At 57.9% G+C, this 52,379-nt stretch carries 44 protein-coding genes and 1 tRNA gene; 12 read left to right on the top strand and 33 right to left on the bottom strand.

What is annotated here, in order from left to right:
* The first annotated feature begins 474 nt into the window (after positions 1 to 474).
* Positions 475 to 1,518 (top strand): integron integrase, encoded by a 1,044-nt coding sequence (locus LC059_RS17595; RefSeq protein WP_226705180.1) that lies wholly within the window; start codon positions 475 to 477, stop codon positions 1,516 to 1,518.
* 60 nt (positions 1,519 to 1,578) lie between these two features.
* Here LC059_RS17595 and groL read toward each other — a convergent pair whose 3' ends face one another.
* The 3 genes from groL to LC059_RS17580 all read right to left on the bottom strand — a co-directional run bounded on the left by groL (position 1,579) and on the right by LC059_RS17580 (position 4,349).
* Entirely contained in the window at positions 1,579 to 3,219 is a 1,641-nt protein-coding gene (groL, locus tag LC059_RS17590; protein ID WP_226705179.1) for a chaperonin GroEL, read from the bottom strand.
* Between the two features lie 59 nt (positions 3,220 to 3,278).
* Positions 3,279 to 3,572, bottom strand: a complete 294-nt coding sequence (groES, locus tag LC059_RS17585; RefSeq protein WP_078085279.1) for a co-chaperone GroES — start codon at positions 3,570 to 3,572, stop codon at positions 3,279 to 3,281.
* Between the two features lie 240 nt (positions 3,573 to 3,812).
* Positions 3,813 to 4,349: an FxsA family protein gene (locus LC059_RS17580; protein ID WP_226705178.1), complete on the bottom strand. Its 537-nt coding sequence runs from the start codon at positions 4,347 to 4,349 to the stop codon at positions 3,813 to 3,815.
* Between the two features lie 275 nt (positions 4,350 to 4,624).
* On the opposite strand from LC059_RS17580, the gene cfa reads away from it, so the two are divergent.
* Entirely contained in the window at positions 4,625 to 5,770 is a 1,146-nt protein-coding gene (gene cfa / locus LC059_RS17575) for a cyclopropane fatty acyl phospholipid synthase (protein ID WP_226705177.1), read from the top strand.
* 106 nt (positions 5,771 to 5,876) lie between these two features.
* Here the strand turns inward: cfa and LC059_RS17570 are convergent, their stop codons facing one another.
* Both LC059_RS17570 and LC059_RS17565 read right to left on the bottom strand, forming a co-directional pair.
* Complete coding sequence (locus tag LC059_RS17570) at positions 5,877 to 6,638, bottom strand: SDR family oxidoreductase (RefSeq protein WP_226705176.1); 762 nt, start codon at positions 6,636 to 6,638, stop codon at positions 5,877 to 5,879.
* Positions 6,639 to 6,702: 64 nt separating this feature from the next.
* On the bottom strand, positions 6,703 to 7,782 hold the full coding sequence (locus LC059_RS17565) for a DUF481 domain-containing protein (RefSeq protein ID WP_226705175.1): 1,080 nt from the start codon (positions 7,780 to 7,782) through the stop codon (positions 6,703 to 6,705).
* A gap of 131 nt (positions 7,783 to 7,913) precedes the next feature.
* Between LC059_RS17565 and LC059_RS17560 the strand changes: the two genes are divergently transcribed.
* Complete coding sequence (locus LC059_RS17560) at positions 7,914 to 8,204, top strand: MGMT family protein (RefSeq protein ID WP_226705184.1); 291 nt, start codon at positions 7,914 to 7,916, stop codon at positions 8,202 to 8,204.
* A gap of 41 nt (positions 8,205 to 8,245) precedes the next feature.
* Here the strand turns inward: LC059_RS17560 and LC059_RS17555 are convergent, their stop codons facing one another.
* The 7 genes from LC059_RS17555 to LC059_RS17525 all read right to left on the bottom strand — a co-directional run bounded on the left by LC059_RS17555 (position 8,246) and on the right by LC059_RS17525 (position 18,514).
* Entirely contained in the window at positions 8,246 to 9,679 is a 1,434-nt protein-coding gene (locus LC059_RS17555; RefSeq protein ID WP_319005132.1) for an AmpG family muropeptide MFS transporter, read from the bottom strand.
* Positions 9,676 to 10,329 (bottom strand): YbhB/YbcL family Raf kinase inhibitor-like protein, encoded by a 654-nt coding sequence (locus LC059_RS17550; protein ID WP_413231574.1) that lies wholly within the window; start codon positions 10,327 to 10,329, stop codon positions 9,676 to 9,678. The genes LC059_RS17555 and LC059_RS17550 overlap by 4 nt, the downstream gene beginning before the upstream one ends.
* A 66-nt stretch (positions 10,330 to 10,395) precedes the next feature.
* On the bottom strand, positions 10,396 to 11,418 hold the full coding sequence (locus tag LC059_RS17545) for a threonine/serine dehydratase (protein WP_226705174.1): 1,023 nt from the start codon (positions 11,416 to 11,418) through the stop codon (positions 10,396 to 10,398).
* A gap of 46 nt (positions 11,419 to 11,464) precedes the next feature.
* Complete coding sequence (ampE, locus tag LC059_RS17540) at positions 11,465 to 12,385, bottom strand: regulatory signaling modulator protein AmpE (protein ID WP_226705173.1); 921 nt, start codon at positions 12,383 to 12,385, stop codon at positions 11,465 to 11,467.
* A 74-nt stretch (positions 12,386 to 12,459) separates the two neighbouring features.
* A complete protein-coding gene (gene ampD, locus LC059_RS17535; protein ID WP_226705172.1) occupies positions 12,460 to 13,035 on the bottom strand; it encodes a 1,6-anhydro-N-acetylmuramyl-L-alanine amidase AmpD in 576 nt (191 codons plus the stop codon).
* A gap of 190 nt (positions 13,036 to 13,225) precedes the next feature.
* Positions 13,226 to 15,601, bottom strand: coding sequence for a DUF1631 domain-containing protein (locus LC059_RS17530; protein ID WP_413231573.1), 2,376 nt, complete (start codon positions 15,599 to 15,601; stop codon positions 13,226 to 13,228).
* 534 nt (positions 15,602 to 16,135) lie between these two features.
* Positions 16,136 to 18,514: a DUF1631 domain-containing protein gene (locus tag LC059_RS17525; protein ID WP_226705171.1), complete on the bottom strand. Its 2,379-nt coding sequence runs from the start codon at positions 18,512 to 18,514 to the stop codon at positions 16,136 to 16,138.
* Positions 18,515 to 18,841: 327 nt separating this feature from the next.
* Here LC059_RS17525 and nadC point away from each other — a divergent pair, with 327 nt between their 5' ends.
* Positions 18,842 to 19,702 (top strand): carboxylating nicotinate-nucleotide diphosphorylase, encoded by an 861-nt coding sequence (gene nadC / locus LC059_RS17520; RefSeq protein WP_226705170.1) that lies wholly within the window; start codon positions 18,842 to 18,844, stop codon positions 19,700 to 19,702.
* Between the two features lie 36 nt (positions 19,703 to 19,738).
* On the opposite strand, the gene LC059_RS17515 is transcribed toward nadC, so the two are convergent.
* The 14 genes from LC059_RS17515 to LC059_RS17450 all read right to left on the bottom strand — a co-directional run bounded on the left by LC059_RS17515 (position 19,739) and on the right by LC059_RS17450 (position 34,770).
* Positions 19,739 to 20,776, bottom strand: coding sequence for a glycosyltransferase family 2 protein (locus LC059_RS17515; protein ID WP_226705169.1), 1,038 nt, complete (start codon positions 20,774 to 20,776; stop codon positions 19,739 to 19,741).
* Positions 20,764 to 21,171 (bottom strand): GtrA family protein, encoded by a 408-nt coding sequence (locus LC059_RS17510; protein ID WP_226705168.1) that lies wholly within the window; start codon positions 21,169 to 21,171, stop codon positions 20,764 to 20,766. Before LC059_RS17510 ends, LC059_RS17515 begins: the two co-directional genes overlap by 13 nt.
* Entirely contained in the window at positions 21,158 to 22,699 is a 1,542-nt protein-coding gene (locus LC059_RS17505; protein WP_226705167.1) for a hypothetical protein, read from the bottom strand. Before LC059_RS17505 ends, LC059_RS17510 begins: the two co-directional genes overlap by 14 nt.
* A gap of 32 nt (positions 22,700 to 22,731) precedes the next feature.
* A complete protein-coding gene (locus LC059_RS17500) occupies positions 22,732 to 24,159 on the bottom strand; it encodes an isoprenylcysteine carboxylmethyltransferase family protein (protein WP_226705166.1) in 1,428 nt (475 codons plus the stop codon).
* Between the two features lie 173 nt (positions 24,160 to 24,332).
* A complete protein-coding gene (locus LC059_RS17495) occupies positions 24,333 to 25,247 on the bottom strand; it encodes a sulfite exporter TauE/SafE family protein (protein WP_226705165.1) in 915 nt (304 codons plus the stop codon).
* Positions 25,247 to 25,498, bottom strand: a complete 252-nt coding sequence (gene ccoS, locus LC059_RS17490; RefSeq protein ID WP_226705164.1) for a cbb3-type cytochrome oxidase assembly protein CcoS — start codon at positions 25,496 to 25,498, stop codon at positions 25,247 to 25,249. The genes LC059_RS17495 and ccoS overlap by 1 nt, the downstream gene beginning before the upstream one ends.
* Positions 25,499 to 25,543: 45 nt before the next feature.
* The gene (locus tag LC059_RS17485; RefSeq protein ID WP_226705163.1) at positions 25,544 to 28,063 is read right to left on the bottom strand and encodes a heavy metal translocating P-type ATPase; all 2,520 of its coding nucleotides are present in this window, start codon (positions 28,061 to 28,063) and stop codon (positions 25,544 to 25,546) included.
* Positions 28,064 to 28,067: 4 nt separating this feature from the next.
* Positions 28,068 to 28,604 (bottom strand): FixH family protein, encoded by a 537-nt coding sequence (locus LC059_RS17480; protein ID WP_226705162.1) that lies wholly within the window; start codon positions 28,602 to 28,604, stop codon positions 28,068 to 28,070.
* A gap of 15 nt (positions 28,605 to 28,619) precedes the next feature.
* Positions 28,620 to 30,035 carry a cytochrome c oxidase accessory protein CcoG gene (ccoG, locus tag LC059_RS17475; RefSeq protein ID WP_226705161.1) on the bottom strand — a complete coding sequence of 472 codons (1,416 nt, stop codon included), beginning with the start codon at positions 30,033 to 30,035 and terminating at the stop codon, positions 28,620 to 28,622.
* A 135-nt stretch (positions 30,036 to 30,170) separates the two neighbouring features.
* Positions 30,171 to 31,079 carry a cytochrome-c oxidase, cbb3-type subunit III gene (ccoP, locus tag LC059_RS17470; protein ID WP_226705160.1) on the bottom strand — a complete coding sequence of 303 codons (909 nt, stop codon included), beginning with the start codon at positions 31,077 to 31,079 and terminating at the stop codon, positions 30,171 to 30,173.
* Complete coding sequence (locus LC059_RS17465; protein ID WP_226705159.1) at positions 31,076 to 31,300, bottom strand: cbb3-type cytochrome oxidase subunit 3; 225 nt, start codon at positions 31,298 to 31,300, stop codon at positions 31,076 to 31,078. Before LC059_RS17465 ends, ccoP begins: the two co-directional genes overlap by 4 nt.
* A 14-nt stretch (positions 31,301 to 31,314) precedes the next feature.
* Complete coding sequence (gene ccoO / locus LC059_RS17460) at positions 31,315 to 31,932, bottom strand: cytochrome-c oxidase, cbb3-type subunit II (protein WP_226705158.1); 618 nt, start codon at positions 31,930 to 31,932, stop codon at positions 31,315 to 31,317.
* A 12-nt stretch (positions 31,933 to 31,944) separates the two neighbouring features.
* Positions 31,945 to 33,405 (bottom strand): cytochrome-c oxidase, cbb3-type subunit I, encoded by a 1,461-nt coding sequence (gene ccoN / locus LC059_RS17455; RefSeq protein WP_226705157.1) that lies wholly within the window; start codon positions 33,403 to 33,405, stop codon positions 31,945 to 31,947.
* Positions 33,406 to 33,549: 144 nt separating this feature from the next.
* On the bottom strand, positions 33,550 to 34,770 hold the full coding sequence (locus LC059_RS17450) for an argininosuccinate synthase (protein ID WP_226705156.1): 1,221 nt from the start codon (positions 34,768 to 34,770) through the stop codon (positions 33,550 to 33,552).
* A 352-nt stretch (positions 34,771 to 35,122) separates the two neighbouring features.
* Between LC059_RS17450 and pyrC the strand changes: the two genes are divergently transcribed.
* The 5 genes from pyrC to LC059_RS17425 all read left to right on the top strand — a co-directional run bounded on the left by pyrC (position 35,123) and on the right by LC059_RS17425 (position 40,625).
* Positions 35,123 to 36,160 carry a dihydroorotase gene (pyrC, locus tag LC059_RS17445; RefSeq protein ID WP_226705155.1) on the top strand — a complete coding sequence of 346 codons (1,038 nt, stop codon included), beginning with the start codon at positions 35,123 to 35,125 and terminating at the stop codon, positions 36,158 to 36,160.
* 61 nt (positions 36,161 to 36,221) lie between these two features.
* Positions 36,222 to 36,890: a ribonuclease T gene (rnt, locus tag LC059_RS17440; RefSeq protein ID WP_226705154.1), complete on the top strand. Its 669-nt coding sequence runs from the start codon at positions 36,222 to 36,224 to the stop codon at positions 36,888 to 36,890.
* Between the two features lie 114 nt (positions 36,891 to 37,004).
* A complete protein-coding gene (locus LC059_RS17435) occupies positions 37,005 to 37,970 on the top strand; it encodes an alpha/beta hydrolase family esterase (RefSeq protein WP_226705153.1) in 966 nt (321 codons plus the stop codon).
* A gap of 227 nt (positions 37,971 to 38,197) precedes the next feature.
* Positions 38,198 to 40,243: an alpha/beta hydrolase family esterase gene (locus LC059_RS17430; RefSeq protein WP_226705152.1), complete on the top strand. Its 2,046-nt coding sequence runs from the start codon at positions 38,198 to 38,200 to the stop codon at positions 40,241 to 40,243.
* Positions 40,244 to 40,427: 184 nt separating this feature from the next.
* Positions 40,428 to 40,625 (top strand): hypothetical protein, encoded by a 198-nt coding sequence (locus LC059_RS17425; RefSeq protein WP_226705151.1) that lies wholly within the window; start codon positions 40,428 to 40,430, stop codon positions 40,623 to 40,625.
* Positions 40,626 to 40,897: 272 nt separating this feature from the next.
* On the opposite strand, the gene secF is transcribed toward LC059_RS17425, so the two are convergent.
* The 4 genes from secF to queA all read right to left on the bottom strand — a co-directional run bounded on the left by secF (position 40,898) and on the right by queA (position 46,207).
* A complete protein-coding gene (secF, locus tag LC059_RS17420) occupies positions 40,898 to 41,899 on the bottom strand; it encodes a protein translocase subunit SecF (RefSeq protein WP_226705150.1) in 1,002 nt (333 codons plus the stop codon).
* 10 nt (positions 41,900 to 41,909) lie between these two features.
* Entirely contained in the window at positions 41,910 to 43,778 is a 1,869-nt protein-coding gene (gene secD, locus LC059_RS17415) for a protein translocase subunit SecD (protein WP_226705149.1), read from the bottom strand.
* 165 nt (positions 43,779 to 43,943) lie between these two features.
* A complete protein-coding gene (gene tgt, locus LC059_RS17410) occupies positions 43,944 to 45,077 on the bottom strand; it encodes a tRNA guanosine(34) transglycosylase Tgt (RefSeq protein WP_226705148.1) in 1,134 nt (377 codons plus the stop codon).
* Between the two features lie 62 nt (positions 45,078 to 45,139).
* Positions 45,140 to 46,207 (bottom strand): tRNA preQ1(34) S-adenosylmethionine ribosyltransferase-isomerase QueA, encoded by a 1,068-nt coding sequence (gene queA, locus LC059_RS17405; RefSeq protein ID WP_226705147.1) that lies wholly within the window; start codon positions 46,205 to 46,207, stop codon positions 45,140 to 45,142.
* Between the two features lie 142 nt (positions 46,208 to 46,349).
* Between queA and LC059_RS17400 the strand changes: the two genes are divergently transcribed.
* A tRNA-Leu gene (locus LC059_RS17400) sits at positions 46,350 to 46,436 on the top strand.
* A gap of 90 nt (positions 46,437 to 46,526) precedes the next feature.
* Positions 46,527 to 47,561 carry a WD40/YVTN/BNR-like repeat-containing protein gene (locus LC059_RS17395; protein WP_226705146.1) on the top strand — a complete coding sequence of 345 codons (1,035 nt, stop codon included), beginning with the start codon at positions 46,527 to 46,529 and terminating at the stop codon, positions 47,559 to 47,561.
* Here LC059_RS17395 and LC059_RS17390 read toward each other — a convergent pair.
* Genes LC059_RS17390 through LC059_RS17380 form a run of 3 tightly spaced genes read right to left on the bottom strand, consistent with a single transcriptional unit; the run spans position 47,549 to position 51,311 of the window.
* Positions 47,549 to 48,730 (bottom strand): C69 family dipeptidase, encoded by a 1,182-nt coding sequence (locus tag LC059_RS17390; protein ID WP_226705145.1) that lies wholly within the window; start codon positions 48,728 to 48,730, stop codon positions 47,549 to 47,551. The genes LC059_RS17395 and LC059_RS17390 overlap by 13 nt on opposite strands.
* 3 nt (positions 48,731 to 48,733) lie before the next feature.
* The gene (locus LC059_RS17385) at positions 48,734 to 50,149 is read right to left on the bottom strand and encodes a flavin monoamine oxidase family protein (RefSeq protein ID WP_226705144.1); all 1,416 of its coding nucleotides are present in this window, start codon (positions 50,147 to 50,149) and stop codon (positions 48,734 to 48,736) included.
* 55 nt (positions 50,150 to 50,204) lie between these two features.
* On the bottom strand, positions 50,205 to 51,311 hold the full coding sequence (locus tag LC059_RS17380; RefSeq protein WP_226705143.1) for a carbon-nitrogen hydrolase family protein: 1,107 nt from the start codon (positions 51,309 to 51,311) through the stop codon (positions 50,205 to 50,207).
* Between the two features lie 99 nt (positions 51,312 to 51,410).
* Here LC059_RS17380 and LC059_RS17375 point away from each other — a divergent pair, with 99 nt between their 5' ends.
* Entirely contained in the window at positions 51,411 to 52,151 is a 741-nt protein-coding gene (locus LC059_RS17375; protein ID WP_226705142.1) for a Mut7-C ubiquitin/RNAse domain-containing protein, read from the top strand.
* Positions 52,152 to 52,379: the final 228 nt, after the last annotated feature.

Genomic DNA, 52,379 nt, shown 5'->3' with positions numbered 1-52,379 from the left:
CCGACTTTTTCACCAGCACTGCGTTTTGATCTGATAGTAGCTCAGAAAGTACCTGTATTTCCTGCTTAACGCTGCCACCTGCGGATGAAGCTAAAGAGAAAAACACCAAGATACTAAAAGTTCCGAATTTCAACATGCTACTTGCTCTAGTGAGGTTAACAGTTTATTCAAAAGCCCAAGTCATATATCACACTGCCACATATCCAAGTTGGCACCTGCGTACAAATACAACCCAAAAGCTATTTAATTCAGTAGGTTATATCACAACATGCTCTGTGAGTACTGTACATATATAGAAAGCCTGTCACATATCTCTCTAAGGTGACTTGATGCGCCAGAAATTTACCCTCTAAAAATCAATAAGTTAGCGTCCTACCCCGGTCAAATTGAGTTGAAGTTATTGATCTGTGCCTTGACACTAAAGGTACCTCAAAAAATACTGTATATAAATCCAGCTACAAATGGGACATACCAATGGATGATGTGCGCCACACAATACCAGGCTCACCGGTGCGGTTTATGGACCAGCTACGACTCCACATCCGGCAGAAAGGCCTTTCCTACCGTACCGAGCAGACTTATGCCCACTGGATAAAGCGGTTTATCCATTTCCATAAACTGAAGCACCCCAAGGACATGGGAAGACCTGAAGTTCAGGCATTCTTGACTCACATTTCAGTAAATAGACGCTGCTCGGTGAATACTCAGCGGGTAGCACTCAATGCACTTGTCTATCTGTACAAGCAGTTTTTTGGAGTAGACACCGCCGATTTGGATTTCAAGACGGCTAGACAGCCTCGTCGGCTACCGGTTGTGTATAGCCGGGACGAGATTGCCAGAATTCTCGAACAGCTAGACGGGGTCTATCGGCTGCAAGTCGCGTTGATGTACGGTAGTGGTTTACGTATTGCCGAGTTACTTTCCCTCAGAGTGAAAGATATTGATTTTGACAGTAATAATATTGTCGTGCGGAGCGGGAAAGGCAATAAAGACCGCACAACCCTACTACCACAAGATCTGAAAGGAGAGCTAAAACTACAAGTAAACAAAGTGCTGAAACTTCACCAAAGAGATATTGAAGACGGTTTTGGCGAAGTCTATATGCCAGATGCTCTTGAGCGTAAGTATCCGAAGGGGGGGCGACAGCCGGCCTGGCAATACCTTTTCCCAGCTGGAGGATTTAGCAAAGATCCGAGGAGCGGCGTCGAGCGCAGGCATCATCTGCACCCATCCACACTTTCCCGGCATATTCGTGAGGCAGTAAAGTTGGCCAAGGTACTGAAGCCGGCAAAGGCGCACGCCTTCCGCCACAGCTTTGCGACGCACTTGTTAGAGGCAGGGTACGACCTCCGGACCATTCAGGAGCTGCTCGGGCACTCAGATATCAGCATCACCGAAATCTATACACACGTAGTGAACCGCGGAAATAGAGGGGTTTTCAGCCCGATGGATCGGCTCTCCCCCAGTGGATCTGGCGGTATTTCAGAGCCGGCCGCCCCCTACCATACGGTCGCTTAATTAAACATAAAAAAACCCCGCCGAAGCGGGGTTTCTTATTGGCTTGGCTGGTAGGCCGGCTTACATCATGCCGCCCATGCCACCCATTCCGCCCATGCCACCCATGTCAGGTGCAGCCGGCTTGTCTTCCGGGATGTCTGCAACCATGGCTTCGGTGGTGATCATCAGGCCAGCGATGGAGGCCGCAGCCTGCAGCGCGGAGCGGGTTACCTTGGCCGGATCCAGGATACCCATTTCCAGCATGTCGCCGTACTCGCCGGTGCCGGCGTTGTAGCCGAAGTTACCTTCGCCCTGCTTCACTTTGTCTACAACAACAGAAGCTTCGTCGCCTGCGTTGGTAACGATCTGACGCAGCGGCATTTCCATTGCACGCAGTGCAGCGGCAATACCGTGGTTCTGGTCTTCGTTGTCGCCTTGTACGGAGATAGCCTGGGTAGCACGGATCAGCGCGGTACCACCACCAGGAACAACACCCTCTTCTACCGCTGCGCGGGTTGCGTGCAGGGCGTCTTCTACGCGGGCTTTCTTCTCTTTCATTTCGACTTCGGTGGCAGCGCCAACCTTGATCACGGCAACACCGCCAGCCAGCTTGGCTACGCGCTCTTGCAGCTTCTCTTTATCGTAGTCGGAGGAAGATTCTTCGATCTGGGCGCGGATCTGCTTAACGCGCGCTTCGATGTCAGCAACGTCGCCAGCGCCGTCTACAATCACGGTGTTTTCTTTAGACAGGGTAATGCGCTTGGCGGTACCCAGGTGCTCCAGAGTGGTGGCTTCCAGCTCTAGGCCAACTTCTTCAGAAATCACGGTGCCGCCGGTCAGGATGGCAATGTCCTGCAGCATGGCTTTACGACGGTCGCCGAAGCCCGGTGCTTTAACCGCAGCAACTTTCACGATACCGCGCATGCTGTTCACTACCAGGGTCGCCAGCGCTTCGCCTTCTACGTCTTCAGCGATGATCAGCAGCGGCTTGGAAGCCTTGGCTACCTGCTCCAGCAGCGGCAGCAGATCGCGGATGTTGGAGATTTTCTTGTCAACCAGCAGGATGAACGGGCTGTCCAGCTCGGCAGTCATGTTTTCCTGGTTGGTCACGAAGTAAGGGGACAGGTAGCCGCGGTCAAACTGCATGCCTTCTACGACGTCCAGTTCGTTTTCCAGGGACTGACCTTCTTCAACGGTGATCACGCCTTCTTTGCCCACCTTGTCCATCGCTTCCGCGATGATGGTGCCGACGTTTTCGTCGCTGTTGGCAGAGATGGTGCCTACCTGGGCGATAGACTTGCTGTCGGCACAGGGAGTGGCCAGGCTGGCGATGTGGTCAACGGCTGCCGCAACAGCTTTGTCGATACCGCGCTTCAGGTCCATCGGGTTGAAGCCTGCAGCTACGGACTTGAGGCCTTCGGTTACGATGGCCTGGGCCAGTACGGTAGCGGTGGTGGTACCGTCACCGGCGGTGTCAGAAGCTTTGGAAGCAACTTCCTTCACCATCTGCGCGCCCATGTTTTCGAACTTGTCTTTCAGCTCGATTTCTTTGGCTACGGATACACCGTCTTTGGTCACGGTCGGGGCACCGAAAGCCTTGTCCAGAACCACGTTGCGGCCTTTCGGGCCCAGGGTGGTTTTTACAGCGTCAGCCAGGATGTTTACGCCGTTCAGCATTTTCTGGCGAGCGTCGTCACCAAATTTTACGTCTTTTGCTGCCATGATCTTATTTCCTCAATTCTGCTCGTTGGTTGCGTCTTGTCGGGAATCGTACTGGGGCTTCAGCCTTCCAGTACGCCGTAGATGTCGCCTTCGCTCATGATGATCAGCTCTTCGCCGTCCACCTTGAGGGTGTTGCTGTCGGCGTAACGGCCGAACACCACGGTGTCACCAACTTTTACGGACAGTGCGCGCACATCACCGTTATCCAGCAATTTGCCTTCGCCAACGGCAACCACTTCGCCCTGATTCGGCTTTTCTTTCGCTGCGCCCGGCAGCACGATGCCACCAGCAGTTTTCTCTTCTTCTTCCTTACGGCGTACTACAACGCGATCGTGTAAAGGACGAATTTTCATGGATTGGCTCTCCAATGAGTCGTTTAGGGTTGCAATTACAAGTGGCTCAGGCTCGCTTTGCGAGCCTTCTGCCAGTCCCGCCCGAATCACACCTGAGGTATGCCCGGGTCAGGAAAAACTTGGGGTGCAGCCTATCTGGGGGAGGCTCGGAGGTATTTCAACAGCGGCGGGAAAAAAAACTGAGGGAAAATTGGCGAAATTGCGCCTACAGCGCGGTTTCGGGGTCAACTTGACCAAAAATCAACCACCTCTGTTCGGATTATCGTCGCTGTCACGCTTCTGGTCTTCTCCTTGGCCTTCTCGTTGCTCCTCTCGCTCATAGTCCCCCTCAATAACGTCGTGGGACTTGTCGTGCGGTCGACTACCACCCGGCTGGTTCGCACCGGGCTGATGGTAGCCACCCCGCGTATAGGTGGAACCCCGTACGACCACAACATGACCAATTAGTCGGCCAATGATCAACTGTCGTATCCCGGGTATCAGACAGGCGAAGCCAATGGCGTCAGTAATAAATCCCGGTGTCAGCAACAGTGCGCCGCCCACGGCCAGGAAAATGCCCTCGGCCATCTCGCGCGCCGGCATTTCACCGGCCTGCATCTTCTGCTGCGCGCGCATCACCGTTGAGATCCCCTGCCGACGCAGGAGCGCCAGCCCCACCATCGCGGTCAGCAATACCAGGCCGATGGTGGGCAGTGCACCAATTTCCTGCCCGACACTGATCAGCACCCACATCTCAAGGATGGGCATAACAATGAACAGAATGAATAGTGGGCGCATCTGGGTCTCTCCGCGGTTCGCGAGCCGGCTGGATTGTCCGAACCTCAGGCAATCAGAATCTTTTCCGTTATGCTTGAGAACGTGTTGTAGAAATAAGTTGTTGAAACTCTGTTGTTGAATCTGTGTTGTTACACACCTGAAGCAGTGCGCGCCACAGGCCGGATTCAGGTTCGCAGTGTAGCCACACTCCAACATGACGCGCAAATCGCCGTCAGCTGCCCGGAGCCCACACGTGGCCCTAGCCTGGGGAGCTACAAGCATGGAAAGCAACCAACATGGAAACTAACAGTAGCGCTACGACTTCCGCCACCGTGACCAGACCAAGACATTTACTAGACGACCTGTTAGCCACCGCCGATATCCGTATCAACGGGGATCGCCCCTGGGATATGCAGGTACACCGCGAGGGCGCGCTGGATGAAATAGTCGCCAGGCATAGCCTCGGCCTTGGGGAGTCCTACATGCGTGGTGATTGGTCGGCGCAAGCACTGGACGAGTTTTTCTATCGCCTTTTGCGTGCAGACCTCCAAAGCAAGATAAAACCTTTCCGCCACCTGTGGCGCATCGCCCGCTCGCATTTGCTCAACCTGCAAAGCCGCAGCCGCGCATTTCAGGTTGGGGAGCGACACTACGATCTTGGCAACGATTTTTACCGAACAATGCTCGACAGTCGTATGACATACAGCTGTGGATATTGGCGGGACGCGGACGACCTGGAGCAGGCACAAACCGCCAAGCTGGATCTTATCTGCCGCAAGCTGGGCCTGAAGCCCGGCATGCGATTACTCGATATCGGCTGTGGTTGGGGTAGCCTGGTTAGCTATGCCGCAGAAAACTACGGTGTGGAGTGCGTCGGTGTGACGGTCTCAAGGGAGCAGCGCCGGTTCATCGAAGAGCAGTACGGGCACCTGCCGATCACCGTACACCTGCAGGACTACCGATCGCTTGATCAGCCCTTTGACCGTATCGCCAGTGTCGGTATGTTCGAGCATGTGGGCCACAAGAACCACCGCACGTTCATGGAGGTTGCGGCGCGCTGCCTGAAAAAGAACGGCCTGCTACTCCTCCACACCATCGGTAAAAACCAGCGGCGTTCCGCTACCGATGCCTGGATAGAAAAGTACATATTTCCCAACGGCGACCTGCCCTCCACCGGCCAGATCTGTGACAGCGCCGAGAATCTTTTGATTGCGGAAGACCTGCATAACTTTGGCAGTGACTACGACAAAACACTGATGGCCTGGCATCGCAATTTCGAAAGCCACTGGGATCGGTTTGCAGAAAAATTCGACCAGCAGTTTTACCGGATGTGGCGCTATTACCTGCTCTCCTGTGCAGGCGCGTTTCGCGCGCGCCATATCCAGCTGTGGCAGTGGATATTTTCCCGAAAACTGGAAGGTGGTGTGACGCGGATCGTTTAGTCCTCGGCAACCGATAGTACTCGACAACTGGTAGCACTCGACAACTGGGCGGCACAAAAAAGGCGAGCTTGAGAGCTCGCCTTTTCATTGGAGTACTGGCGGAAGCTTACATTCTCGCGCCGCCGTCCACTTCGATTACCCGGCCGGTGACATAGTCGTTGTCGATAATGAATGCCACGGTGCTGGCAATCTCGTCCGGCTCTCCAATCCGTCTCAGGGGAACCTGCTTCACCAGCCCCTCGAGAATTTCGGGGCGCATTTGCGCCACCATATCGGTGCCGATAAAGCCCGGTGCGATGGCGGCCACCCGCACCCCGTAACGCGCTAACTCGCGCGCCCAGGTGACGGTCATGGTGGCGACACCCGCTTTGGAGGCGGAGTAGTTGGTCTGCCCCATATTACCCGCGCGGGACACGCTGGAAATATTGACGATCACACCCCCCTCGCCTTTCTCCGCCATGATCCCGGCCGCTGCACGGGTGCACAGGAAGACACCTGTGAGATTGACGTCGATCACCGACTGCCACTGGGCCAGGGACATTCGCTCGGCCACCTTGCCCTCTTTAACCTTAAGCAGCATGCCATCGCGCATTATCCCGGCGTTGTTAACCAGTACATCCAGCCCGCCGAAATCCTCGACGATGCGAGCAAAGCCGCTATCAACGGCTTCCTCATTGGCGACGTCGATCACATAGCTGCGGGCTTCCGCGCCCTTCTCGCTACAGGCGGCAACACTTTCGTCGAGCCGCTCCTGATTCACATCGATCAGTGCCAGGCGCGCGCCGCGCCCGGCAAGATATTCAGCCATGTTCCGGCCCAGGCCCTGGCCAGCTCCGGTGATTGCGATAACACTGTTTGCAACCTGCATGAAAACCTCTATTTAATCTGTTTATTTCCGCGGTGGCGTATCACGCGCGAATACCAAAAAACGGTTACCAGGAATAGCCCACACCAATCGTCATTTTGGTGTCCTCTTTTTCGCTATCCAGGGACGGGGTGTTGTCGTACTGCCACGCATATTTGACATCCATCAGGATACCTTTCACCAGCGGCGTGCGCACACCGATCTCAGCGTTGCTCTGGTAGTCCTCGCTGCGGTCCAGTGACTGCAGAAACTCCTGGTTGTAATAGATCTCAGGCCCCAGGTCGAACTTGTAGCGGAAGTCCCACGCGGTACGGCCCGCCGCATAGCGCTTGCTGGGGTCTTCACTCAGGCTCGGGTCGATATAGTCTTCCTTCAGACTGCTCACACCGCCCTGGATAGAAAAGGCCGATTTGTCGGTGTCAAAAAACAGGTAACCGAGACCGAGACCCACGCTGGAACTCAGGTCCAGATTACGCGCCTCTTCGTGCAACATGGAACTGTTACCCGAGGCGAACCACTTCTCCGCGAAGATCCAGCGCAGATCGTAACTGAGCCGGTATTTTTCCAGGTCATCCACTTCGCTGCTGTTCTGATTCTGGTACTGCGTGCCAATCAGGTGATGGAAGTCGCCGTTGCGCACGTCAAAATTGGCATTGATATCCCAGTCTTCCCGCTCCCGGTTTCCGTTTTCAAATACACCGGCGGCGGCAACATTGCCGCGGAAGATGATCGGGTTGCCGACAAAATTGATATACGGCTCCGCGCGATCGATCGCCGGAAAGTCCATGACCCAACCGGAGCCTTCATCGCAGTAAAGCTCCCACTGCTGGCGACGGTGACCGGCCAGCGCGCAGGGTTCATCACGCCCGGCAATTTTCAGGTCCTTGTCGGTTTCCAGTGAGAGGATTTTTTCCTTAGCTACGGTAATATCCCCGAACGTTTCCGACTTCCACACCACATTGTCCCGATCAACCACAACCAGTTCACCGTGAATACGGTCGCCATTGGTCAGACTCAGGACACCGGCGTCAGCGACTGAGGCAGTTACCGTAAACACCAGCGCGAGAAGCCCGGCGAGAACGCGGGGTAGCGAAGGGCCATTGGGGAAGGTCTGGAAAAGAGAAGTACTGGGTACAGCAGAAAGCACGAAACAACCTTTCTATAGCTTAGGATTATTAGAAAAAATTGACTAATAAATCAGATGGTAGCACCAGCGCCGATTCACAATCGAGTCACCCGCAGGGAGAAAGCACGGGCAAGCATGATGCCACAACTCGCATCTGCCTTGCACTTTCACAGGTCCCATCAGGACGAGTCGTTACCTACGGTGGGTTAGCGGAATTGGCGGGGCTCCCAAGGGCAGCCAGACTGGTGGGGCAGACACTGCGTAAACTGCCGAAAGATACCCGCCTGCCCTGGCACCGGGTAATCAATGCCCAGGGCAGAATTTCCCTGCCGGAGCCGGCAGCACAACGTCAGATCACGCGACTGCGCGAGGAAGGCGTGACTCCGATAAACGGAAAAGTGGATCTGGGTCACTATGGCTGGCCCAAACCGGGAGAGCTGTAGAGCGGTAGTCACGGTGCCGCCGAGCCACGGGATCAGCCCGGTCAGCCGGGCGCGGTTTCTTCACCTCTGGCAGTCTCGCGGCGGTCTCGCCACCAGACATAAATCGCCAACAGGATCGCCGGTATCCCGAGAATCGCGGCATAAGTGAAAAACAAGGCGTACCCCTGTGTGTCCACCACAATCCCGGAGAAACCGCTGATAAATTTGCCAGGCAAGGTCATCAGCGAGCTGAACAGGGCGTACTGTGTAGCTGTGTACTCCTGGTTGACCAGACTCGACAGGTAAGCGATGAACACCGTATTGGAAATACCCGCGCTGACATTATCCGCGCTGATCAGGATCGCCAGCCAATTCTTGTCTGGTCCGATCTGTGCCATGTGTGCAAATAGCAGATTGGTCGCGGCAACCATCACTGCACCCAGGATCAACGGGCGCATTATGCCGTAGTGCACGACAAGTAACCCACCGAGGTAGGCCCCAAGAATTGAAAAGAAGAAACCAAAGACCTTTACGATCTGGAAAATGTCTGTTTTTGAAAAGCCCAGATCCAGATAAAACGGGTTAGCCATAACCCCCATGGCGAGGTCACTGATGCGATAAATACCGATCAGTAACAAAAGAACCAGTGCAAAGCGCCCATTGCGCTTGAAGAAATCGATGAACGGGCAGATGACCGCTTTAACAAACCACTCTTTCAGGCCACTGTGCTCACCGGAACCCCAGATTCGCTCTATCCATGCGCGCTCGAAAGGCTTCGCCATTTCAGCGGCCTTGGCATGATCCGGTTCAGCAACCATTAGCGTAGTAATAATGCCCACCCCCATCAGCACCGCCATGCTGAGGTACGAGGTCGACCAGTCGGCAATATCGGCAATGTACAATGCACCACCACCTGCTACCAGCAATGCCACCCGATAACCAAATACATAATTGGCCGCCATGGCGCCCTGAAGCTCTTCTCTGGCGGATTCAATACGAAACGCATCAACCACTACATCCTGAGACGCGGCACAAAATGCAACAGCCACTGCGATCAGTGCAACTTTCGTCAGGGCAAGCTGTGGATTGAGATTAGAGAGAATAAACAGACAAAGGGCGATCCCCAGTTGCGATAAGAGCAACCAGCTGCGGCGTTTTCCCAACATGCCGGTAAAGAAAGGGATGCGTAGATGGTCGATCACCGGTGCCCAGGCAAACTTGACGGAATAAGTAAGGCCAACCAAGCCAAAGAAACCAATTGTGGTTCGGCTCACACCATAATCTGTCAGCCACGCCGCCAATGTTGAAAACACCAGCAAAAATGGCAGTCCGGCAGAAAAGCCGAGGAAAAACATGGCCAGCACTTTGGGTTTCAGGTAAACCGTAAGCGCCTCTCCCCAGGTCATCGTTTGCTTTTGCATGGGCAGGCTTTGCTTCCTTTTATTTGCTTGCCTTGCGGCCGTAGTGTTGAGAGTCCCGGAGAATTCCGGAATCAACGACCGAATTTCACTTCCAGCTGCGCTTGCGCCAGTTTGTTGGCATTAATGTGCGATGCCACCATAGCCGCCGGCGTACTTGCATCCAGCTGTAGCTGTTCCACTTTGAGAGCGTACACCCGGAATTGGTAACGGTGATCCCCTTGCCCCTCTGGTGGACAGGCGCCACCGTATCCGGGGATGCCAAAATCCGTACGGCTTTGGGTTGCCTCGGGTATCAGGCCAGACTTGGGGTCGCCGGCACCCTCAGGTAGCGACGTCATGTCTGCGGGGATATTGAACACCACCCAGTGCCACCAGCCGGAGCCGGTGGGCGCATCCGGATCGTGCATGACCACCGCGAAGCTTCGTGTTCCTTCAGGCGCCCCCTGCCAGTGCAACTCCGGGGATAGATTGTCACCACCGCAGCCCGCGCCATGATACAGCTGCGCCTGTGGCACGCGCCCCCCATCGTTCAGGGTGTTGGACGCCAGACTGAAGGATGCCGCGCTTCCACTGGCCTCCGCTGCTGCCGGCGCCACACCCAAAAAGAGCGCTAAATAGATTGCCATAAAGAGCGCCAGCCACGGCGTTGCCAACAGTGTAGCAGGCCATTCGGTTGCACTGCCCAGCGGCCAGGCTACCCGATTGCGCGTGTTTTCCCTGTTCATGCCACCCTCAATCCGACTCTCTGCAAGCGCACAATGCGCGCTGGTTCTGGTGCTGTATCACACCCTTCACACGCCACCGCGATTCACCAGATTGGCGGCTGCCGCAATATCCATGTTGCCGCCAGTCAGCACGATCACCGCGCGCTTCTTGCGAAACCGTGCCGGGTGCTCCATCACCGCCGCCAGCCCCACCGCGGCGGACGGCTCGACAAACTGCTTGGTTCGGCGCCATAGCAACTCCAGCGCACCGGAAATACCGGACTCGGAAACTGTCACCACATCGTTGACACAACTGCGTATTACCGCAAAGTTCCGCGCGCCCAGAGTGGTCCGCAAACCATCGGCAATCGTGTCCGGCACCTGCTCGGTGACACGAGTACCAGTTCGGAATGAACGCTGGGCATCGTCGGCGCCGGCGGGTTCGGCGCCGAGCACCCTGATGTCCGGCGCCATAGCAGACGCGGCGAGCCCGACGCCGGCGAGAAGCCCACCGCCTCCCACAGGAGCAACAAGCAGGTCCGGCACAAACCCCAGTTCGCGGCACTGGGCGAGCACTTCCAGGGCTACGGTGCCCTGTCCTGCAATAATACGCGCGTCATCAAAGGGCGGTATTACGTGTGCCCCGGAGGACTGAACCAGTGCCTCCAGAGTGGATTCCCGCGCAGCCAAGGTGGGCTCACAGTAGACAATTTCTGCGCCATAGGCGGCAACCGCGGTCTTTTTGACCTGTGGTGCATTCTCCGGCATCACCACTTTGCAGCGGAGACCTTGCTGTGCCGCGGCCCAGGCGAGCGCGGCACCGTGGTTACCGGAGGAGTGCGTGGCGACAATTTCTGTGCCTGCGGGCACCTGCAATACGGCATTGGCAGCACCGCGCGCCTTGAAGGCACCAACCTTCTGCAAATGTTCACACTTGAAATAGAGTTCGGCCCCCAACAGCGCATTGAGACTCGACGAAGTCATTAGCGGGGTGCGATGGACCTGACCGGCGATGCGCTCGGCCGCGGCAAACACATCCGCAGCCTGAGGCAGGTCCAGTTTTTCCGATTCTAAAATTTCTGAGAGTGGCTCGTTGCCGGCGTCTGTCACAAAATCTCCAGGGTCTAAAGCATCAAGGCGCGTGGTGTATCTAATTTCAGCTGGCAAACAAGCCGTAGAGTGCCATCAGCGTCACCCACATCAGTAATGCCCGCGACAGCAGCGCCTGCATCCCCTCGATCTCGGCACCGCACAGTCGCTGGCCTTCGCTGACCGCGGCGCCGGCACTGCATTCACTACTATCGATCCCCCCGAGCGCGCCCTCCAGATAGTATTCCAGCACGTCTTCGGTGGCACTTTGCTTGCAAGTCAGGTGCTCGCGCCAGGCGCGGTAGCAGCCGGCGAAGTTACCGACAATTGCCAGGCTGAAACCAATAGCGCGAACCGGTAGCCACTCGATCAACCACAGCCAGCGTGCCGCCAGCGCCTGGTCACCCGGCACTGCCTCGTCACCCCGTGAAATCGATTGCTGACAGAAATGGGTGTGCGCAAGATGACTGAGCCGGTACAACATGGCCCCCGGAATGCCCAGCAGCAGGAACCAGAACAGAACCGCGAACAGACGCTCGAAAGCGCGGTAGGCGGCAGCCCTGAATACCAGCCCGTGCAGTTCCTGGGCACTGGATATTTCACGAGCGCGCTCGACGTTCTCGGGCTCCATTAACGGCTCGGCTGATTTTTTCGCGGCCTCCAGGTCTCCCTGGTACCAGGCCCGCAGATAGCCCGCCAGCGCGTCATTGAAGTTACCCCGCCCGAAGCTGTACAGGAGGACCGGAACACTGACGAGCAGCACGCCGAGCCAACCCAGTGCAGCTTCTGCGATCGCAAGCAGAATTGCGCTTCCCAGAACAGGCAGAAGAACCAACAGTCCGAAGCCGATGCCCGGCTTACCCTGAACCAGCCCCCGACTATAGACAAACGTTTTCCAGTGGCCAAACCACCCGTCCCGGTGCAGTGGGCCTCCAGAGCCCCAAATCTGAACCAGCCCCAACGCCAACAACACAATCAAAAGCGCCATAGCGCCCCCTCTAAATTCATTTTTTTGGTTTTTTTGCGATCAAACCGCTCAGTTCGGCCAAAAACGGACGACCGTCAATCTTCACCAGCATCCCGCTGTAAATGATCCAGCTTGTTATGGTACCGATCCCAATCAAACCCTGGACCCGGGTCCAGCTTTCGATCGGGTGCAATATCCGAATGCCCGGTGATGCGCGATTTATCAATCGCCGGATAGGTCTCCATGATGGCGACGGTCACTTCCGCCAACGACTGATATTGCTCCGGGGTGAAGGTATCGGTATCCAGTCCTTCAAGCTCAATCCCAATCGAGAAATCATTACAGTTTTCCCGCCCGCAAAATGTCGACTGACCCGCGTGCCAGGCGCGTTCATTCAGCGGTACATATTGGGTAACCCGGCCGGTGCGATCGATCAGAAAGTGTGCGGAGACCTGCAGGGTGGCAATTTCAGAAAAATAGGGGTGGGCGTCGATATCCAGGTGCCCGAGAAAGAATTCATCGATATAGGAGCCGCCGTACTGCCCTGGCGGCAGACTGATACAGTGAATCACCAACAGGTCCACTTCCGCGTCGTCGGGGCGACTGTTGCAATGCGGGCTCGGCACCCGGCGCACACCGGACAGCCACCCTGACTGGACCTGATATTTCACAAACGCGACTCCGCTGGAATTGAGCAGAGGGTTATTCTATGGAAGCGAAGAAGCAACTGCCAATAGCCGTGTCCGATAATGGGCATCTGGCACGTCGATAGCGCAAACTTCTATGCCGATCTTCGAGATAAAGAAAAGCCGGGATATCCCGGCTTTCCTCTCGATCCGCGAATTATAGTCTGGGGTTAGCCTAGACGCTGATCGCTATTTTACTTTCGCCGCAGTTACCAACCACATACTCCAGAGCCCGCTCGAACAGGGGGCCCTGCTCCAGCGGCATCAACTCTTCGTTGCGCAACGCATTTGCCATCTCCAGGCGGGAGTAAATCCCAACCTTGGCGCCCTGCCGGTTTACAAACATAAACTGGTCGAGGTCGCTAATGATGGCGGCAAGACGACAGCGCACCGGAAGCCGCTCCGGGTGACGCAACAGGAACCAGCTGTCTTTCAGGTGGTAGGTCTGCTGCCAGTGGTGGTCGTCCTGCGGAACTTCCTTCAGCGGCGTGACACTGCCTGCCGTCGCCTCACTCACCACCTGTTGAATTTCTTCTACTTCCGGCAGCGCCTTCTCGCCGGCAGGCATCTCGCGCACGTCATCCAAAGGCCCTTCCAAAGGACCTCCCAAAGATGCTTCCGGCTCTGCCTCAAGCACTCCGGCCTCCTCGGCAACGGGAATGGAAAGAACGTTGTCCGCTTCACGCCGCAGCTCCTGCACCAACCGCTCACGAGTTCTGCGCTCGCGCTCCGATTCAACCCGCTCGCCGAGCTTCTGGCGCTCGCGATAGAGAATTTCCAGGCCACCCAGCAGACGCTGCTGATCTCCCGCGCTCAGGGACAGCGACTGCGCGCCCTCCTGCAGGCGTTTCTTGAGGTCCGGCAGCAGGCGGCGCATTTTGACACCGCTCTCAGGCATCGGTGCCACCACGCTCCATACCAGGTCGCGTGCAGTGAGTACATGCTGACGCCACAGGCCGCTACCGGTGCCCTCCTTCAGGCAAGTGCGGAACAGGATGCTGCTCCACACCCGGGACATCCATTCGTGCACGATCTTTGGCAGCTTGCGCTCTGCGGTCAGTGCATCGAACACCGCAGCCACACGGGTTCTGGCCGCCTCCACTCTTGCCGCACCCTGTGCCTCATCGATCGTGCGACGCTCCATCACTGCCGCTCGCTTGCGCTCGCGCACGGAGAATTCCCGGAAGGACTCCAGCAGGCGGACAAACACTTCCTCGTCCTGGTCATATTCCGCCAGAACACCGTCCACTATCACACTGATTTCACGGTAAAGCGGGTCATTGAGGTAGTTTTCACCGGGCTGCCAGCCAATCGCCGCGTCGGCCATTTCATTCAACAGGCGCCGCGCCGGGTGCCCGCCCTTGCTGAAAAAGGCCTTGTCGGCAACAGCGAGCTTGAGCATTGGCAGCTGCAGGCGAATCAACTGCGCCTTGATGGGCTCCGCAAGGTTGCGGTCTTCCAGCATAAAGGAGAACAGCATATCGACCAGACGAATGACTTCGCTGTCCAGCTCATGCAGGGATGCGCTCTGGTTACTCGCCTTCAGGTGTTCCTGCAACAGCTCGGTGACATTCACAAGCTGCCCGGCCGGCGCCGACTGCACCGGTAATGACATCTGGAATTGACCGAGCTGCTGGAGCAGCGTGGGCGTAGCCATGGGGGCCGCACCGGACCCAACAGGCATCAGCCCCGGCGCATAGTTTCCATTGGAAGCCATACCGGCGCCGCCAGCACCAGTACTGAAGCCCGCGCTAGCACCGAAACCGGCGCCAGCCGGCGTCGAATACGAGCCTCCGGGCGCTCCGGACATACCGGGAGCATACGCACCGGGCATCTCACCCATCGGCGCGGCCCCATCCGGCACTTGCTGCCCCTGCTGCCCTTGCTGAATAGGAGCGGAAGGCTGGGGTGGACGACCGCCATTGCGGTTACGGTGGCGAAGCGGGTCTTCAATCGTCGGCAAAACGCCCTGCTCAATCAGCAGGGTGTTACAACTGTCGTAGAGTTCGCCCAGTCGATTTACCAGGTGCAACTCAAACTTCTTGAATACCGTCATGCGCGCGCGCAGCGCGATATCGACATCCTCGAGCACTTCGGCAAATGCCGCGCAGATAGCGGCCGGGCCAAGTGGCAGATTTTCGTCATAGACCTTGCACGGCAGGAGTGTATCCAGACGCAGCGACAACGCCGCGATGGATTCCGCGTGATCGCGTTTGACATTGGAGATCATGGTGCGGATAGCAACCTGCTGCTCCAGGTCGTCATCCTTCACCAGCGACAAACTTTTCAGGGATGCCGCACTGCCAACACCCTCTTCATCGGGATGATCGTTGCGCGGCTCCCGAAAACGCTCTTCGACGCCATCGCAAAAGCCGTCAACCAGATCGCTGAGTTCCACCCGAAGGGCACGTATAGCGTGAAACAGGCGATCCTGCTCATCTTGCTGATGCGCCTTTTCGGCCATGGTAAACAGGGAGTCGTCTACTTGGGCAAACACCTCTTCAGCCCGCGCCTGTAACCACTGAATAGTTTTTTGATTTATCAGATTCACAGTTTTGGATAGCTGCCTTGAGGCGCCAGGACTGGAGTGAGAGCGAGCATCCGCCCCACGTTTTCCCCCACCTGATGCACCGCCAGTAATAACAAATAGATCGTTTTTATTTTGTTCCATATCGTCCATGTTCACTGTTCTATGCCCTCCTGGCATCGACTCAGACAGTAATCATTAGCTTTATCTCGCCACTGCCCCTGAAAATCCACACAGGGGAACGCCAGCAGCGACTGGGAATAACCAATTTACCAACTCCAATGGCGCACAATGTACTTGCAGCAAGTCGATGACACCGGAAATCGGAACTAGTACTCAATATCAGGTATACAAATACGACACGCAAGTGCCAAATAGGGCCAATTTCCCAAAAAAAAGTTGGGACTTACTAACTAGTCAAGAAAGTCAGGATGATTACTTGATTGGGGAGGGAGCGGCAAACCAAGTTCGCCGCCAAAAGAAGGAAATGCGTGCCAATTATTGCAAGTTCATGGCAATAACCGGCATCACAGGTAAAACAACATTCTCCGGCCGATACTAGCTCATCTCACCCCGTGACTTGCGTACGGTCCCGATTACAGACTGCAGTGCGCGCTCGAACAGCATGCCGTCATCGAGCGGCATCAGATGGGCATTGCGCAGTGCGTGGGCCAGCTCCATACGGGTAAATTCTGCCACCTTGGCACCGTTGCGGTTAACAAAGATGAACTGATCAATATCCTTGATCACCGCGGCGAGACGACAGCGGAACTGCTCCTCCTCACCGCGCTTGAGTTCAAACCAACTACCCTGGGCCAGACGGAAGGTCTGCTGCCAGTGGGAATCATTCTCGGGGAGCGCTTCCGCTTCACCTGCCGCAACCTCCACCTCGGCAACCACTTGCTCCAGCTCTTCCATTTGCGGCAGTTCGACAACCGGCGCTTCGGCCGGCTGTGTATCAGCAATAGCAGGTTCCGCTTGCGCAGCGAGCGCTTCCGTCTCTTTGCTGCGCACTTCTTCCTGCACCTCGTCGCGCGCCTTGCGGCTGCGCTCTTCGATAATACGCTGCGCCAGAGCAAAACGCTCCCGGTAGACTTCTTTCAGCCCGGTAAACATACGGCGCGCTTCAAATGTATTCAGGGAAACAGCTTCGACACCGGCTTTCAGGCGTTCCTGCAGGGTCGGCAACAGGCCCAGCAACTGTTTGCGACTGTCCGGCATGGGCGCGTGTACGCTCCACACCAGGTCCCGGGCCGTACGAACGTCACGGCTCCAGTTTTCACTTTCGGTTCCCTCCTTGATACAGGTCAGGAACAACATATTGGACCAGACTTTCTCCAGCCACTCGGATACAACCGGCGGCAGATCCCGTTCCGCCATCAGCGCATCCATGACCGCTGCCACCCGGGCTCGTGCAGCCTGCGTTTTCGCCCTGCCATCGGCCTCGTCGACAATACGGCGCTCGAGCTTTTCCGCGCGCTTGCGCTCTCGCAGGATAAAGTCGCGGAAGGACTCCAGCAGCGTGGAGAAAATATTGATGTCCTGATCGAACTCCGCCAGGACCCTGGCGACCACTTCGCTAGTCTGTTTGAACAGCGGGTCTGACTCGTACTTGCCTTTGGCCTGCCAGCCGGTGGCCGCATCCGCCAGCTCATTCAGCAATTTGCGTGCGGGGTGCCCACCCTTGCTGAAGAACGACTTGTCCGCGATGGCCACTTTCAACAGCGGTAGTTGCAGCCGGCCCAGCTGGGATTTAATCGGCTCCGCCAGGTTGCGGTCTTCCAGAATAAACGAGAACAGCATCTCTACCAGCTTGATGATGTCGCTGTCCATTTTTGCCAGCGACGCTGACTGGCGTACATCGACCAGGCGCTGCTGCAACAGGTTATTCACGTTCAGCAGCTGGATCTCACCGCCTTCGTAACTCTCCGGCAAGTGGCTCTGAAGAGCCCCCAGGTGCGACAGCAGGTCCTGCGGCGCCATCGGCGCAGCACCAGCGCCAAGTGGAACCAGGCCGTGCCCACCCATCGGGGCCGAGCCACCGGACACATACCCGGTCGCAGACTCTGCGGATTGCTGACCATTCTGGCTGCCAGCGGAATTACCAGCGAGATTGCCTGTGGGGCGCGGAGCTGAGCGCTGCTGACGGGCGGCGCGGCGCTGCTGCTTGAGAGATGGCAACACGCCATGCTCAACAAACAGATCGTTGCACTGCTCGTACACTTTGCCCAGATTCACCATGATTAGCTGCTCAAACTTCTTAAGCAGGGTCAGGCGCGCGCGAATATGCAGGTCCAGGGAGCGGCAGGCCTCGACGAAGGCATCGCAGACGGCGTCGGGGCCAATTGGATTATTCTTGTCGTAGATTTTTACGGAAAGGAGTGTGTTCAGGCGCAGGGAGATTTCTGTCAGCGGCTCGGCAAAATCCCGCTTGGCAGTGGCCACCATGCTATCCACAGCCACCAGCTGCTCCAGGTCATCGTTGTGTACCAGGGACAGGTTGTCGGCGGCGTAAAGGTCTTCCTGCTCACTTGCAGAGGACTCGCGCACCAGAAATGCATTCCCCAGATTCGCCGAAAAGCGCTCGACGACGTTGCGCCGCTCGACGCGCAGCAAGCGCAGCGCTTGAAACAGGCCGTCTTGCTCGTCCTGGCCGTGGGCTTTTTCCGCCATGGCAAACAGTGAGTCATCGACTTTGGCAAAGACAAGCTTGGCCTGCTCGGAAAGCAGGGTCTGAGCCTTGTCCCTTACGGCGGTTACGGATGCTGGCAGGCTGGAAGAACGCTTTTTCTCCCGCAACTGCTCTTTGCTCACACCCTGAAGGGATACCACGTTATTGGGGTCTTTCATTGCCACATAGCCTTGGCCGGCCGCCCCGCCACAGGGAATCTGGAAGGCTGCCGGGTGATGCAACCGCACATGGCTCTGGGAAGCCACCTGCGAACCTGTTTATTTGTTATTTGAGCCTGCGGGGATATCTGCCCAGTACAGCAAGACTCCGGGATCCCCAAGACGGACCAAGCGATTTTGGTCGACGGTAGATTCTACGGACTACCGCGCCAATAGCACAACCGTATCGTGGTTGGCGCCTATATATTTGCGACTGTTGTCACACGCACCCGCCTTTCCCATTCAAAAATACGGACTGGCCCGGTGCAGACGCGCGCTCCCAACCCTTGCAATCACTCCATGGCACAGCCAACAAGCTGCTGACAGCAAGCTACATTTTGCTAGTATGCGCACCGCCACCGACGAGGACTTGCAATGACCCCAGACACAGCCAACATTCCCAACCTGCTAAAGGATATAGAGCGCACCGTGCGCGAGGCTCTTGCCGAAGATGTTGGCGACGGAGATATCACCGCGCAGCTGATCCCAGCAGAGCGCGAAGCCCGCGCCAAGGTAATCACCCGGGAGGACTGCGTGTTCTGCGGCAAAGCCTGGGTAGAGGAAGTGTTTCGCCAGCTGGACCCGACGTTACGGGTGATCTGGCACCTGGAGGACGGGGATCGCGCACGCGCCGACAGCACACTGTTTGAATTGGTGGGCAATGCGAGAACCATTCTGACCGGTGAACGCTGCGCACTGAACTTTGTGCAGACACTCTCCGGCACTGCCACCACGGCGGCAAGCTATGCCGCGCTCACCAAAGGTTCCGACATCCGGATACTGGATACGCGCAAAACCATTCCCGGCCTGCGCACCGCCCAGAAATACGCGGTGCTTTGCGGTGGTTGCAACAATCACCGTATCGGCCTGTTTGATGCCTTTTTGATTAAAGAAAACCATATTGCCGCAGCAGGCGGTATCAACAACGCTGTTCGCCAGGCGCACCAGATAAAACCAGGCGCCCTGGTAGAGGTAGAAGTAGAAAGTATCGACGAACTGACCCAGGCACTGGATGCCGGTGCCGACGTGATCATGCTGGACGAATTTACCGACGAAATGACAGCGGAGGCACTCAAGCTGGCAAAGGGCCGCGCGAAAATAGAAATATCCGGCAGCGTGAACGAAGAGCGTCTGCAACAGCTTTCAGGCCTGGCGGTGGATTACATTTCTTCCGGCAGCCTGACCAAGCATCTGCGGGCCATTGACCTGTCCCTGCGCCTGCAGTCGGATACTTGATCCACACAACGGTAGCGCGCGCTCCCCCTGCGGGAATCACCGCTCTAGCGACGAAGATTCCGAGCGGGTTACCCGTCGTTGCGGGGCGCTGCTTTCGCGAGATGCTGCCCCCACCACTTCGCGCAAGTGAAAACGGGGACGACGTTTAACCTCTTCGTAAATCTTGCCGAGGTATTCGCCAATTACCCCGAGGCAGAGCAGCTGCACGCTACCGATAAACAGCACCGGCACCATGATGGATGCCCAACCGGGTACCGCGCTGTGCGACATCAATTTGACTACGAGCACCCAGACAATCAGGCCCAGGGAGATCCCACCGGCAATTAACCCCAGCAGGGTGATCGCACGCAGTGGGGCAATGGAGTATGCCGTGACCCCCTTCCACGCCAGTGACAGCATGCGTCGTAAAGGGTACTTGCTCTCCCCTGCGAGGCGCGGTCGGCGCGAGTAGGATATCGTGGTTGAGCGGAAGCCCAGTTCGCGCACCATGCCACGCAAAAACAGATTGGTCTCGGGATATTCAAGCAGCGTGTCTACCGCCCGACGGGACATAAGCCGGAAATCCGCGTGATTGAATACAAGATCCACCCCCAGGATCTGCATAACCCGGTAATAACCCTCTGCGGTCATCCGTTTAAACCAAGTATCGCTATCCCGTTCCGCGCGCACACCGAACACCACCTCGTTTCCGGCAATAAATGCATCGATCATCGCGGCAATATTTTCCGGACCATCCTGCAGGTCCGCATCAATGCTCACCACCATATCCTCAGACGTCTGGGAAAGGCCCGCATAAAGTGCATTCTGATGCCCGCGATTACAGGACAGGGCCACAGCCACAATGCGGGAATTCTCCCTGGCCGCCTTCTGCAGTATTGGCCAGGTAGCATCGCGGCTACCGTCATCCACATAATAAATCTTTGAATCGGGACCGATACGCCCGCTGGCCTCAAGCTCTGTCAGAGTCGCCAGCAGTTCACTGGTGGTATCGGCAATCACATCTTCTTCGTTGTAGCAAGGCACAACGATGGCGAGAGAAGGCAGCTTCGTTAACGTCTCCGTTAAGGACTCCATTGCGGCTCCCGGTAAATCCAGAGTTGATGAAACAGGAAATTACTCACCAGGGTCACCAAAGTTGCGACAAGCTGTGCCAGCAGGTAGGGCAACAAAGTGACGGCGAGGGAAAAGCACAGTGTATTGATGGCCAGCCCGACCGCCGCAACCAGGGCAAATCTGGGGAACGCCTGGCGGTGGCCCACACCACTACTGAACGTCAGGTAGTAGTTCAGCAGATAATTAATGAGCGCAGATAGTGAGAAAGACGCTGCCGACGCCAAAACCTCCAGCAAACCCACCCACTCGATCAACAGCACCAGAACCGCGTACTGGATCGCCGTAGCCACCCCGCCAACCGCAGCAAAGCGACCGGCACGAGATAGCGTCTTTCGCAACCGTTCAGGCAGGTGCATCGTGCGGTTCCCGAGACGGTTTTTCAGCCTCTACTTCAGACAGGGATTGCGCTACCGCTGCTGAATCCGTCGTTGTTACGTCGGCGTTAACAACGTTGTAGTCTGCGAGAGATTCCCGAGCGCCCCGCCGGCCAGCCGGTACGCGCCGTCGCAGAGCGCTCGCTACCAGCAGAGCCTGCACCAGCAGTAGGCCTTCGGCCGGCTTGCGGTAACGCCCTTCATTGACGGCAATAGGCAGAATTCCCTGTACCAGTACCCAGGTCCCCAACACCACCGCAAACAGCCGCGCCCCCCGTAAGCGGCGCCAGCAAAGCAGCGTGCCAATCAGTAACAACAGCGTCAGCGGCGCCCAGACCCAGCGACTGTGGTGGTTAACCTGCTCGAGTAATCGCTCGCGGTTGTTGTCGGGCCAGGATGAACCAAAGAAAAGGTAGACCAGGTTTTCCCCGGTCAGGGACAGGTAGCGCTGCAGAGTGAGCGGGTAGCGCGCCAGCGCTTTGTCCCAATCTTCAGCACCGTTGTCGATATGTATTTGGGCACGTACCACGCCCTCGCGTGCGGTCGTCCATTCGCTGAGCGGTGCCAGCGGCTTTTCTCCCGTCGAAGGAGAGCCAAACCAGTAACTCCACCTTGCCCCATCACCACGAAGATACTGGACCTGAATTTCGCGATTTCCCGACCGCAAATACAGCGAGACAAGTTGGCCAATACCATGGGGCGAAATCAGGTTCATGGCGGCGTGACTGCGATAGGCCAGAGGCCCCATCAGCAAGACAAGCAATGCCAGACTATAGCCTGCCTTGGCCAGCTTCTGCGGCTGCAGCAACCACAACCAGGTTGTCACTACCGCCGCTAACGGAATGGCGATGCCACGGGTCAACCCTGCCAGAGCCCACAGGCCGACCATTAACAGGAAGCTCGCCAGCGTCTGCTTGCGCCGGCAGCGCCAACTGGCGTAAAGCGACGCCCCCAACAGGGGTAACAGCAGGGTCTCCTGCATGAAGTAGCTGTAAATCGTGATCCACGATGGCAGCAGTGATAACAGGGCCCAGACCGCTGTAGCCTGTAAGCGGCCCGGCAACAATTCCAGCGCAAACCGATACCAGATCCAGGGCGTCAGGCAGGCAAGCAGTGCGGTATAGAGTGCAACCAATATAGGCTCGCCCAGGGTCAGCTTTGCGAGCACCCCGATATATATCTGGTACATCACCGGGTCGGTCAGGCTCATCGGGTCCCGCCGCAGGGTTTCGGTGCCCTGCTCCCAGTGGCGCTGAGGGTCGCTCCAGATATGTTCCATCGGGTTGTAGGAAAACACCTGATCCACTCGCAACCAGATACCTACAGCGATCAACAGGTAGAGCCCGAGGTAAATCCACCAGCACCGGTCCATGTGCAGCGCGCCCGCCGGTATCCAGTCGCGCAATGACTGACGAAATCCGTGCGGACCGCGCAAATCTTCCACGGTGCACTGCCACCACTGCTGTAGCTTGACCGCGGTTGTACTGGAACTCAGAAAACCACCCCTCATTGAAGCAACTCCTGGACTACGGCTGGCGGGGCTCAGGCACCGGCTTGGCTCGGTTGGGCAGTGGACGCAGCGGAAACCAGCGGCTCCGCCGGAGGGACCTCGTCACCCTGATTGAACAGGCGGCCATTTCCAAAGCGCAGAATGGGAAACCAGCGTCCGAGGAAAGCAAAACTACCGTGCTGCTCGATATAGCGGGCGTAGGTTACATAGGTGGGGTCCCAGGACAGATGGCGCTCCTCGGTGCGTGCACGCATGAAATAGATAAAATTCACCAGCAAAAGCAACAGGGAGTGCCGCAGGGCCTCGGGCCCGCTGACGCTGACCATGAACGGCATGGAGATCATCCACCAGGAAATGTTCTTGCTGATATACGCCGGGTGTTTGGTAAAGCGGTAAGGGCCGTTGGTGAGAATACCTCGATGGGTCAGGTTGGAAAAACGAATACCAAAAGGAATGCTCGCCCACACATAAATGGCAATCAGCAGCAGGATGACCGTACCCCAGGCGCCATACATCATCGGCGTATCCCAGAACCAGAAGCCCCAGGCTGGCGCGTCGTCGTATTTCAGATAGGTGCCCGAGAACAGGCTCCAGAACGGCTGGTAACCAATCAGCGCCACCCCCCAACCGAGAAAGCTGGGTTCCGCGGTGCGGATATGGGAGTCGAACAGGCGCAGGGTACACACATACCCCACGGTGACGAACAGCAGGTCGATATAGAAGAGGAAATTAAAGGTGAAATCGAACACCGCTTTGAAGCTGCCAAACAGGCGGTCAAGATCAAAATTCAGCAAGGTATTCAGGTTGTTGCCAAGGTAGACAAACATCAGCGGCAGGAAGAACAGTTTTACCAGCCAACCGAGATACAGCTGGCCGATCGCCTTGCCGGACACGCCCTTGCGATTGCCCAGTAAAAAACTGCCCAACTGCCAGTAGCTGTCTTTCGGTTGAGTCATGGCGCCGTCGAGCAGGTAAAAATAAGGCACTGCCAGCAGCATCCACCAGGGCAGGACTGAGCGCACGACATAGAAATAATTATCGTAAAAGGAGCCGTGATACTCCGGGAATAGCCAGTAAACAAAGGCCACCGAACCCACCGCCAGGTAAAAACCCAGCAGCTTTACCGCGGTGCGCCGCAGGCTGTGGTTCTTGCGCCGGAAATCGAGCCCGGCAGAGGAGTTGCGGTAGGGTTTGAGGAACAGCCACTCCAGCACAATGATCGGCAGCGCCAGGGCGACCGCGACAATGACCAGCGACTGGGTTTTCACCGCCAGCTCCTGGCCATATTCTCGCAGCCAGACCACCGCTGCAAGTGACATGGCCAGGGCAAACAGGTTGATCCACACACTGGTAGGTGCTGCGGGGCAAGTGACGTAATTAGGAGCAACCGGCTCCACCGACTTGTGAGCTTTGGATGCGGAGCTTGCGACGCCCGCTGATCTGTTTTTTATTTTTTTCATGCTGATTCCAACTGGCACCACACGACTTTTTGGTGACCACTCGACATCCACTTAGCCCAATATATCGCCAAGTGCAACAAAGTGGCCAGACCAAAAGTCAGAATTACGCCAGTTTACCCCCATCGGCGCACGGCTTCCACGGTGAAGGCGGGTGCTACCAGTGAGGACAGGAATCAGTCGTTGGTTCCGGCGCCAGAATCTTCGCCGGCAGTGTCCTCGGAGGGGCCGCGCTGCTCTTCGTGTCGGCCTTCGTGGTAACCATTGTGGTGGGCATGGCCTGCATCCACAGAATTGTGGTTTTGGTGGGCACTGTGATTATCGTGGTGGCTTTCTTGTTTGTTATCACCAGTACTGTGGAGATTGTGAGCCCCGTGAGCACCATGAGACTGGTGCGACTCGTGAGCGCCGTGTCCACTGTGCGCCCCGTGCCCGGCAGCCCCCCACAAGGTCCAGATACCAAACACAAACACCAGCAGCGCCATACCGAGGCGCACGCCGGGTTTTTGCACCAGGGTGCGCAGGCGCGCGGCGGCAGCGCCCGTGGCCAGGACCGCAGGTACGGTGCCGAGACCAAAGGCCAGCATCGCAAGCGCCGCCTGCTCACCACTGCCCTGCGCCAGGGCAAAAGCCAGCGCACTGTACACCAGCCCGCAGGGTAACCACCCCCACAGGGCGCCAAGGGCGATGGCCTGTGGCGTGGAATTGACCGGCAACAGCTTTCTCGACAGCGGCTGTACACCCCGCCACAACACGGCACCACCGCGCTCCAGCCAGACCAGTCCGCGCCACCAGTCAGCCAGGTAGAGTGCCATGGCAATCAGCATCAATCCGGCGACTATGCGCAGTGGCGCCAGCCCGCTGGCAATATCCGTGGCCAGATAGGCACCCAACATCCCTACCAGTAACCCCATCAGCGCATAGCTCGCCACGCGGCCGGTAGAATAGCCGATCAGCCGCGGCCAGGCGGGTTTCTGCCCGGGCACCGCCAATCCCAGGGCACCGGAGATGCCCCCGCACATGCCCACACAGTGGCTACTGCCGAAAAAACCAATGGCGAGTGCCGCCCCCAGCGTACCCCAGTCCAGCATCAGCGGCGCTCTCCTTCACCACTGGAATCGTCGCCGGAACGCTCACCGGAATCCTGGCCAGACGATTCAGGATCGCCCTGTCCTTTGGCAGCCGGTCGCTGTTCCCGGGGTTCGTCGTCATCGAAAAGGATGCGGCGTCCTTCGGTTTCCAGATCATCGTACTGGCCACTGTTGACCGCCCAGAAGAACAGCTTTACCGCGCAGGCAACGAAGAAGATAACGATGGGAACCAGCAGGAAAATACTGTCCACTAAAACCTCAGATATTGTTCGTCAAAATGGCCCGTGGCCGGAAGCTCAAACGTTCGGCTGCCAGCGAGACAGGCGCAGGGCATTGACCACCACCAGCAGCGAACTCAGCGACATGCCAATCGCTGCCGCCCAGGGTGGCACCAGCCCCATAAAGGCAAGCGGCAACGCCAAGGCGTTGTAAAGAATGGCCCATGTCAGGTTCTGGCGAATAATTGTGCGGCACTTGCGCGCCAAAGCAAAGGCCCGCGGTAATGCGCGCAGGTCACCCTGCAGCAGGATCGCATCCGCGCGCGACTGGGCCAGGTCGGCCGCCGACATCATGGCGACGGAAACGTCCGCCCCGGAGAGTACCGGCACGTCGTTAATCCCGTCGCCCACCATCAGCAGCCGCTGGCCCCTGGCCTGCAGCATACGGAGATGGGACAGCTTCTCTTCCGGCGATACCCCGCCACGAAATTCGCCAATGCCGGTGGCGGCCGCCAGTCGCGGCACCTCTGCTGACTGATCGCCACTCAGCAACTCGGTTTCCAATCCTTGCGCCTGCAGATCAGCGATGGATTCAGCAGCGGTAGAGCGTACCTCATCTCCCAGGCACAACCAGGCAACCGGCCCTGCCCTATCGCCAAGTAGCAGCCACTGCCCGGGCTCAGCGGGAGCCTCAGCAACAGGACTCGCTTGCCCTGCCAGTTCGCCGACAAAATCCGGCCGCCCCAGACGATAGCTTGTGTCTCCACAGATACCGGCTACGCCACGACCGGTGACCGAGCGCAGTTCGCGCACCGCCCGGTTGCCAGACCAGGGGCGGAACGCCCGCGCCAGCGGGTGATTGTTGTGGCTCTCCAGGGCTGCGGCGATATCTCGCACCTCGGCCTCATCTCCCTCCGGCCGCAGACAGCGAATTTCACGCAATCGGGGTTCGCCTTCGGTGAGGGTGCCAGTCTTGTCGAAAATGGCCCGAGTCAACCGCGGGAGCGTCTCCAGCACATGCCCCCGCGCCACCAGCAAACCCAGCTGCTGCAACCGCAGCGTCGCCGCCGCCAGCGCAGCCGGTGTGGCCAGGGACAGAGCACAGGGACAGGTCACTACCAGCACCGAAAGCGCGACCCAGAAGGCCCGGTCCGGCGCCTGCTGCCACCAGAATACGAAAGCCGCCGCCGCGATACACAGTACTGCGGCGATAAACCGCCCCGCGATTCGGTCGGCGAGCGCGACCTGGGTAGGCTTGTCTAGCTGCGCCTGTTCCACCAGTTTTTCGATCGCCGACAGCCGCGTACTGGCGCCTGCCGCACTCACTCGTACGGTCAGCGAGGAATCCCCGTTCACACTGCCGGCAAACACCGGGCTGCCCGCCTCTTTCTGCTGTAGGGCAGATTCCCCGGTGAGCACCGACTCATCCACACCGCTGGCACCATCGAGTACGACGCCATCCGCGGGAATGGTATCGCCCGGGCGCAGCAGTATCCGGTCGCCCTCCACCAGGGCGGTCACCGGTACCGATTCGTGAGTACCCGCTTCGTCTTTCAGCCGCAGCGCTGCCAGCGGCAACAGTTGCGCTAGCCCGCCGCTGGCAAGCCCGGCACGGTGACGCGCACGCATCTCTACAGAGCGCCCCAGTAACAGGAAGAAGGTGAACATGGAAACCGATTCGAAGTAGACCTCGCCGGTTTCAAACACGGTGGCATAGACACTGGCCCCGTAGGCCAGGCCGATGGCGAGAGAGACCGGAACATCCATCACCAGCTGCCCGCTGCGCAATGCGCGCCAGGCCGCGGCAAAAAACGGCTGCGCGGCATAGCACACCACCGGCGTCGCCACGACCAGCGAGACCCAGCGGAAAAACTGCTCGAACTGGCTGTCGATGCCCTTGCTACCGCCAAAATACAGCGCGAGGGCAAACATCATCACCTGCATGGTACCGAGCCCGGCCACCCCCAGACGGCGCATGGACGCGCGGCGCTCTTGCTGTATCAGGCGCTCGCTGTTGGCAGCGGTGGCCGGCGATGGGCGATAGCCGATGGATGCAAGGGAAGAAAAAAGAAGGCTAACCGGTGTCTGCTCCCGGTCGAAGACCACCTGGGCCCGGTGGGTACTGGCGTTGACCGATACGCGCTCCACGCCGGGCAGGCGCATCAGGTGCCTCTCGATCAACCAGACACAGGCGGCACAGGTAATGCCGCTGACCAGCAGGCTCGCCACCTGCAGCTCTGGTTTTGACTTCGCTGATTCGGTATTTCTGTCAGCGCGGGCATCCGCAAACGGCCGCACAAATTCACCCTGTACTTCCGGCAGGTCATAGGCGCTCCAGCGGTCCGCTTGCACGCCCGTGTCCGGGCGCTCGCTGCTCTGCTCCCGGAAGCGATAGAAATTATCCAGGCCACCGGCAACGATAGCGCCGGCCACCGCCTCACACCCGGGGCAGCACATGGGCTGGTGCACTCCGTTAATCAATACGGAATATTGGCTGCCCTCGGCGACCGGCAGACCACAGTGATAGCAGTCTGCCGCTTCTGCCAGCGGAGAAGTACGGGAGGAGGATGGCGCTATGGGCGTGAGCGGTTCGGTCATGGGCTCACTGCTCGATGGGCTTCAGGGGCACTCCGTTGCCTACATTGAAATTGATCTCACCCTTGAGCCGCCAATTGGCATCGCGGAAATGTTCCGGGTCCAGCTCCGGCATCACCAGCAGGTACCAGCGGTGCTGCATAGGGGCTTTGAACTGGCCTCGATAACGGCCGATGGAGAGCTGCTCCAACACAACGTGCTCATCCAGATCCGCTTCCACCGGGTGGCTCAGGGTCAACAGCAGCTTTTCCGGATATTCGATATCGCCGCGCAGGTCAAATGTCACGGTTTTATCCTCGGGGGAAAACAGCAGCATTCCGGCCAGGTTCAGCGCGCGCGCACGCTGGTCCTGCTCCGCACTGTAGTGGTACATGCGGCTGTCTTTGTAGTAGGTATCGCTGACCACATCATCCGCGTAACGCACGGCAATGGAGACCATGGTCAGGGATACGATGACCACCAGTATCAGCGGCGCCATAACCATCCAGAACCAGGGCTCACGATACCAGGGACCTGGCGCCTTCTTGTCTAACTTTTGTGTCACTGACTGTACAACCATTTACTTGGGACCGATAAACACCGTCTTGTGACGATCTTCGAGTTCCGGAGCATCTTTTGCCTGAATCACGATGAAGATATCGTGCTTGTAATCCTTGAGCTGCGCTTTCGGCACACTCACCCGAATGGGGATGGAGTATATCTCGCCGGGCATCAACTCCGCGCCCCTTTGCATACGCAGCGAGTAGTCATACTCGGGTTTACCCTCAATGCCGATACTGAACTGATGCGGCCTCTGGTCCATATTGTTGATTTTGACCGTGTAGACGTTCTGCACCATTCCCTGGGTCACCCGGTACATACGCGCACCGCGATCCCGCTGCACCTCCACCTGAACCGGTGAACGGGTCACCACCTGATGGGAAAACAACCCAAGCATCAGCAACAGCACCAGCCCGTATCCAAACAAGCGCGGCCGTGCAAACTGGGTCTTTCCTGTTTCCAGCTCGTCCTCGGAGGTGAACCGGATCAGCCCACGCGGGTACTGCATCTTGTCCATCACGCTGTTACAGGCATCCACACACAAGCCGCAGTTGATGCACTCGTACTGCATACCATCGCGGATATCGATATCCACCGGGCACACCTGGACACACCAGTAACAGTCGATGCAATCCCCCATACCCTGGGCTTTGTAATCGACGCCCTTCTTGCGCGGGCCCCGCGCCTCGCCGCGACGCGCATCGTAATACACCGCGAGGGTATCCTTGTCGTACATAACCGACTGGAAGCGCGCGTAGGGACACATGTACTTACACACCTGCTCGCGCAGGAAGCCGGCGTTCATGTAGGTGGCAAAGGTAAAGAAAGCCACCCAGAAAGCGCCTTGTGGATGTGCGTTAAAGGTGGCCAGATCCACCACCAGGTCGCGAATACCGTAAAAATACCCGACAAAAGCCAGTGCGGTCGCCAGCGAGATAATCAGCCAGATAGCGTGGGTCCCGCCCTTGCGCAGTACCTTCTCCACACCCCAGGGTGCGGCGTCCAGCTTCATGCGCTTGCTGCGGTCGCCTTCACATACCCGTTCCGCCCAGATGAACATCAGCGTCCACACGGTTTGCGGGCAGGTAAAACCACACCAGACCCGACCGAGCCAGGTGGTTATCGCAAACAGAGCAAAGGCGGCAATGATCAGCAGCCAGGCCAGCAGAAAGCCGTCCTGGGGACCAAAGGTGGTCCAGAAAATATGGAACTGGCGTGCGGGGAGATCGAAATGCACCGCCTGGTGCCCATCGATGTTCAGCCAGGGGATAAAGAAAAACGCCAGTAGCAGCGGCAGGCCGGTGTACTTGCGGATCCGGGTATAGACGCCGCGGATATGGCGAATATAGACCTTGTCTTCTGACTCGTAGAGCATGCGATAGCGGACTTCGCCATCGCCTTCCTGCTCTTCGCGGGTTGGAATTCTATCGCTCACAAAACCTCACTCACCCGAATTGGATCGGGACGGAAACTGCAGTTTTTGCAATGAGGCTTGTTCTTCTTCCCTGCGGTGCCCTTCCCTGCGAACAGAGCGGCGGAAACCCGCCGCTCATCCTGTAAAGCAGCCAGCTTACTGCTGCACGTCTTCCTGACGTGACAGGCTGTAGACATAGGCTGCAACCAGGCGAATCTTGTCCTCGCGCAGCTTGTCTTTCTGTGTCGGCATATTGTTGCTGCGGCCACCGCGCACAGAGTGCTGGATTTCCTCGCGAGTGCCACCATACAGCCAGATATCGTCGGTCAGGTTCGGCGCGCCCAGCGCCTGGTTACCTTTACCGTCCATACCGTGACAGGCCATACACACAGTGCCGAAAATCTTCTGGCCCTGTGCAGCCATGTCTGCGTTGTGTTCCGAACCACTCAGTGACAGCACGTACTCGGCGACATTCTTCACACCGGCTTCACCAATGACCGGCCCCTGGGGTGGCATCAGGCCTTGGCGACCATTGTGGAGGGTTTCCAGAATTTTTTCCGGGCTGCCGCCATACAACCAGTCACTGTCTGTCAGGTCAGGGAAACCGTAGTTGCCGCCGCCATCTGCACCGTGGCACACGGCACAGTTGTTGGCGAAAACACGCGCGCCCATTTTCAGCGCTTCGCGACTCTCGGCAATTTTCTCGATCGGCATATCTACATACTGACCGAAGGTTTCCTTGAACTCCGCCTGCGCCTTGGCCTGGTCAGCCTTCAGCGCGCCCACGGAGGTCCAGCCACTCAGGCCCTTGAAGTTACCCATACCCGGGTAAATCACCAGATAGGCTGCGGAAAATACCAGCGTCAATACGAACAGCAGAAACCACCATTTGGGTAGCGGGTTGTCGTATTCCTCAATGCCATCGTAAATGTGGCCAGTGGTGCGGTTTTCCGGGTCTTCCTGGTCGTCCACCGCTACTTTGCGGTTAGCGAAAAGAACCCAAGTTACCAATGCGAGATTGGCTAGGGTGAGCACAATTACCCAAACACTCCAGAATGTACTCATTTGTCCTGCCCCTGTTTCTGTTTGTCACCGGCCACTTCGCCAGTACTGGTTTCACCCTCTCGGGCTTCCTTGTCAGAAGTTTGCTGCTCGTCGGCGAATGGCAATTTGGCGTCTTCCTCGAAGCGTTTTTTACGCTTTGGTGAAAAAGCCCACCAGCAGATTGCCAGAAAGGCGATGGCGCCAAGCACCACACCGATCTGCCGCAGAATATTGATATCCAAACTGTGCCCCGCCCTTAACGTTTCTGCTGGACAAGTGTGCCCAGCTGCTGCAGGTAGGCCACCAGTGCATCAATTTCGGTAACACGACCACCGATAAACGGCTTGCTGGCGTTAGCGATATCTTCGTCGGTATAGGGAACACCGACCACACGCAAAGCGCGCATTTTCGCTGCGGTGTGCTCACCGTGGACCACATTGTCGAACAGCCAGGGGTACGCCGGCATGATGGATTCCGGCACGACGTTGCGCGGATCGTACATGTGCGCACGGTGCCACTCATCCGAGTAACGGCCACCCACACGTGCCAGGTCCGGGCCGGTGCGCTTGGAGCCCCACAGGAAGGGGTGTTCGTAAACATGCTCCTGCGCCATGGAGTAGTGGCCGTAGCGCTCCACTTCCGCACGCAGCGGACGCACCATCTGGGTGTGGCAAACGTGGCAGCCTTCACGGATATAAATGTCGCGACCTTCCAGTTCGATCGGGCCAAGCGGCTTCAGGCCCGCAATGGGTACATTGTTGTTCTTGGTAAAAAACTGGGGAACGATTTCCACCAGGCCACCAAAACTGATCGCGACCACGATCAGAACAATCATCAGGCCGATGTTCTTTTCTACGATGTCATGATTTTTCACGATCGTTTCCCCTTATGCATTCTTCGCGATCGGCAGGTTTTCATCGTGACGCACTTCGCCTTCCTTCGGCTCGTCAGTGACGGTGCGGAACACGTTGTAGGCCATCAGGAACATACCGGTGAGGAACATGGCACCGCCCAGCCAGCGCACGATATAGCCCGGCTTACTGGCGATCACACTTTCCACGAAGCTGTAGGTCAGGGTGCCGTCGGCGTTGAAGGCACGCCACATCAGACCCTGGGTAATGCCGTTCACCCACATGGACGCGATGTACAGCACGGTACCGATGGTCGCGAGCCAGAAATGTGCATTGATCAGTTTCACGCTGAACATTTCCTTGCGGTTCCACAGCACCGGCACCAGGTGATAAAGAGCACCGATGGAAATCATTGCCACCCAACCCAGCGCGCCGGAGTGCACGTGGCCTACGGTCCAGTCGGTATTGTGGGACAGTGCGTTCACGGTCTTGATGGACATCATCGGACCTTCAAAGGTGGACATGCCGTAGAACGACAGGGATACCACCAGGAACCGCAGAGTCGGATCGGTACGCAGTTTGTGCCAGGCTCCGGACAGGGTCATGATGCCGTTGATCATGCCGCCCCAGGAAGGTGCCAGCAGAATCACAGACATGATCATCGCCAGGCTCTGGGTCCAGTCCGGCAGTGCGGAGTAATGCAGGTGGTGGCCACCAGCCCAGACGTAGATGGAGATCAGAGCCCAGAAGTGCACGATGGACAGCTGATAGGAATACACCGGGCGACCCGCCTGCTTGGGCACGAAGTAGTACATGATGCCGAGGAAGGCAGCGGTCAGGAAGAAGCCCACCGCGTTGTGGCCATACCACCACTGGATCATCGCATCAGTAGTACCCGCGTAAGCGGAATACGCCTTCCAGGCGCTGACCGGAATCGCCAGGTTATTGACGATGTGCAGCACCGCGATGGTGATGATGTAGGCACCAAAGAACCAGTTGGCTACATAGATGTGGGAAGTACGACGCTTCACAATGGTGCCGAAGAAGACAATCGCGTAGGCCACCCAGATCAGTGCGATCAGGATATCCAGCGGCCATTCCAGCTCAGCGTATTCTTTGGCAGAGGTAATACCCAGCGGCAAGGTAATGGCGGCACCCAGAATGACAACCTGCCAACCCCAGAAGGTGAACGGGATCAGCCAGCCACCCCAAAGCCGCACCTGACAGGTGCGCTGGACCACATAGTAGGAGGTCGCAAACAGCACGCTACCGCCAAATGCGAAAATCACCGCATTGGTATGCAGTGGACGCAGACGACCGAAATGCGTGAACGGCTGCCAGAGATCATTCAGTGCCGGCCAAGCCAGCTGTGCGGCGATAAGAACGCCGACGCCCATTCCAACGATGCCCCAGACCACCGACATGATGGTGAACTGGCGCACGATGTTGTAGTCATAGTCCGGCAACTTGCCGGCCTCTGCCACCGTTGTCGTCATTGTGTAACTTCCGTTGCTTTTTAAGATTCGTTTCCGTCACGCGCGAGAGTGCCCGCCAATACAATAGCGGCTATCCCCCTCACGGTAGACCGGGAGGGCACAGAAGCGACGATTTTTACGCTTGAATCGCCACTTCCGGCTGATTTAGATCAAGTCTCTGCCTTTTCCTGCAGCAATTCGCAGGCGCAGAGCATTCAACTTGATGAAGCCTTCGGCATCTTTCTGATCGTAGGCTCCGGCATCGTCCTCAAAGGTTGCGATTTTTTCATCAAACAGACTGTCTTCGGAGCGGCGTCCTACCGCAGACACGCTGCCTTTATACAGCTTCAGGCGCACTTCACCATTTACCACGGACTGGGATTGATCGATCGCCGCCTGTAGCATTTCACGCTCGGGCGACCACCAGTAACCGTTGTAAATCAGCTTCGCGTAGCGCGGCATCAGCTCGTCTTTCAGGTGTGCCACTTCGCGATCCAGGGTGATGGACTCGATCGCACGGTGCGCTTTCAACAGGATGGTGCCGCCGGGTGTTTCGTAACAACCGCGGGACTTCATGCCCACATAACGGTTCTCAACAATATCCAGGCGACCGATACCGTTGGCACCACCCAGCTTGTTCAGTTTCTCCAGCAGCGTGGCGGGGCTCATCTCCTCGCCATCAATGGCAACCGGGTCGCCGTTTTTGTACTGCAGGGTGATATAAGTGGGCTGGTCCGGTGCGGCTTCCGGGCTCACGCTCCAGCGCCACATATCTTCCTCGGCTTCCGCCCAGGGCTCTTCCAGCACACCACCTTCATAGGAAATGTGCAGCAGGTTGGCGTCCATGGAATAAGGGGACTTTTTCTTCTTGTTGGAAAAGTCCACCGGAATCTTGTGCTGCTCACAGTACTGCATGAGCTTTTCGCGGGAATTCAGGTCCCACTCACGCCAGGGAGCAATGACCTGAATACCCGGCTTCAGCGCGTAGGCGCCCAGCTCAAAGCGCACCTGGTCGTTACCTTTGCCGGTTGCACCGTGAGAAATGGCATCCGCGCCAGTTTCGTTGGCAATCTCGATCAGGCGTTTGGCGATCAGCGGGCGGGCGATGGAGGTACCCAACAGGTACTCACCTTCATAGATAGTGTTGGCGCGGAACATGGGGAAGACAAAATCACGCACGAACTCTTCGCGCAGATCGTCGATGTAGATCTCTTTCACGCCCAGGGCTTCCGCCTTGGCGCGAGCAGGCTCGACTTCCTCGCCCTGACCGATATCGGCAGTAAAAGTAACGACCTCGCAACCGTAGGTATCCTGGAGCCAGCGCACAATTACCGATGTATCGAGTCCACCGGAATACGCCAATACCACCTTATCGATCTTGCTCATTACTATCCTCTGTATAGTAGGCCCGTAAACACGGGCAGTGCCGTCACCACAGATACACTGCCGCCGCGACAGGGAGGTGCACCTGTGAAAAGTCTCGGTCTGGGGGATTATTTTTGGTGTGTGCCCAGGAACTGCGGGTAGGCCGCCTTTTTTCGGGGCGCGATTGTAGCGCCTAGAAACGTCTACGACTAGCACCAGACAATGAGTCGATACTTTGCACAAAAAGCAAACAGCAACCTCTGTTTACTTTATGCTCAATCTGGTGGTGAATGAGGCATACACCGCAGTTTTCGCATTTTACTGGCGCTTCGGGTAGCATCGGCGCCGCGATCAACCCGGGAGGAGATATTCGGTGGAGTCCAAGCAGCAAATCACCCTGCGCGCACCTGACGACTGGCACATTCATCTACGCGATGGCGCGGCCCTGGCCCGCACCGTTGGCGATGCGGCGAAACAGTTCCGACGCGCCATCATCATGCCCAACCTGGTGCCGCCGGTGATCAACGCCGAAGACGCCCTCGCCTACAAAGCGCGCATTGATGCAGAAGTGCCCGAAGGTGGCGACTTCACTCCCCTGATGGTGATCTACCTGACCGACAACACCACACCGGAGGTCGTGCAGCAGGCCCATGCCGCCGGTGTCGTGGCCGCCAAACTGTATCCTGCAGGGGCCACCACCAATTCCGACTCCGGGGTTACCGATATCGCCAATATCTACCCGGCCCTCGAGGCCATGCAGTCCTGCGGCATGAAGCTGCTGCTGCACGGGGAAGTAACCACCAGCGATATCGATATCTTCGACCGTGAGCGGGTGTTTATTGAAACTATCCTCGGCCGGGTCGTCGAGGACTTCCCCTCTCTCAAGATCGTACTCGAGCATATTACGACCGCCGACGCGGCAGAGTTTGTGGCCCAGGCGCGGGATGGCGTGGCGGCCACCATTACTGCCCATCACCTGCTGTACAATCGCAACCATATGCTGGTGGGCGGCATTCGCCCGCACTACTACTGCCTGCCGATCCTCAAGCGCAGCCGCCACCAGACGGCGCTGATCGAAGCGGCCACCAGCGGCAGTCCGAAGTTTTTCCTGGGCACGGATTCCGCGCCCCACGCACAGGGCAAGAAAGAAACGGCCTGTGGCTGCGCCGGCTGCTACACCGCGTTTAGCGCCATCGAGCTTTACGCGGAGGCCTTTGAGCAGGCGGGCAAGCTGGAGCGGCTCGAAGGCTTTGCCAGCGAATTCGGCCCCGACTTCTACGGCCTGCCTCGCAACAGCGGTACCATTACCCTGGTGCGCGAGCCCTGGACAATGCCATCCGGCCTGCCGATGGGATCCGAGTCATTGATTCCGCTCGCCGCCGGCGAAACCCTGAACTGGCGCCTGGCTTGATAACGGCCGGGCACAGCCCCAACAAATTTTACCGACCCATACGCAAACATCAGGATTTTTCGTGAACCCAGCAGAAGAGCCCTCCGGCCCCAAAAGTCTCCTGGCCCAGCGATTCCGCGGCTTTCTCCCCGTGGTGCTGGACCTGGAAACCGCAGGCTTCAACGCCCGCACGGATGCCCTGCTGGAGGTATCCGCGGTGATCCTGAATATGGACGACGACGGCACTCTGTTTGCGGAGGAGACCCACAGCTTCCATATCGAGCCATTTGAAGGCGCCAATATCGAGCAATCGGCGCTGGATTTTATCGGCGTGGACCTGGAGTCGCCCGATCGCGACGCCTGGCCGGAAGAGATCGCCCTGCCGGAAATGTTCCGCAAGATCCGCAGTGCCATTAAATCCCATAGCTGTACGCGCGCCATCATGGTGGCCCATAACGCCCACTTCGATCTCGGCTTTATTAACGCCGCGGTGGAGCGCTGCGGTCTCAAGCGCAACCCCTTCCATCCCTTCTCGTGCATGGATACCGCCACACTGGCAGGCCTCGCATACGGGCAGACGGTACTGGCCAAGGCCTGTCAGGTTGCGGGAATTGAATTCGATAACAATGCAGCACACTCCGCCGAATACGATGCGGAAAAAACCGCGGAGCTGTTCTGCGGCATCGTTAACCGCTGGCGTGATCTCGGCGGCTGGCCGCTACCTGCAGCCAGCACCGAGATGGCCACCTGACGCTCCCCTACCCCTGTAAGCCCATCTCGTATACGACCAAAGTATGATTCCCCGCGTCAGCGCCGACTCCTAGTCTGGGTAGCTGTCCTTATTATCATCACGGTTGTAAATGCAATGACCTACACGACCCGCCTGACCACCTCGATGCGTCGCTTACTGGCAACACTATTTGCCATCGCCCTCTGCTCCTCGGCCAGCGCCAACACCGGCAGCTGGCAGGAGAATGTGGCCAGCGGAGGATTCAGCAAGGTACACATATACACGCCCAACAGCCGCTCGGCCATCGGCGACGGCCGCGCACTGCTGATCCTGCTGCACGGCTGTGTGCAGCCCATTGATAATTACCTAACCGCCAACCTGGAAGCAGCCGCCGAGGAATTCGGCATGGTCATCGCCGTGCCGGACGCAGAGCACAAGGCCGGTTACAACTGCTGGGCCTATTGGGAGGAAACCCGCGCGCGGGAGCACGGCGATTACCGCCTGCTGGTGCAGCTGGCACAAACCCTGGCAGCGGAGCCTGGCCGCGAAATTGACCCGGCACAGGTTTACATTGCCGGTCTCTCTTCCGGGGCTACCTTCGCCCATACCGCTGCCTGTCTCGCGCCCGATGTGTTCGCGGGTGCCGCTGCTGCCGCTGGCCCCAGTATCGGCACCAGCCCAGCCGGCGCGCTCGGTAACTGCGAGCGCGCCGACGTTGCACAGCGCTGTGCCGAGTATGCGGGCACCAACAAGGATCATTTCAGCACCCAGGTTTTTGCGGTGGCACACGGCGCGAAAGATACCGTTGTTGACCCCTGCTACCTGGAACAGAACGCCGCCGGCATGGCCAAGCTATACGGTGTGAAACGCAGCCCTGGTACCGAAATGCTGCAGGAAGGCGATGCGACTGCCGAACTGGTTCTCTGGCAAGAGGGCCGTGTCGGCATGCTGACTCTGAATGCTGTGGGCCACAGCTGGTCCGGCGGTGAAGGCGCCAGCGGCAAATATATCGATGCCAATGGCGTCAATCTTGCGCGGGTACTGGGACAATTTTTCCAGCAAAATAACCGCCGCATTCCTGCCGAATCCCCTCACGAGTGACCGCCAGCCTCACACGTAACTGATCGCAGCGCGTGCCAGGGGAAATCCCGGGCACGCGCTACCCAAGCCCACTCGGGCACCAAATTCTGCCTCCTGTCACATTTCGGCACCCCATCCCACCAACCTCCGACCTTGGTCGCATTCACCCCCTTCAACCCGACTCCTACTCTGGATAAAGCCACCAGCAAGCAGAGTGGCCATCACATAAAAATAATTGGTGAACAGCGATGATCAATACAAGAACCTGGCGCGGTGCGATCCGCAGCCTCTCACTCGTCGTGGGCGCAAGCCTGGCGGTAGCCAGTCACGCCGGCAGTTGGCAACAGGGTGTTTCGGTCGGTGGCTTCTCTAACGTCAATATCTACACCCCGGATACTTCATCCTCAATCGGCGACGGCAAGGCACTTCTAATTGTTCTGCACGGCTGTGCGCAGCCGATTAATAACTACCTCACCGCGAACCTCGAGGATGCAGCGGAGGAATTCGGCATGGTGGTGGCGGTGCCCGACGCGGTAAACAAGGCGGGCTTCAGCTGCTGGTCCTACTGGCAGGGCACCAAGTCGCGCAGCGCCGGTGACTACAAAAATCTGATCAGCCTTGCGAACACCCTGTCTGCTGACAGCGGCCGCAATATTGACCCGGATCAGGTGTATATCGCCGGTCTCTCTTCCGGTGCCAGCTTTGCCAATACCACCGCCTGCCTTGCGCCCGATGTATTCGCCGGCATGGGCATCAGTGCGGGCCCGAGTATCGGAACCAGCTCCAACGGCGCACTCGGCCCCTGTGAACAGGCGGACGTAACCGCCCGCTGCAATAGCTACGCGGGCAGCTACGCGAGTCACTTCGACACACAGATAGCCTCCATCGCCCACGGGCGCGACGACACCACCGTTAACCTCTGCTACAACGAGCAGAATGCCAACGGTATGGCCGGGGTGTACGGTGTGAGCCAGCTACCAGATACCAACGCGATTGCAGAAGGTAGCCGCAATGCCGACGAAAACCTTTGGCAAGACGGGCGCGTGTCGATGTTGTGGTTCAACAATGTGGACCACTCCTGGTCTGGCGGCGAGGGGGCCAGCGGCGGTTACATTAGCGGCAATGGAATCAACTATGCCCGCTATCTGGGGCAGTACTTTCTCGACAACAACCAGCGCGTTGACCGCAACAGCGGGCCCGAGATTTCCAATCTTTCAGCGACCGAAACGTCTGGCCTACTGGCAATCAGCGGCACTGCGCTCGATGCCGAAGGCAACGTGGCCAGTATCGACATCACCGTGAGCAACATCGACACCGGTACGCCGGAGTTTGTGGAAACCCTGAGTGCACAGGCCTCTCCCGCCGATGGCTACTTCAGTGCAAACTCGTCTTCACTCGAAGACGGCCTGTATCAGATCGACGTGGTTGCCACCGACAACGAAGGCGCGCAGGGAGATACAGCCAGTGTTACCAGCCGCATTGGCCCGGAGCCGCCGGCGGCGGCGCCAATGCTGAGCGATATTGCCGCAAGCGTCAGCGGGCAATGCGCCACGGTCAGCGGCACAGTGGTGGATACAAACCAGAATCTGCAAAACGTGGTGGTGGCATTCGCCAGCGGCAACATCAACGCAGAAGTCTTCGGCAACAGCTTCTCCGCCGAGGGCTGCGACCTCCCCGGTGGCGAAAACACCGTGACGATTACCGCTACTGACTCTACCGACCTGTCGAGCCAGGCCAGTGTGAGCTTTGACATCGATGCCGGCCAGACCGGCGATTACAACTTCCACATCAATGCGGGGCATATCACCTGGGGTGAGGGCTACTCAGCCTGCTACCTAGCCTTTGGTACCTCGCCGTTCACCATGCGCGAAGTGACCGCAGGAGAACAGTGCCAGTGGGTGGCCGATGGCGAAAGCAGCTGCGCCGGTCCGCTACAGTCTTGCTCTACCGGCGGCGGTGGCGATGACGAGCCTGTCGACAACGATATCGATAACGATAACGATGGTGTCGATGACGCAGTGGACAACTGTCCGAATGTTGCCAATGCCGACCAGCAAGACAACGATGGCGATGGTATCGGCAATGCCTGTGACAGCACACCCGATGGCGAAGTCGCATGTACCGAGTACACCGCCAGTAACTACAACCACGTGACCGCGGGGCGCGCAACCACCAGCGGCGGATACACTTACGCGCTGGGCTCTGGTGACAATCTCGGCCTGTACAACATCTTTGTCACCACCACTCTGGCAGAAACTGGGGCGGACTATTACGAGCAAGGTAACTGCCCCTGAAGAAACTTCAATCAAGCGTTCAATACTCGCCGGGTGGCCCCTGTCCATCCGGCATTTTTTCATATCCGCGCCGGCTGAGCTGGTAATCAGATTTCTCTGCCTGATAGCTCCACCAAAACAACGGGTGATTTTTTGCACAGATTGGTGTAAGATCCGCTATTCACGCTAAATATTGGACATTATTGTGGCTAAGAAAGCTTCCAGCGCTTCCAAGCGCTCCAAGGATACCGCCGGTCCGGAATCCCGCGAATCGATTGAGGCTCAGGTTCAGGCCTTCCTCGCCAATGGCGGCGAGATCGAGCAAGTGCCCAAGGGCGTAAGCGGCCAGACCAACACCTCCGGTCCCCGTCACATTACCCTTGGCAAAAAGCCTCGCAGCTAAGTCTCTTGCTGCTGTGGCCTGGGCACCGATCCAGGCCTAACTGCCCCCCAGACGCGCGCTCTATCAGCGCCCGGCACAGCGATGTGACCTCATCTACCCGCCTCCGGCCCCCGTTTGGGCGCGGCTGCGACGAGTAGCGCCTGCCCCTCTCCCCCGCACAGACCACTGACCCGATTCCTCAGTGAATTGGACTCTGTTCAGGTTAACCGCCGCGCACAAAAAAGGCGGGTAACACCCGCCTTTTTTGTGCTCGAAAGATACCCAATCTTCGATCAGGGCATCTCCTCAAGATTTTCGCCCTCTTTCACCGGCGGCATCAGGTCTTCCTTCGAAATATTCATGGCCATCAGGATATTGGCCGCGACATATACGGAAGAGAAGGTACCGATGATCACACCCACGATCAGAGCCAGCGAGAAGTTATGAATCAATTCGCCACCAAAGAACTGCAGTGCCCAGAGTACCAATAAGGTGGTAAACGAGGTCATGAAGGTCCGGCTCAGTGTCTGGCTCATGGAAATATTGATGACTTCAGCGGGCTCGGCCTGACGCACCTTGCGGAAATTCTCCCGCACCCGGTCATAAACCACGATTGTATCGTTAATGGAGTAACCGATGACCGCCAGCACCGCGGCGAGTACCGTGAGGTCGAAGTCCAGCCGCAGGATGGCGAAAAAGCCGAGCACGATGATCACATCGTGAATCAGGGCAACCACGGCGCCAACCGCAAACTTGTACTGGAAACGCAGAGCGACGTAAGCCATTACCACTGCCAGCGCGAACAGCATGCCGAGGCCGCCGTCATCGCGCAGCTCTTCGCCAATCTGCGGGCCAACCATTTCGACACGGCGCAGATCGATGCCGCCATCAGAGTGCTGGCGCAGTGCACTCACCACATTATCGCCGATGGAGTTGGTGGCCTCCGCGTCCCGCGCATTCTGCTGGGTCTGCTGCTCTGCGACTTCCGGCGGCAGTTTGATCAGCAACTCGCTATCGGATCCAAAGCGCACCACTGCGGCACCCTCAAAGCCCGCAGCCTCCAGCTGATTGCGCACGTCCTCGATTTTCGGCGCATTCTCGTAACCCACTTCAATCTGGGTACCGCCGGTAAAATCGAGGCCCAGCTTCAGGCCATTCATGGCAAGCGCCACGATAGACGCAATCACCAATGCCATGGAAACGGCGGCGGCCACTTTGCGCCAGCGCATAAAGTCGTAAACACGCTTGCCCATGTACTCGGTGATTCTTCCGTTTTCTTCTTTGGTATTACTCATCACCGTCCCCTTAAATCCACAATTTCTCTACACGGCGACCGCCGTAGAACAAGTTGATCAGCGCTCGTGTACCCATGATGGCACTGAACATGGAGGTGAGAATGCCGATGGACAGTGTCACCGCGAAGCCCTGTACCGGGCCGGAGCCGATTGCGTAGAGAATGACCGCTACGATCAGGGTGGTAATGTTGGCATCCACGATCGCACTATAGGCATTGTCAAAACCGGCATTGATCGCCGACTGGGGTGGCAAGCCGTTGCGCAGCTCCTCTCTTATTCGCGAGAAAATCAACACGTTGGCATCCACCGCCATACCGATGGTCAACACCATACCGGCAATACCCGGCAGAGTCAGTGTCGCCCCCAGGATAGACATCACCGCCACCAGCAGTACCAGGTTGGTCGCCAGCGCAATATTGGCAGCGAGGCCAAACACGCGGTAGAAAAGCAGCATACAGATGACGACCGCCAGCAGGCCGATCTGTACCGAAGTCACACCAACCTCAATGTTGTCCGCACCGAGGGACGGGCCGATCACTCGCTCTTCAACAAAGTACATGGGGGCGGCCAGGGCACCGGAACGCAGCAGCAGCGCCAGTTCCTGCGCTTCCGCCGGGCTGCCCAGGCCGGTGGTGCGGAACTGGCGGCCCAGCGGACTTTGTACCGTTGCCAGGCTAATGATCTTCTTGTCGTCAGTACGCTTCTGGACGATCACCTCGTTGCCTTCCGCATCCACCTGCTTTTCCGGTGTGAAGCGGCTTTCGACAAACAGGGTGCCCATACGACGGCCGACATTTTTCCAGGTAGCACGGTGCATCATCTCGCCGCCGCGGGAATCCAGGGTGATGTTCACCTGCGGGAAACCGCTCTCGTCGTAACCGACGCGGGCATCGGTTACTCGCTCACCGGAAATGATGATCTTGCGCTCGAGCCAGGCACCGCCATAGGCTGCGCGCTCCTGCTCGTCTCGGTACTCGAAGTATTCTTTACTGGTCACCAGAGCGTCGGCTTTGGCTTCCATACGGTATTCAAGGTTTGCGGTCTTGCCGATGATGCGCTTGGCTTCAGCAGTATCCTGTACACCGGGCAGTTCCACCACGATCCGGTTGCGCCCCTGGCGCTGCACGATGGGCTCGGCGACACCCAGCTCATTTACCCGGTTTCTCAGTGTGGTCAGGTTCTGGGTGACCGCGTAATCTTCCAGCTGCTTGATTTCCTGCTCGGAGAGGGTCGCACGGATCTCGAGGTTGCTACCGCTACCCGCTTCACTCAGCTGCAGTGTGGGGAACTCCTTGCGCAGGGTCCGCAGGCCAAGGGTGCGCAGCTCTTCATCGCGGAACTTGGCAACGATATCCCGGTCATTTTCCAGGTTCACACTGCGGTAGCGCGCCTTGGCTCCACGCAGCTTGGACTTCACGTCGGAGACGTAGCCTTCCATATTGGTCTTCACGATGGAGTTGGTATCCACCTCCATCAGGAAGTGCACACCGCCGGCAAGGTCGAGGCCGAGCTTCATTGGGCTCGCGCCCATGCTTTGCAGCCATTCCGGCGTCGTCGGTGCCAGGTTCAGCGCCACGACATAGTCACTGTGGCCAAGAGCTTCCTGAATTGCGCGTTTGGCGGGGAGCTGCTCTTCAATAGACTTCAGACGAATCAGGACTGACTTGTCCTGCACTTCACCACCAAAATACGCGATGCCAGCGTCGTCGAGAGACTTCTGCACTTCGGTGAGCACATTTTGATCAATCTGCAGTGCGCTGGATTGCCCGGACACCTGTACGGCGGGGTCGGGTGGATACAGGTTCGGCGCTGCATACAACAGCCCCAATCCGGTAATGATCAGGATCAGGAGATATTTCCAGAGGGGGAAGCGATTCATGCTGGTCTCATTGTTGGAGTGGCCCGTTCCACGGGCACATTTTTTTCGATAACTCTCGATATGCGGACGCGTCCCACCGATTGCAAGCCGGTGGGCACGTGGCTCGGAATTTGGAGGGTGATTATACGGGGATAGACAGGTGGCACAAATCGCCACCCACCCGACTCACCCCAATGCAGGCACTTCTCGTCCCAAGCCCTTGTAGAAGGATGCCACGTAGTCTTCCAGCGTTCCCTCCGCAATTGCGTCGCGCAGCTGCTGCATCAGCCGCTGATAGTGGCGAAGGTTGTGGATCGTATTGAGCTGGGAGCCCAGGATTTCGCCGCACTTGTCCAGATGATGCAGGTAACTGCGGGAGAAGTGCTCACAGGTGTAGCAGTCGCAGCCTTCTTCCAACGGGCCAGTATCGTGACGGTGCTTGGCATTGCGGATCTTTACCACCCCGTCGAAGGTAAACAGGTGGCCATTGCGGGCATTCCGCGTGGGCATCACACAGTCAAACATGTCGACACCGCGGCGCACACCTTCCACCAGGTCCTCGGGCTTGCCCACACCCATCAGGTAGCGGGGCTTGTCTGCGGGCATTTGGTGTGCGAGATGATCAAGCACCTTGATCATCTCTTCCTTGGGCTCCCCCACCGACAAGCCGCCGATGGCATAACCGTCGAAGCCGATATCCGTGAGCCCGGCCAGCGAGATATCCCGCAGCTCCGGATACATACCGCCCTGGACGATACCGAACAGAGCTGATTGGCTGTCGCCATGGGCGTCTTTCGAACGCTTGGCCCAGCGCAATGACAGCTCCATGGACTTGCGCGCCTCCTCCTGTGTGGCCGGATAGGGGGTGCACTCGTCGAAGATCATCACCACATCAGAACCCAGGTCCTTCTGTACCTGCATGGACTCCTCTGGCCCCACAAAAACCGGGCTGCCGTCTACCGGTGATTTGAAGGAAACCCCTTCCTCGCTGATCTTGCGCATCTTCCCCAGGCTGAAGACCTGAAAACCACCGGAGTCCGTAAGAATTGGCCCCTGCCACTGCATAAAATCATGCAGGTCACCGTGCTCCTTGATGACCTCGGTGCCCGGACGCAACATCAGGTGAAAGGTATTGCCGAGGATAATATGCGCCCCGATCTCCTCCACATCCCGCGGCAGCATGCCCTTGACGGTGCCGTAGGTGCCCACCGGCATAAATGCGGGGGTTTCCACCACGCCGCGCGGGAAATGCAGCCGTCCCCGGCGAGCTTTTCCATCGGTGGTGTCCAATTCAAACGTCATAAAACAGGCGCGGCTCAAGTCATTCTCCTCGTGCTATCTCGCTATCGGGCGCGGCAAGTGCTGCCAGGGCTGAAGGCAGGTTACTTTTCACCCACCTCGCTACCCACCTCAGCAGGATCGACGGCCGGGTTGCGTTCAATCAACATCGCATCGCCGTAACTGAAAAATCGATACTCGTTTTCCACTGCGGCCTTATAGGCATTCATGGTGTTGCGGTAACCCGCAAAGGCACTCACCAGCATCAGCAGAGTGGATTCCGGCAAGTGGAAGTTGGTGATCAGCCGGTCAACCACCTTAAAGGTGTAGCCCGGATAAATGAAAATGTCGGTCTCGCCCCGTGTCGGCTTCAGCGCACCGGACTTCGCTGCACTCTCCAGAGCCCGCACGCTCGTTGTACCCACCGCAATCACACGGCCGCCGCGGGCCTTACACGCAGCCACCGCGTCACACACATCCGCTGGGACATCGAGAATTTCGGTGTGCATCTTGTGGCTATGGATATCGTCCACGCGCACCGGCTGAAAGGTTCCGGCCCCCACATGCAAGGTCACAAAAGCGGTATCCACGCCTTTGGCTTTCAGGCTCTCGATCATTTCCTCGTCGAAATGGAGGCCTGCGGTGGGCGCCGCCACAGCGCCTGCGTTGCGGCTGTACACAGTCTGATACCGCTCTTTATCCGCCTCGGTATCTGCCCGGTCGATATAAGGGGGGAGTGGCATATGCCCCAGGCGCTCGAGAACCTCAAGCGCGCCTTCTTGTGGGAACTCCAACTCGAACAGCGCATCGTGACGGGCCACCATCTTCAGCACAGTGCCGTCTTCCAGCAGTATTTCACTGCCCGGCTTGGGGGATTTACTGGATCTGACGTGCGCCAAAGCGCGCTGTTCGTCCTGCACCCGCTCGATCAAGATTTCCAGCTTCCCGCCACTGGCCTTCTGCGCAAACAGTCGCGCGGGTATCACCCGCGTATCGTTGAAGACCAATAGGTCACCCGGCTCTACCAGATCCGGCAGATCCGCAAACTGGCGGTGTGCCAGATCACCACTGTTGCCGTCCAGACACAGCAATCGGCTGCCACGGCGCTGTTCGGTGGGCGCTTTGGCGATCAGTGATTCCGGCAAATCGAAGTAGAAATCCTGGCGTTGCATCGGTTCAGTCTAGGTGGTTGTTGATGGGCCGCGAAGATTAACGGAAACCTCTCCCGCCGCCAAATCTGGTTGACCCGAAACAGCCCATCGCTATAATCATCATCCTTTCCGGGCCCCCGTACGGTGCTGTGCTCGCGAAACTGCCAGAGTGGTGAAATTGGTAGACACAGGGGATTCAAAATCCCCCGCTAGCGATAGCGTGCCGGTTCGAGTCCGGCCTCTGGTACCAAACGATAAAGGCCCGCAATTGCGGGCCTTTTTTGTTTGTACCCGGGGCCGCACAAGAATAACAACCAGCAGCTTTCCGCGGAGAACTGACATGCCGATGCGCTCCCTACTGACCACCGTTGTCTTCACATTGTGGTCACTTTCGCTCCCAGCTCACGCCCACAACGGGAGGCCTCACTGGCAGCTATTTGAACTGGAAAACGGCGCTTCGCTGCGCGGCAGTGCCATTGGCCCTGCGAGCCTGTGGGTCACAGGCACAAGCAATAGCGTTTTTCGCAGTGTTAACAACGGTAAAAGCTGGCAGGACATTTCTGTCCTCGCCGAACCGAAACTGGACTTTCGCGACATCGAGGTGTTCGACGATCAAACCGCGATCGTGATGAGCGTCGGCGACGGTACCCAGTCCCGCCTATACCTGACCGATGACGGCGGCAAGCAGTGGCAGTTACTGTTCGAAAACCCCGACGAAAAGGGGTTCTTTGACTCCATCGATTTCTGGGACCGGGACCGGGGCGTACTTCTTGGCGACCCCGTTGATGGCTATTACGTGGTGATGGTGACTGAAGACGGAGGGCGCCACTGGCAGCGCGTTGCGCGGGAAGCACTGCCAGCTCTGCACGACCGTGAAGCAGCCTTTGCAGCCAGTGGCAATACCCTGATTACCGGCTCTGACGGCAAGGCCTGGTTTACTACTGGAGGCTTCGCTGCGCGGGTGTACAAAAGCAATGACTACGGGCGCTCCTGGGACGTCAGTGAAGTACCGCTGCACCGAGAAAACCAGACCTCGGGGGGCTACGCCCTGTCACTGAACCATCTCGGCGACGTGTTTGTGATGGGCGGCGACTACACCAATCGCTCCTCCGCCTACCCCAATCTGGCAAAATACAAAAATGAACAGTGGCAGCTCGCCGACAATGGCCAGCGTGGACTGCGCACTGCCATGGGGTGCATCGAGAGCACCTGCATCGCCACCGGTAAAACAGGCAGTGAAATCTCGTTCAATAACGGGCAGTCCTGGCGGGTGCTCCCGGGCCCCGGTTTTTACACCCTGTCGGCAGGAAATGGCTTATTGCTCGGGGCGGGCGCAGACGGAGCTGTCGGTATTCTCCCGCTTCAAGCCCCGTAAAGAGGCACACCGGGGTGCGGGCAATCCGGGCCCGCGCCACCGTAGATTTTCGCAGCTCCCTGCACGGCATATTGCTCCGATACCTCGAGCCTGTCGCTTTCCAGCATCGCGAATATATCGCGCTCGGCTTCCCGGATACTTGCCTTCAAGTGTTCGCGGTCTTTACCAGAAGGTTCCTTGTGGTCGAGCCATACCCTGTGCTTCTCCCAGAGATCTGCCGCGCACGCGCTCCAGCAACCAAAAAAACCGACGGGCTTGAACAGACTGGCACAGGGGCTCGCGGTACCGGTAAATGCGACGCGCGGCCCGTCACCATCAATGCGCACGATCATACTGTTCACCGTGTGCGAGGGACGCAGGAATTTGACAAGTGAAGAGGATGGCGCAGCGTGCATACACAGATCGCCGTTAGCACGGGCTTTGCCGCGGCGGTGCGAGCGCAGGATACGGGCAAAATCTGCAAACCCAACAGCGCTTGTGTCCAGCTGACGAAGCTGTGCTAGCGAACAGGCGCGACGCTTGTGGCTGGCACCGAAGAACGGCTTCAACCAGGTATCAAATTTATTCCGAAAATTGATCCGCTCTAGTGCCAGCGCTTCGTCACTGCGCTGGTAGGAATCATTAATGGTCAGCGCATTGGAAATACTATCGAAAGTTTCAATTTTCTCCGCCACCCAGTGCCTGCCCGCGGTTTCAACTTTCCAAACCACCCTTTGATCGGCAATCAGGAAACTGTTGTCGTAGCGAAACTCTTTCTGGGTATAGCCGGCGGGACCGCCCTGTCCGAACTGCTGCAGCAGATCGACAATGACTTGCAGGGCATTGTCAGCGCTATCGGCGCGCTCCAGTGCCAATCGCACCAGATCCATTCCCAGTAATGCCGCGCCGCTATTTCGCACCTCGCGAGAAAAAATCGCTTCGTTGCCAATGGCCACACCGCATTCGTTAACACCCATTTCCGCGCCCCACATCCACGCGGGGCGGCCGATAATACAGGCGTGGCGATCCGGTACCTGAGGGATTTCGATCCAGGTGCAGCGCAGGTGCTTGGCGCCGTCCCCCTTTACTGCGGGGATGATCTCTACCCGTTGTGCTTCGAGGGGATCCCGATCGCTGTTTTTGGCGAGCCACGTGGCCTTTGCGCCGCGTAGAACCAGAGTGTCACACATACTTTATCCTCCGCAGGCAACCGCGGATTCACGGGAATGCGCACGCGCGGCCTGCTGTAGTGCGCCATCTACCTCCGCAGCGGCGCGCTCGGCAGACTCCAGCGCACCCTCCATATAGCCAAACCACTCAACCGCGAACTCGGTGCCAGCCCAGTGGATCTGGCCATTGGCTTCTCGCAGCCGCTGGCCGCCTCCAGTCCAGGTTCCGGGTGCCATCAGTGCCGCGTAACAACCCCGTGTCCAGGCTTCACTGCTCCAGTCTTTATCGACATACTCCTGCGGATTGCGCGCAGCCTCACCAAAATAACGCGCAAAACAATCCAGCACAGCCTCACGGCGCTGCTCAGGACCAACGCGACTGTAGTGTCGCGCCACATCACCTTCGAGGAAACCCATCAGCAAGCCCGAGGACTTACCTTGTTCTGAATTATCGAAGGTCACCCGTACCGGCCCTGCCGGGCTCGCCACCTGTCCCGACAAACCGTCCTCGCGCCAGAAGGGCTTGTCGTAACGGGCGATACACTTGATGCAGGAACCCGCCGGCATACGCTGCAACAACATATCCCGCCAGGCGGGCAATGCCGGCTCGAAGCGAATGCGCAACGCCTGGTTGGGCGGCACTGCCATAATCACCCGGTCGCACTGCACCAATCCCGATGCATGTCGGACCTGCAGACTGCCATCAGCCAACTGTTCGATACCATCAACCGGGGTATTGAGCCGCAACCGCTCACCCAACTGCCGGGCCATGATGTCACACAGGCCAGCAGTACCACCGTGCACGCGATCCTGCTGGGCACCACCGGTGACCGCTAGCAGGGTTTCCAGAGAGTTACCGGAGCGCGCATAAAACAGCGCATGCAAAAGGGAAATTTCCCTCGGTTCCGCGGCGAACACCGCGCCGATTCCGATCGCAAAAAGCTCGCGCGCCAATGACGTGTAGCAATGTTTCTGCAGCCAGCTGTCGAGGGTCATGGCGTCCCACCTTGCCGCGTTTTTGCACTGCCAGGGCGCGGATGGATCCAGGCTTTTGGCCATTGCTTCGAAGCGGGCCATGACCAACCCGAGATCGGCCAGTGCAACCGGATTTACCCTCGGAATCGTGCCGCGGTAGCGGCGCAGCTTCCCGGCAAGATGCAGCTGGTTGTCGCCAGTGTCATACAGTGGCCAGGTTGTTGCTCCCAGGGCTTCGATCAGCCGGTACATTCGCTTCTGCCCCGGTCCAACCCACTGCCCACCAACATCCACGCTATCGCCATTGGCAAAGTAGTGGTTCTGCAGACGGCCGCCCACTCGATCACGGGCCTCCAGGACGTTCACACTGTATTTGCCTGCTAACAGACGCGCGGCATTCAGCCCCGCGATCCCGGCGCCAACCACCACCACCTGCACCCGCTCAACAGCACTCGTGTTATGCACTATTTTTATTCTCCCGATTGACCGCGGAAACTTCGGAAAACCTATTGTCACGAACCTACGGTAGCCAAAGACTCGAAACAATCGCCCCATCGCGACGCTGCCCCTGAATCACTTCACCCGCCAACACCGCAGTTGTACGCCCATCATCCCCAATATCCCAGAGATCACCGCGCAGGAAGGTATTGATGCCGGCCCGCAGGTGACCACCGCGCCCCGCAATAGCATATTTACGCCAGGCTTCGCCTTCGCTGAGCTGCCCCACGTCCAGCCGATTGACATCCTGCGGCGCAGGCGCACCGTTGTAGCCACCCCAGGTTTGCTCCCAGATACCATCTGGTGAGGCAAATGAAGGGACCACCACCAGCTCTGCATCTGCAACCTGCTGCCAGGTATCTGGATACCAGCTGTCAGCACAAATCAGAACCGCCAAGCGCCCAATGGATGTTTCGAAAACAGGCAGCGGTTGCTGGGCCGGGTGGGTAAATGGTAGTTCGCTATCGATCGGATAGACTTTGCGCACCGGACCCGCAATCGAGCCATCGGCATAGAAAACAAAACTGCTGTTATACAGTGGGCCGGAGCCCGTTAGGATCTGACCATCCCGCACATCCGGATCCGGCAGCACAACCGACCCACCCACCAGTGTTACCCCAAATTCCCGCGCAAGCCCGGAAAAAACCTGTTGGTACTGCACGGCCATGGTCGCGGACTTACTTCGGAACAGGGCTGCGGCAAAGGGGTCACTCGCACTCTCTCCCCCAAGGTTTTGCAGGAAAACAGGCAGATTTCCCAACGCCGTCCATAGCAACGCGCTATCCGTGCGGCGCGATTCAAATACCAAAAAGCTTTCACCCTCAGCCACAAGCCAGGTGCCAATATGCTCCGGGAACACTACCAGGGTGTCCTCTCCCAACCAGCCCGCGTCCCGCGCGGTGAGCAGATAGCCGCGCAGCTTGTGCGCAAGACGCCTCACATCTGCATAGTCATCTGCAGTCACGTACGGCTGGATGGAAATCAGATTGGGAGCCCCCGGAACGGGCTTATTCAGGGGTTCAAGTAATACCTCAGGCTCACCCGGTGTACTCCGGAGTACCGGGACCTGTAGCAGTAGCACCATCAGGACGGACGCGAAACACAGGGCCAGTAACAGTCTTTTTATCATTATTCTGCATTACGTATGTAGTTACCGGACTACTATAACGGTGATTCCACAGCATCGGAATCACCACAAATAGTCCGGCTTATCGCCCATAGATCCAACATGCCCACACTGACATTTCGCTTTTACCGGGAGCTGAATGACTTCCTGCCACCACCGCTGCAACAGCGCAGCTTTACGCGGGATTTTGTCGCACTCGGCTCGATTAAAAATGTGATTGAGTCTGTTGGCGTACCCCATACGGAGGTGGACCTAATTCTGGTGAACGGTGAGTCAGTGGCTTTTGACTTCCACCCCAAGAACGGGGACTGCATCAGTGTGTACCCGCTGTTTGAGTCGCTGGACATATCCAGCGTTACCCGGCTGCGCCCGCACCCGTTGCGGGAATCCCAATTTGTGCTTGATTGCCACCTCGGAAGACTGGCGCGCTACTTGCGCATGCTCGGCTTTAATTGCCTGTTTTATGGTGAGTGCAGTGATGCGCACCTGGTGGAAATTTCCGTGCGGGATCAACGCATCTTACTGACACGCGACCGGGACCTACTTAAGAGAAAGGCTCTGACGCACGGCTATTATGTCCGCGCAACACGCCCCTTAAGACAGGTAGAAGAGGTGGTAAAGCGACTGCAGCTGCAGAACAGCTTTCACCCGTTCTCTCGCTGCACGGTATGTAACGGTGGACTGGAACCGGTAGCAAAACAGACGGTATGGTCGGAAGTACCACCCGATAGCCGACAGAGTTTCAAGGAATTTGCCCGCTGCACAGGGTGCGGCAGAATTTACTGGAAGGGCAGCCACTTCGAACGCATGCAGCGCCTGGTCAAAAAGCTGAAGGCCACATAACTCACCAGGCAGATTGGGACGTAAATTTTGCAAATATAAAAAAGCCCTGACCGCGTTAGCGATCGGGGCTTTTTGTTGTATTCCGTATGCAGCGGTATGGCGCTGCGACTCTGCAGACCTACACTGGGTGTCGAGCTGCGCTCGCCATCGCTGAAGCGACGCCTTCGGCGCCCCAAACTGGCACCTTCGGTGCATCGTTTGTCACATGGCAGCGCGGGGCGCTGCAAG

The sequence above is a fragment of the Microbulbifer elongatus genome (assembly GCF_020524885.1).
Taxonomy (GTDB): Bacteria; Pseudomonadota; Gammaproteobacteria; order Pseudomonadales; family Cellvibrionaceae; genus Microbulbifer; species Microbulbifer elongatus_A.
This window is presented reverse-complemented; position numbering and strand designations above follow the sequence as displayed.

Bases quoted from the DNA above. Each gene is read 5' to 3' on its own strand.
- secF (WP_226705150.1), bottom strand. From the start codon at position 41,899: ATGAGTAATACCAAAGAAGAAAACGGAAGAATCACCGAGTACATGGGC.
- LC059_RS17515 (WP_226705169.1), bottom strand. From the start codon at position 20,776: ATGGAGTCCTTAACGGAGACGTTAACGAAGCTGCCTTCTCTCGCCATC.
- LC059_RS17395 (WP_226705146.1), top strand. From the start codon at position 46,527: ATGCCGATGCGCTCCCTACTGACCACCGTTGTCTTCACATTGTGGTCA.
- queA (WP_226705147.1), bottom strand. From the start codon at position 46,207: ATGCAACGCCAGGATTTCTACTTCGATTTGCCGGAATCACTGATCGCC.
- LC059_RS17505 (WP_226705167.1), bottom strand. From the start codon at position 22,699: ATGAGGGGTGGTTTTCTGAGTTCCAGTACAACCGCGGTCAAGCTACAG.
- LC059_RS17495 (WP_226705165.1), bottom strand. From the start codon at position 25,247: ATGCTGGACTGGGGTACGCTGGGGGCGGCACTCGCCATTGGTTTTTTC.
- ccoP (WP_226705160.1), bottom strand. From the start codon at position 31,079: ATGAGTACATTCTGGAGTGTTTGGGTAATTGTGCTCACCCTAGCCAAT.
- LC059_RS17375 (WP_226705142.1), top strand. From the start codon at position 51,411: ATGCCCACACTGACATTTCGCTTTTACCGGGAGCTGAATGACTTCCTG.
- LC059_RS17580 (WP_226705178.1), bottom strand. From the start codon at position 4,349: ATGCGCCCACTATTCATTCTGTTCATTGTTATGCCCATCCTTGAGATG.
- ccoN (WP_226705157.1), bottom strand. From the start codon at position 33,405: ATGACGACAACGGTGGCAGAGGCCGGCAAGTTGCCGGACTATGACTAC.
- LC059_RS17500 (WP_226705166.1), bottom strand. From the start codon at position 24,159: ATGAAAAAAATAAAAAACAGATCAGCGGGCGTCGCAAGCTCCGCATCC.
- LC059_RS17510 (WP_226705168.1), bottom strand. From the start codon at position 21,171: ATGCACCTGCCTGAACGGTTGCGAAAGACGCTATCTCGTGCCGGTCGC.
- LC059_RS17390 (WP_226705145.1), bottom strand. From the start codon at position 48,730: ATGTGTGACACTCTGGTTCTACGCGGCGCAAAGGCCACGTGGCTCGCC.
- groES (WP_078085279.1), bottom strand. From the start codon at position 3,572: ATGAAAATTCGTCCTTTACACGATCGCGTTGTAGTACGCCGTAAGGAA.
- LC059_RS17430 (WP_226705152.1), top strand. From the start codon at position 38,198: ATGATCAATACAAGAACCTGGCGCGGTGCGATCCGCAGCCTCTCACTC.
- LC059_RS17595 (WP_226705180.1), top strand. From the start codon at position 475: ATGGATGATGTGCGCCACACAATACCAGGCTCACCGGTGCGGTTTATG.
- LC059_RS17380 (WP_226705143.1), bottom strand. From the start codon at position 51,311: ATGATAAAAAGACTGTTACTGGCCCTGTGTTTCGCGTCCGTCCTGATG.
- LC059_RS17570 (WP_226705176.1), bottom strand. From the start codon at position 6,638: ATGCAGGTTGCAAACAGTGTTATCGCAATCACCGGAGCTGGCCAGGGC.
- LC059_RS17485 (WP_226705163.1), bottom strand. From the start codon at position 28,063: ATGACCGAACCGCTCACGCCCATAGCGCCATCCTCCTCCCGTACTTCT.
- ampE (WP_226705173.1), bottom strand. From the start codon at position 12,385: ATGGCGCTTTTGATTGTGTTGTTGGCGTTGGGGCTGGTTCAGATTTGG.
- LC059_RS17435 (WP_226705153.1), top strand. From the start codon at position 37,005: ATGACCTACACGACCCGCCTGACCACCTCGATGCGTCGCTTACTGGCA.
- LC059_RS17450 (WP_226705156.1), bottom strand. From the start codon at position 34,770: ATGAGCAAGATCGATAAGGTGGTATTGGCGTATTCCGGTGGACTCGAT.
- nadC (WP_226705170.1), top strand. From the start codon at position 18,842: ATGACCCCAGACACAGCCAACATTCCCAACCTGCTAAAGGATATAGAG.
- LC059_RS17550 (WP_413231574.1), bottom strand. From the start codon at position 10,329: ATGAACAGGGAAAACACGCGCAATCGGGTAGCCTGGCCGCTGGGCAGT.
- secD (WP_226705149.1), bottom strand. From the start codon at position 43,778: ATGAATCGCTTCCCCCTCTGGAAATATCTCCTGATCCTGATCATTACC.
- groL (WP_226705179.1), bottom strand. From the start codon at position 3,219: ATGGCAGCAAAAGACGTAAAATTTGGTGACGACGCTCGCCAGAAAATG.
- cfa (WP_226705177.1), top strand. From the start codon at position 4,625: ATGGAAACTAACAGTAGCGCTACGACTTCCGCCACCGTGACCAGACCA.